Genomic DNA, 56,837 nt, shown 5'->3' on the forward strand with positions numbered 1-56,837 from the left:
CAGCCGCAATCGCCGCGCCTGCAATCAACAAGGATTACATCAAGTCGCTGGCATCGCCGGGTAAGACCGTGCTTGTCATTGAGTATTATGACGGAGACGGAAAAGTTACGGCTCGGAAGGGTTTGCATCCGCTATAAGGCAACTTCACCGACCGAATTTCGGGTTGATGATAAGACCCTTCTGAATCTGTACGGGCTAGAAGCCTGCAGGCGAAATGGTGAACCGCAAGGATGATTTTGCTGGTTCTTGCTCTGACTACGCCAAGCAGCAGTTGCAGATCATGTTGCAGTCGCCGAAGGTTCTCTTTTGTCGGGCATTTGTAAGTGAAGAGCGCCCAAACAAAATGTGACGTGCTACGGCTATTACAATTACCCGGAAGCCTGGACACCGTTGATATGCTCGAAGAGCAAATGCTCTCTCTCGGCGCGCTCCGCATTGCGAAATCGAAAGAGCTGTCCCGATCTGAAGATCGAGAAGACGGCTCTTATGGGATGGCCGATCCGCGGCCCAATGAAGTCAGCCTTAATGTCGCTATGTGTGGTCCTTTTCTCGCCAACGGCTTTGCCGCGCCGGAGGATATTTCGACCTCCAGCCGGGCGTTACTTTGGAATCTGGGATACGTGGGTCTCTGAAGGTCAGCGCTATCGTCTCTATGGTGTTCAGTCATGCCTTGAACTGCTTTCACTGATACGACCGGAAGAAGAAGGACTGCGGCGAGGCTTCGCTTGCCGTATTCGCGGCTTATATCAAAGAACCAAACCGGTATTCGTAGCGCAAACTGCCGATACTATGTCGACAATCGGCGGAAATCGCCTCGATTTATCGACGGTGTTGATTACGAGCGGCTATGCCTTTGCCGCGCTGAAGGCTGACGGGCTTCCTACTATCCAGCATACGCAGTGGCCGAACAGGAAGCTCGAAGCGCAGGCCTCTGGCAATTCGAAGACGTTCAGCATCCTGCCATCCTGTTGAGCAAATCGGCAAACGAACGGACGAGGAATGCCCAACAATGAAATATCTGATCGTAGCAATGTCATTTGCCGTCGCATCGACACCAGCATTCGCAGCTGATGCTATTAAACGCGCGCCAGCTGCCAGCGTATCGGTTCAACCTAGCCAGCCGGTACCGCTTCCAATCTTCGTGTCGCGGTTATTGATGGTCGGACCCTCTGGTTTCCACTTATGCCCAACGAGTTCGGCTCGCGGACATTGACGCGTGCGAATTGCCTCAATGGGCGCTTGATCCGAAAACACGTCACGAAAGCGCCGCCCCTGACCCCTGTGGCTTTGCAAAATGGCTCAGCGATCCGTCCGCCGTCTCCCGTCGATGCTATGATGCTGAAGGCATAGCAGATGCACATGGGACGCGACCTATCTCGAAATGTTCTGTGGATTCATCCCACCAGCCACCCTCATAGGCTATCAGCGTACCGCCATGTCGGCGCGATATGGCATGTGGGCGACCTATGTTCTGGATATGAATGAGTGGCGGCGCAAGGCCGTCGACAAAACGCTCGATCGTCAGCCTATCGCGGATTTCAACCTACTCGTAGAGCGCAAAAGCGAAATCTCTCCCCCGTTTGCCAACGCGCGCAGAAAACCAAGAAGGACAGACCGATAGTTGTCGGAAATCGCTCATATTGCGCTCAATTTCGCGCGCGATCCTATGGCCTGCTTGTTGCTGGCCATCCTGCTATCGTTTTTGCTTATCATCCCGTCATCGAAAATCTGGTGGGTTTACGGCATATTGACCGCTCTGTTCCTCACCGTATCGCTGTATTGCAAGGACAACGGCAAATGTCGTTCGATGTGTTCTTGATTAGCGTCCTTGTCTCTCCAGCGATGTTCAAATCATCACTTGGTCTATCGCGTTGGAATTTGCTGGTTTTCGGCATTCACACTTATCGCCCTTTGCAGCGAAGCGGCTCGATGTTGTCACATGTCTCTTACACGCCCGAGACGTCTTGCCTACCGGGTTGTTTTCACAAGCTACAATATGAGGATGACCTGAAATGAAGCAGTTTCTGTTTGCAATCGCCGGCCCACTATCGCCGTGATGCCATCCGCTGCAATAGCGCAGGACACGGGAGGGATGCCATCTGGGGCTGTCAGGTCCTTTGTGCGCAGCATCATCAAACCCTTCGTGGCATGGTGTCCCTTATTGCGTCCCGCCAATGACCGTTGATCAAGGCCATGGCAAAACGGGCTCATGGCCCATTTGCCATGAAGCTAAGTCTGGCAAACCCGGATATCAGCCTTACGAGGATTGCCCATCTGGATTCAAGGAAGCCAGCAATATGAGTGATCGCGGCGCAATGCTGTCCAACCGCTGCGAAAAGACAATCAACACCTGCACCAACAAGATCAGGGACCAGAACAAAGAGCTTCAGTACAAGGATGTTCAATATCGAGACATTGGCAACTCGGATCGCGGAAATAGTTGTCGAAAGGTCGTCTCCATTGCTCGTCCAATGCGAAAAGACCCTTACTTTTTCGACGTTCCCGATTATCAAGGTTTGAAGGGGCGCTATTGGTTCAACTTGAAATTTTAAGGAGCTCTAATGAATCAGAACGCACTTCTCGCACTGGCAGCAAGCGCCGGCATCGCTGTTGGCGCGGGCGGTACTTGGTTCGTAGTCTCCAACGCTTCGAGCAACGCAACAGCCATCGCAAAAGCCGATATCGTTGCAGCGATCAAGGCCGACCCTACACTTTGTCCCGTTCCCGATGAGCCAGCGGCGAGCGCCAAGCTCGATGTGCCAACTCAAGCTGAAGCATTGTTTGCCGTAAGGAAGCTGGAAGAAAAAAATCCGCTCTTATGGGACAGAAGAGAACTCGAAAACCTCTCTGTCTCGTTGGCGAATTGTTGGCCAGTCGACGGTGCGACCGGCATGGTCGAATGCGTAGCCAATGTCAAAAAAAACCCGTCGGCGCAAACTATCGCGAGAACGGTTGGATTTGCCAAGGATCAATCATCCGGCGAATGGATTGCGACAGACCGCAAATAGAAGAAGCCCGCTGGCGGGCTTCCAAAGCAATCATAATTTCTTATCGACGCTTTTCAAAACTGATGCCATTTCGCCCCGTGCGAGCGTAATCCGCCCGGAGATAAGAGAAGCGGCGAGATAGACCAGTTTTCCGATGGCGTCATCCACATCTTGCGGCTCATAATCTACGATCCGGCGCGGATCTTCCGCTAGCGATGACATATCCAGCAGTCGTTTTGTCGGGCCATTGTCGCCTAGGTCAACGACATTGGTTTCATCCCGCCAATCCAATGTATCTGCAATAGCATCCATAATGGCCTCCGAAATTCATTTTCAGAAGATGGGTGATGCTCGTAAGTGCAATCCTCGAAACTGATGCCTAGTTGATAGCAGCACGATACACGATCATTAGTAGATCAATGCTTCTTACTGCCCGATGCACAGTTTCTCGTCTCCATACACCAATTTTCTGACGAAACAGTCATCCCAAAATCCAAGTGATAAAAATGTTGATTAAGGCATCCCACACGATAGGATGAGAAACACTGCGAAACGAAACGAAATCTGAGCCGCTAAGATATTGACAAAGAACGGAAAGTTTTTTCTCCCGCCACCGAAGGATGGGAGCGACTTCAAAGAATTGTTCAAGCTCATTGTCGCCGCCGGTGCTGGTCGCCCGCTAGGATCCGACGGTCATACGGCAGGTCCATGGACGCCAGAGCTTCTGGCGGAGGCCATAACGCATGTAGATCCTAAGCGGATTGGTGTCGATCTTCGAACGGTTCAGCTCTGGTTTCAGGAGAATGAAAAAGGCATAAGCACGACCAACATCGGGTTGCTGGCAAGAGTTTTAAGTTGTGGTGATACGGTTGCTACAAGCGAATGGAGTATGGAACTCAGCGCTGCACACTCGGCTTGTCGCTAAAAGACGTGAGCAGAAGAAGACTGAAACAGCCGAACCGTCGGAGCCAGCCCGAGTTGAACCCCGAATTGCAACATCGGACTCTGCAAACGATAACGATGGTAAGCGATGGAATCTGACTAGATGGTCAGAAAAGCTTTTCGGTGAGGGGTCTCCACTGAATCTGTCTGCCTCGGTTTTTGCTGGAATGTCGCTCTCGGGTTCCTTTCGTACATCATTGGCATTCACAACGTAACATTCACCCGATCAGATGGCGTGATCAAGCAGGTCGGATCCTTTGGGCGGCGAACTGGACCCTCGTGTTCATGGTGTTTCTTCCGGTCTTCCTGGCCTTCGTTTCCGAACTGGTGCATTCGTGGAAGCAGGAGGAACGTCGTCGGCATTTCGATGGCACACCCGAGTACAGCGACCGGGCATGGCGTGATATTATCGACGCCTCATCGGGTTCGTTTTGGGCGGTCTTCCTAATCTGTTTGCTTTTTGCTGGTGTGTTCCAGTGGATCGGCGTTTGTCTGGTCCCTCTCATAAGTGGAGGAGGAAATTACGCAACCGATTGGGGCACAATCGCGATAGTCCGGCCCGAAATCGTGACGATACCTGCGATCGGTTTTACGGCATTTGCCTATCTTTATATGAGTTTTTCATTTTATCTCTTCTTCGCCGGCCTCATACTGCTTTACTCGGTCATCAATGACCTTCGAAAGTTACGCGAAGGACCAACAGCGCAGACGAACGCAGGTACGGGCTTTAGAAGCGAGACCGCTATCTGGGTTATGCAGGGTTTTCGCTGCACGGTTTTAGGCATTTTGATCGCTACCGTGATGAAGCTACAAAGCTCGTATTTAGCCTCTAACGGCGCGAGCATTGTAGCCTGGGTGATCAACGACCTTTCATCTATCTTGTACGATCAAGCGACGGCGCACAGCCGTATCAGCTATCGAATGCCCACACACTACAGCAGTCTGCTAATCGCAATATCGACCTGTTTTGTTTTCCTTTATGGAGTGACCCGCACTGGAGCAGGAAATCATTTTAAAGTCACCTTGTGGAAAATGACCGCCGTTGTGATGCTTCTATTTGCAAGCTATCTGTCAATCGACACGTTTTCTGGCTTTACAGTCTTGATGTTTGTCGGGCTCCTAATCGCTATTTATGGCTTATTTGATCCGGCCCTTGGGTCCCGGCGCGCGAGTGTGAGGTGAGTAATCAAAGTGTTTCATAGTTGGCTTGATCAATGGGATGAGAAACGGGCACGACGCGGAGAAGATGCTAAAAAAGTAACAGCCGTCATTCTCGATGCAGAACGTGCGTTTCCGGGGCGCCCCAAAGGTTTCCACTATCGATGAATTCTGCCAGCTCGGGGTGCAGGCAGCTGCCACGCCATCGTACTTCAGAGCGCCACTCGGTAGCGATAGAGATTTTGAGCGGGCAGGGGACTACCTCAAATTTCCATCTGAAATTTCGACAGACGTTGAGGAAAACAACCAGGTCTGGGCTAAGATCACGGATAGCGGGTCACGGGACAAGGCACTGGTGATATTTCATCATTGGAACGCACGTTCCCGTAATAGTCAGATCGCACGATATTTCTCGAAAAGAGGCATTACGGTTGTCGAGATCGCAATGCCTTATCATTTTGAACGAAGCCGTCCGGGGTCCGACTACGCTGATTATATGCTTAGCGCAAATCTCGGCCGAACGATCAATCGCTACGGCAGGCCGTGTGGGATGGACAAAAGCTCATTCGCTGGCTCAAAAGCCAAGGCTATCGAGAAATTTCCGTACTTGGAATGAGCCTCGGTTCATGGGTTGCAGGACTGGTCGCGGCTCATGATACCAATGTTAAGAAAGCTTCGCTGTTTCTCACAGCCGGAAGTCTGGCCGAGATGGTCTGGACCGGGCGCGCAACGCGCGCCATACGCGAGAGCTTTGAGCCCACGATAGACCTTTCTCATCTACACAGGGCTTGGGCACCGCTCGATCTGGGAAATTACGCCTACAGTCTCGCCCGTCCAGATTTGGATATACAGATTGTTTTGGCAAAAAGAGACAAGGTTGTATTGCCAGAATTGTCAATTGCTCTGTTGGAAAGTCTGAATAATGCTGGCGTAAATCCGAATGTTCAGCAATTAAACTGTGGTCACTATTCACTTGCCATTCCGCCGTACATTTTTAGGGCTGGAGCCAATTTGAAGCGATTTGTTGCTTCAACATCGTTGCGAGAGAATGTTCCATAATTATACTTATCTGATTCATTTGTATAACAGGGGTGGGTTCTAGTTTGAAGTGCGACTTGCAAATGATAACAATGAGTTATCCAATGCAAGGAACCTGTCATGGAACGCACCTACGCGCATATTGATCTGGATGAACGCCGCAGAATAGCGCGCTGGCGCACCGCAAAGCTCTCCGTTGACGTTATTGCTGAGAAGCTTGGAAGGCACCGCTCGACCATTTTTCGTGAACTCAAGCGCAATCAGTTTCACGATGATGAGATCAAGGATTTAAACGGCTATTACTGCACGATTGCCGAGCAGAAATCCCGCGAGCGGCGTTCAAAGCAACGTAAGCTGATCCGGTATGATGAGCTACGGCAGTCCGTGATCGATCACATCAGCGATGGATGGTCGCCGCAACAGATTGCAGGGAGAATGCGATTGGAACGCCATCCAATCTCTGTCAGTCATGAAACGATCTATCAGTTTGTGTATTCGACCGACGGTCGAAAAGAAGAGCTTTGAAATATCTGCCGGAACGTCGTGCCAAACGACGCCCACGTCATGCCCGGCGTCATCATGGACGCCGCTTTCCACCAGAACTGAGCATCCTTTATCGTCCAGACATGGTTGCCAGACGCAAGCAGTTCGGACACTGGGAATGCGACCTTATCCAGTTTCGCAAGAGGTTCGGCAAGGCCAATGTGACGTCTCTAGTCGAGCGGGTGAGCCGCTTTACGGTTTTGTTGCGCAACAATGATCGTCAGTCACGACCAGTGATGGATGGGGTGATTAGGGTACTCCAACCCCCTGCCCCAAATAGCCCGTCGCTCCATCACGTTTGATCGTGGCACTGAGTTCACAGAATGGGCTTATCTGCAGAATGGGATCGGGTCGCAAACATGGTTCTGTGATCCGCAGTCACCCTGGCAGAAAGGCACCGTTGAAAACACCAACAGACGCACAAGACGATGGCTTCCCCGAGATCTTGATCCGCTCACCCTCAGTGATCGAGACCTCGCCTTCATCTGTCATCGCCTCAACAATACGCCGCGCAAATGTTTGGGTTACAAAACACCTGCAGAAGTCTTTCGGCAAAAATTAATCGCAAACAGACATCGTTTTGCGTAAACTCAAACCGCAAAAAGTCGCGCTTCAGCCTGACCTCACAACCTTATTCGCCGCACCCGACATTGCAAATGGTCAGGTTATGACTCGATGCCGTGCCCGTCACCGCCACTAGGAATTCCTCGGGTTCCTTAAACATATTGAGGCGAATATTCTGCCTGTCCTCGACGCCCATCTGGTGGTCGATAATTATGTAGCTCACAAACATCCGAAAGTCCGTGCATAGCTCGCGGCTCGTCCGCGCTTCCATGTCCACTACACACCAACTTATGCGTCATGGCTCAACCAGGTCGAGCGGCAGTTTGACCCTATCACGCAACGGCAGATACGCCTTGGTTCTTTCGTCAGCGCCAGGGACCTGATTGGGAAAATAAGCGCCTTCGTTGAAGCCTATAATGCCAAGGCAAAACCCTTTGTCTGGACAGCCACAAGCCAGTCCATCCTCGCGAAGATCGAACGATTATGTAAAGCTATTTGCCGGACAGGACACTAGGCCGTGTGGACGAATTGACTCAGGTATAAGTTTTCCGGTTCCAGATTTTCTTTCAACATGATTCACACATTGCCGACGTAATTTGGAGGTCGGCAATGTGCACGAAGATTACAGAGAGTGACTATGAACTGGCACTGGAGGTCTTTCGTGCTTGTCTACCAGCCGTTGGCGCGAAAGCAAAAAATGACCGCCTATTTCTTGAGGCATTGCATTATTTCACCCTTCATAACATCTCATGGCGGGCTTTGCCTGAGCGATTTGGTAACTGGAACAGCATATGGAAGCGTTTTGACCGCTTGGGTAAAGCGGGTGTGTTCGAAGACTATTTTTCCATTTTGGCTGGGCTTGATGAAAGCGCTCATCTGATTGCTATGTTCGACAGCACCGTCATTCGCGCCCATATATCTGCAGCAGGTGCTAAAGGGGGCAGGAAGGTCAAGCGCTCGGTCGTTCTCGTGGAGGGTTCGGAACCAACATCCATCTGAAAACCGACCGAAATGGTCAGCCCCTTGGGTTTGAACTAACCGGAGGCGAAGCTTCCGATAGTAAACAGTTTGAAAGCCTCATGGAAACTGGCCCTCAAGTCAGGCACCGCGCTATTATTGCTGACAAAGGCTATGATAGCGACGTTAATAGAGAGACTGCGCGAAAGGCTGGCGCAATTCCTGTGATCCCTTACAGATCAAACAGAAGAAATATTCCGAAACATTTTGCCACGGCGCTTTATCGAGGTCGCGCACGTATTGAACAAATGATGGGGAAGCTCAAACGGTTCAAACGTGTAGCACTACGTTGCGAGAAAACAGCAAGAAATTTCCGATCCATCGTCGCAATCGCTGCTGCTTTTATCTTAATCAATTCCGTCCACACGGCCTAGCATGTGATCATCGGCTCAAGTTTACAGCATTCACTCGTGTAACCCGTGCCTCGTGAGAAGAGCGCAGACGGTAACGATCTCCAGGATAAGTGAACCGGCTGCGTGTCACTGGTATACCATCGCGCCATGTCTGCCTATCTACAAGCAAACAAGGCTGACTGATATCAATCTGCAGATTTTCGCGAATGTCTTCATCCGCGCGTATAGCACGGATTGTATTGTCGACTGTCGTGACAATCGTGTTACGCAACAGCCAGAAATTCGGGGTAATCAGGGTGAAGTCCTGCTCGAGATAATCGGGCGCTTCAGCGCTATTCACATATCGCTCTTCGATTTGGATCGGTGTTCCATCTTCGAGGTGCAAAAGCTTGGAATAGAAGACGTCGTTTTCGGGCGAGCTCTGCAACATATTCCGCCGCGGGTTGTCCGCACTCAAAACCTCGTGCTGCAAAACACGGCTGCTATGCGCGCCGCCCGACAGGATCACTTCCTCTGAAGCGTCTGGCAAATTGAAAATCGCGCATTGCATCCGCGGGCCAACGACGAATGTTCCGCGTCCCTGAATGCGCAACAGAACCCCGTCAGCCTGCAATTCCCGCAATGCCCGGCGCACTGTCAGGCGAGATGCACTGAAGGTTCCCGCAAGGTCATCTTCTGAAGGCACCTGAAAGTTTGCCGGCCATTCTGCTGTTTCGATCTTTTTGTCGATAGCGCTTTTTATTTGAGCATATAATGGTTGGTCTGAACTGTTCATATCTCACAACAAATGATGTTATTAATAGCGCATAATCACATTCATAGTCGGGCTGGGTCAAGTCCACTTGCGTGATTACACATGGCATGAATCACGGGTTTCACCCCTAATGATTGCTTGCTAATGTTCTGGCTACAAATTCAGCGTCTGCCGGAAGTTGGTCCAGCGCCGGAAAGCCGAAGACATTCAAGAACATCAGCGAAACCGCTAAAATATTTGGTTTGTCATCAATGGAATCCACCCTGAAATAGATTGGGATCAGTTTTTCCAAAACATCAACTTCAATTCTTTCGGCGTTTAACTCAGCACTTTTGATAGTCTCGCGGAAGGCACCCGTATTTTCAAAACGTGTCGCCCACGCATGCACCTTCAGCGTCTTTCGGACAATTCTCAGCGGGATTACGACCTCTTCCCGCCATTCTTGTATTTCGGCGTATAGAGCGCTGAGCGCTTTTTGCCGTGACATATCGGTCTGTTGTTACCGCGTGCAGAACCGCCAGATAAAACGGCACATCAATGGCATAATTGTCTTGCAAGCTCAGCAAGGCAGCCGGAATTCCGGGGCTTGGCATAGAGTTGAAGCATAAAGCTCCAAAGTGCTGAATGACGTTCTATATCGTCCACTCGCGTGATCCTCTGCCTTTAAGATCCAGGCTTCAGCCCATCCCAACGTTTAACCGTGCCTGTTTCAATACCGAACAGATCAAGAGCGCGGCCCACAGAATGGCAGACCATCTCGTTAATGCTTTCGGGATGCGAATAAAAGGCTGGAACAGGCGGCATGATGATTGCCCCCATTTCAGTGAGTGCTGTCATCGTTTTCAAATGCCCGAGATGCAGCGGCGTTTCCCGCACCATGAGAACCAGTCGGCGCCGTTCTTTCAAAACCACATCAGCGGCCCTGCTCATCAGTGTCGACGTCACACCCGACGCTATCTCCGACATGGTTTTAACCGAACACGGAGCAACCAGCATACCCATCGTCCTGAACGATCCCGATGCTATCGAAGCGCCGACATCCGCAGCCGAATGAACCACATCGGCGCGATGCGACAGCTCTGATTTTTGTATACCAAGCTCCTGATGGAGCGTGAGCAGCGCTGCGCGCGAAACAACGAGATGCGTTTCGACGCCCACTGATCGCGCCAGTTCCAGTGCCTTAAGCCCATAAGCTGCGCCCGAAGCGCCCGAAATTCCTATCACCAGGCGTTGAGCGCTCATCGGTTACGCTCCCTCGAACCAGTCGCTGGCCTTGACACTGTCGCCAAGTCGCAATCGCTTGCGTTCAAACTCCTGTTCCCGTCCCCATGGCTTGGTCGCATCCACAAGCAGCCTGCCCCAATGGTCCTTCTGTTCATCCCGATAAAATGATGGTGTATCCGGGATGATCAGCATGTCCTTGTCTGGGCGACAACGCGTTAGAATGGCCCATTGCACATCATCCATGTCGTAGATATTCACGTCGGTATCCACCACCGTGATCTGTTTTGACCATATGGGTTCGGCCCCGATAGCCCCCAGCATGACCTGACGCGCATGTCCCTCGAACTGCGGCTCGATCTGGATGATGGCGTGATTGACGAATGGCTGGCAGGTGACATTGATGATACCGGGAAGCGCAGCACTCAAGCGCTGATAAATATTCGCGGAAACCGATAGTTCGAGTGTGAGCACTTCTTCAGGTGAACCACATAATATCGAATGAAACATCGCGTCTTTGCGCACGGTGACGCCCAGTACTTCGAAAACCGCATTAGGTCCGACAGGAACGTAATACCCCATAAACTCGCCAAAAGGCCCTTCGGCGCGGCGTTCATTGGGAAGAAAGCGTCCTTCGATAACCACTTCGGTTTCTGCAGGAACTTCAAGATCGATATGGTTGCATTTGCGCATGGCAATCGGTCGTCCACGCAGGCGTGCCGCCACTTCCAATTCGTCGACATCATACGGCAGTGGCGCTGCTGCGGTTAGAAATGCATGCGAAGGTGTACCAATCAACATGGCCGCTTCGAGCGGTTTGCCCAGTTTTTCCGCCTTCTCATGATAGATCGTCAGATGATGGCGAGGTGCCAAGCGACAGCGCAGCTCGTTATCGCTGATAAACATCGAGCGATGATAGGACAAATTACCAACGCCGGTTTCCGGATCTTTGGCGATAAACATGGCGGAGGTGAAATAGGCGCGCCGTCCCGGTCAGAATAGGTAATCAGCGGCAGATCGGACAGCTTCACTTCTTCATATTCGGGAAGTTCGCTGTCATCGGCAAGTTTCAGCGGCTCTTTCATCTCTGACGCCAAGAGATGCGAGACGGCTCCACTGGGTGCAAAAATCCTTTGCGTCAATGCCGATCACTTCGGCAATTCTGTCGCGCGTGCTGTAAACATTGCTGACAACGGGAAACCGTGTGCCTTTTACGTTGGTAAACATCACCGGCTTCGCCCATTTTTTCTGCGCAAGCTGTGTGACGGCTGCAAGTTCATGCGCAGGGTCAATCTCTCGATCAACCACCAGCAGATCGCCGCGCTCTTCAAGCTTATTGATAAAATCTCTCATCTCAAACTCCATTCTAGGATTCAGCGGACAGTGCCCAAATTGGGTGTTAATGCGATACGGGTGGTACGCGCGTCGTGCGCGGAACGCAGCCGATAACGGTCTCCGGGATAGATAAAACGGCTACGCGTGACCGGAATCCCGTCGCGCCATGTCGAACGGTCCAGAAGCAGGCAAGGCTGGTTGGCATCGATCTGCAAAAGCTGGCGTATGTCGTCTTCAGCGCGAATGGCACGAATGGCATTATCAACTGTTGTGACCACCGTTTCGCGCCGAAACCATGCTTCGGGGCCTTGCGTTGAAAACGTCTGATCCAGATATCCCGGAGCTTCTGCGGCGTTGACATAGCGCTCTTCAAGCTGAATGGGCGTGCCATCTTCCAGATGAAGAAACCGGCTGTAATAAACCACGGCATCTGCGGACAATTGCAGAATGTTGCGCGCAGGATTGTCCTGCGCAAGGGTTGTGTGAACCAGAACCTGACAGGTGTGCGCGCCGCCAGAGTTGGCGATTTCATTGCTGATATTGGGAAGGTCGAACACGGCGCACTGAATGCGCGGCCCCAGCACAAATGTGCCCCGTCCCTGCACGCGGATTAACACGCCCGCTGTTTGCAGCTCGCGCAACGCACGGCGCACAGTCAATTGTGAAACATCAAACTCTGCGGCCAGATCACCTTCCGAAGGGATCTGGAAATTTGCCGGCCATTCTTCCGTTTCAACGCGGCGATCAATTTCGCTTTTGATTTTTTTATAGAGATGCTGGTCAGTGTTCACGATGCGCGCTCATAAAATTGGCCAATGTGATAGTAAACTTCAACCATTATGATATCATAATCAAGTGCGTAAATTTAGAAATGCTAGAAATGTGTCGGACAAAAATCGCCCTCATCAGCATAAGGACCGCTATTCTGCGGTTTTATCGCTGTTTTGACCCAATTTCGACGTCTTGTATTTTTTCTGTTGACTTTTAAAGTGATATCACTTTGCATAGATAAGAATATCTTTAGTGCATCGAAATGAATAATTCCGGGCCACGCGGCGGAAAAGGAAGCTATGCTTTCAGCACAAGGGCTCGCCAAGAGGAGGGGCAATGTCGACCCACGACCTGCAAAAACTTGCTATGTATATCAACGGTGAATGGGTAGAGCCGTCATCGGGCCAATATATCGAGACCATCGATCCATTTACGGCGAAGCCTTGGGCCTTGGTGCCTCGCGGCAATGCCGAAGACGCTGACAGAGCCATTCAAGCAGCGCATAATGCCTTTACCAAAGGCCCGTGGAGAAAGTTGCATCCCAGCGAGCGTGGCCGCATTATACAGCGCTTCGCCGATCTCATCGAACAGAATGCAGATGAGCTGGCTGAGATCGAAGTGTGCGATAATGGTCGCCTTCTCGCCGAAATGCGCCATCAAATTCGCTATATTCCGCGCTGGTATCACTATTATGCCGGGCTAGCGGACAAGATCGAAGGTGCGGTGCATCCCTGCGATAAAAAAGCCCTGAGCTTCTCGCGGCACGAGCCACTCGGCGTCTGCGTCGGCATCGTGCCGTGGAACGCACCCCTGTTTCTGTTTTCACTCAAGGCTGCCCCCGCCCTGGCAGCCGGTTGTACGCTGGTGATGAAACCGGCCGAGTATACCTCGGCTACGGCTATCAAATTGATGGAACTGGTTGAAAAGGCTGGCTTCCCCGCAGGTGTGATCAATGTCGTGACCGGCTATGGACCTGAAGTTGGTGAGCCGTTGGTGACGCACCCGCTCACACGCCACGTTGGCTTTACGGGATCGACCCGCACGGGTGCGCATCTATATGCGTTGGCGGCTAAAGACATCAAGCGGGTTAGCCTCGAACTGGGTGGCAAGTCGCCCAATATCATTTTTGAGGACGCCAATCTTGATAATGCCGTACGCGGCGTCGTCGGCGGTATCTTTGGCGCGGTAGGTCAAACCTGTATTGCCGGTTCGCGCTTGTTGTTGCAGCGAAAAATACACGATGAATTTCTGGAAAAACTGACGGCCTTCACCAAAACGGCGCGCATTGGCGACCCCAAACACCTGGATACCCGCATCGGCCCTATAGCCAACGCCATGCAGTATGAGAAAGTGCTGGGCTATATCGATATCGCGCGGCAGGAAGGTGCAGAACTCATCATCGGCGGCAAACGGCCCGATCTGGATGAATGTGCGGCAGGCTATTTCGTTGAGCCAACGATTTTTGCAGGTGTGAACAATGATATGCGCATTGCGCGTGAAGAGGTGTTTGGACCTGTTCTGGCAGCCATTCCATTTGATGATGCGGAAGAAGCCGTAGCCATCGCCAATGACAGCGAATTCGGGTTGGCTGCAGGTGTCTGGACCTCGGATATGCGTCGCGCCATACTCATGTCGGAAAGCCTGGAAGCGGGCAGTGTCTGGGTAAACACATATCGCGATGTGTCCTACACCACTCCGTTTGGCGGCTATAAAAAGAGCGGAATAGGCCGGGAAAACGGAATAGAAGGAATTAAAGAGTTCCTGCAAACCAAAGCCGTGTGGTTATCCACTGCAGAGGAGATAGCAAATCCGTTCGTGATCGGCTGACAAGGAACGCCAGAACAAAGCCTAAAAAAGCGAGCCATTTGAGGCCGGGTGGTTCGCAAAAAATTACGGCCAAAGGGGAACTAGAAAATGAGTATTAAAGAAACAGTGCGCTCTAAAAAGGCGATTACGCTTACTGTCGGAGCAACGATAAGCCTTCTCATGATCACAGGCTCTGTCAGTGCGCAAACCGCAGCGGACAGCCTGCCACAGAAATATCGCGAAGCCGGTGTAATCAAGCTGGTTACCGACGCGAAATATCCGCCCTTTCAGTCTATGAACGACGCTGGCGAAATGGTCGGTTTTGAAGTCGATCTCTGGAATGCCATCGCCGCCCGTCTCAACGTCAAAGTCGATGTTACATCGGTTTCGTTCGATTCTCTGATCCCCGGTGTTCAGTCGGGACGTTGGGATATTGCGATGGAAGGCATCACCGACAATGCCGAACGCCAGAAAGTCGTTAGTTTCGTTGATTACGGATACACCACATCATCGGCCTATGTCCTTGAGCAAAAAGGCGCTGATATCAGCGACCATTTAGGCCTTTGCGGGCTGAAAGGTTCCGCGCAAAGCGGCACCGAATGGGTGGACATGATCACGAAGGAAATCGGCGAAGCCTGCGTTGCGGCCGGCAAAGAAAAGCCAACCGTTTCAGAATTCGGCACATCCGAAGCAACATTGCTGTCGGTTTATTCCGGTCGGAGTGATTTCGTTTTGACCTCTGCGGCACTTGCCGGAGAAATTCAGAAGTCGGCACCACATCCGGTCAAAGTTATTCCTATGCAAATTTTGCCAAGAATGCCCAGTGGCATCGCATTCCGTAAAAATGAAACAGATCTCGGCGAGGCTCTGCTGGCAGCTCTGAAGGAAGTCAAGGCCAGCGGCGACTACGACAAAATCTACGCAAAATGGACTGTCTCGCCAATGGCGATGGAACACGAGCCAGGTATAAATCTGGCCACGATCCCAACTTCAAAATAGCAATCTCGGTCGGTGATATAACTCGGGATTGAGTTCATCGGCCGCATCAATGCGAATATGATTGAGAGACAGCTACTATGTCGGATGATTCAATTCTCGCCGCCTCGCCTTCTCCTGACCGGCCCATGCTGACATATATTTCGGCCAGCGCTTGGAAGACGCGGATAACTGCAACGCTGCTTATCATCTTCATACTTTATTGCGCCCAGATGATTGCGGCTAATCCTAATTTTGGATGGAGTGTAGTTGGAGAATATCTGTTCGATAGTCGCGTCCTGTGGGGGCTGTCTCTCACGCTATGGCTGACTGTGGTCACCATGGTTATTGGGGTTGTTCTGGGAACGATTTTAGCCATCATGGCGATGTCCAATAATTTCGTTATTTCGAAAGTAGCCAAAGCCTATATCTGGTTCTTTCGTGGAACCCCCGTCCTGGTTCAATTGATCTTCTGGTACAACCTCGGTGCCCTGTTTCCCGAAATATCGATCGGGCTGCCTTTCACATCATGGTGGATTTCGGTTCCCACCAATTCATTGATATCGCCGGTAACGGCTGCTGTCCTTGGTCTGGGATTGAACGAAGGCGCATATATGTCCGAAATCATTCGGAGCGGCCTGATGTCGGTGGAACCCGGTCAAAAACAAGCGGCGAAATCACTTGGCATGACCAACGGCAAGGCTTTGTGGCGCATTATATTGCCGCAGGCGATGCCAGTGATCATCCCTCCGACCGGCAATCAGACGATTGGGATGCTGAAAACATCCTCTCTGGTGAGTGTGATATCATTGGCTGACCTGCTTTATTCGGCGCAAACTATCTACTCCCGCAACTTTCAGACCATCCCTTTGTTGATCGTGGCGTGCATCTGGTATCTGGCGGCAACGACCATTCTGAGTACTGTACAGGTTCGCATCGAGCGGCATTTTAGTCGCTCCAATCAGCAGACAAATACATCCTCAACTCGCCTTCCCCGTCGTCTGTTTCGTCAGAAAGCTTGATAAAATGTCCGATTCGATGATTGTCTTTGACCGGGTGTCGAAAAATTACGGCAGCATGACTGTCCTCAATAACATCAACCTTGAAGTGGCCGCCGGTGAGGTGGTTAGTCTGATTGGCCCATCGGGATCGGGAAAATCAACGTTGCTGCGCTGCGTGAACCATTTGGAACGCATTGAGCAAGGCAGCATCAAGGTGGACGGTGAGTTGATCGGTTACCGACGCGAAGGCAATTTTGCGCACGAACTTCCAGAAAAGATGATCGCACGCCAACGCGCCCGGATCGGCATGGTGTTCCAGAACTTCAACCTCTTTGGACATAAAACAGCACTCGAAAACGTCATCGAAGCGCCTGTTCATGTGCTGGGAATTGCAAAAAGCGAAGCTGTGAAACAAGCGAGCGAGGTGTTGGCACGCGTGGGGCTTGCCGATAAATTACATCACTATCCCCGCATGTTATCTGGTGGGCAGCAGCAACGCGTTGCCATTGCGCGCGCCTTGGCAATGAAGCCCAAAGTCCTGCTTTTCGATGAACCGACCAGTGCGCTTGATCCTGAACTGGTGGGGGAAGTGCTCGACGTCATGCGGTCGCTAGCAGCAGATGGTCTGACAATGATGGTGGTGACGCACGAGATGTCGTTTGCACGCGATGTTTGCAATCGGATTGCATTCATGCAAGCTGGCCAAATTGTCGAATGCGGTGCTCCCTCGGAAATATTGGATAATCCCGCATTTGAGCGAACCCGCTCTTTCCTTTCCAAGGTTCACTAGATGACTATTCCGCACAAGGCGGTTTCTTCGGATAAATGGGACCTGATCATCGTTGGCGGCGGTATAGTCGGATGTTCAACGGCTCTTTATGCCGCACGATCAGGCTTGCGTGTGCTGATTGTCGAGCGTGATACACCGGGATCCAGACAATCCGGCCGAAATCTTGGCTTTGTGCGTCAGCAGGGCCGTGACTTTCGCGAGCTTCCGCTGGCCATGGCTTCTCTCAACCTGTGGGAAGGACTGGAGCGGGATCTGGGCCGTAAAGTGGGCTGGCTTCGTGGCGGCAACGCGGTCCTTGCCACCAGTGACAGTGACCTTTCCAACCAAGCCGATTGGCAATCCAAAGCCACAAAGTATGGGTTGGACACGGTTCTGCTTACACAAGCGCAAATTCGCGAAAAGCTTCCGCTTATCGCAGACAATGCTAAAGTGCGCGGGGCCATGTTTACCGCATCAGACGGGCGTGCCGAACCGAGTCGAGCAACGCGAGCCATGTTTGAAGCGGCGATTGAAGCCGGTGTTTCCGTTATCCTTGGCGCGCGTGTGACGCGAGTGGATATTCAGGCTGGTCATGTGCACGGGGTCTGGATTGGCCGCAGGCTTTATCGCGCAGATCAGGTACTGTGCGCAGCGGGCACCGAAAGCTCCAAGCTGTTGCGCGCGGTTGGGTACATTCTCCCGCAAGAAAGAATACGCGCAACCGTGGCACGAACGGTCCCGGCCGCAGATCTCACCGTCAATCCCTGCATTTCACTGCCACTGACCGGCATTCGTCAGGATGCACGTGGAGCATTCGTCTTTTCAGTGGCGGGCGGGGAATATGATGTTCGTCTCGATTCCTGGCGCACCATGCGTCACTACCAAGAAACACGTAAGAGCAATCCTGACGCGGCCCGGATAAATTATCTAGGTCCTCTGCAAAAGTTAGCGCCCTTGCGACCATCGGCACCGATTGCTGACATTGCACCAACAAGCGAGGCGGTAGAACCCGCGTATTATCGCGTGCAGCAGGCGCAGGATGAGATAAGGCGCTTCCTGCCGGCGATCGCTGATCTCGAAATCGAAGCGGTTTGGGCTGGCATCATCGACACACTTCCTGATGTGATCCCGGTTATGGGCCATGTGAACGGCGTCGATGGACTTCTAGTGGCGACGGGCTTCAGTGGACACGGTTTTGGCCTAGGTCCAATGGCTGGTAAAGTCATGGCTGAATTCGCACAAGGGCACTCGTCTTCAGTGGATATATCGGGCCTATCACCGGATCGGTTCTAACCATAATCGGTAGACCTCAAACAGTGTAACGCGCACCCAACACAATCAACTAACAAAGACAAGGAGACGGAAAATGGCACAGAGAATTTTTTCTGGAGTCCCTTCGGAGGCAATCGCCGGATATGCCAAAGCGGTTATTGATGGAAGCACAATTTATGTTTCGGGGACCACTGGCCGCGATAAAACAACAGGCATATTTCCCACTGATGCAGCGCAACAGGCACGCAATGCGCTCGCCGAGATCGACGACGTTCTGAAGAAGGCGGGGGCAAGCCTTGCCCACGCCGTCGCCAGCCGCGTTTACGTCACCGATCTTGAGGCCGCCGATGCTGTAACGCCAGTGCTTGGGGAAGTGTTCAAAGACATTCGGCCGACCAGTACGTTCCTAATCTGCCAGATCCCTGCACGCGGTGCGAAAGTGGAGATCGAGATTATAGCTTCAGTGTCCGTCGTCGAATGATTTGAGACTATTTGTGTTTTTGAAGATTGGAGTTTCCGGCTCGGTTTGGGGTTTGATTTAAGCGGCTTTGGCCTGGTGGTTCAAGCGGCGTTTTCTGATGGTGTCTCGTTTGATCCTTTCGCGTTCGAGCAGGATGGTCTGTGCGCGTCCGAAGTAGACGTCGGCGGGAGTGAGATTGTCGAGGCTCTCATGGTAACGGCGATGATTGTAATGCTCGACGAAGGCTGCAATCTGGGCTTCGAGGTCCTCCTTGAAGAAGTAGTTTTCAAGCAGGATGCGGTTCTTCAGCGTCTGGTGCCAGCGTTCGATTTTCCCTTGCGTCTGCGGGTGGGAGCGCCGTGAACCTGGTCGATCTTGTATTTCTCCAGCCATTCGCCGAGATCGGAGGCGACGTAACACGAACCGTTGTCCGACAGCAGACGCGGCCGGTGCTCAACCTTGACCTTGTCACAGCCTGAGGCGGCCAATGCAAGATCGAGTGTATCGGTGACGTCATCCACCTTCATGCTGGTGCACAGCTTCCAGGCGATGATGTAACGGGAATAATCGTCGAGGATGGTCGATAGGTAAAACCATCCCCAGCCGATGACCTTCAGGTAGGTGAAGTCGGTTTGCCACATCTCGTTCGGCCTCGTGGTCTTGTCCTTGAACTCGTCATTGGCCTTGATGACAATATAGGCTGGCGACGTGATCAGGTCGTGAGCCTTGAGTAAGCGATAGACCGAAGCCTCTGATACAAAATAACTTTCCGTATCAGTGAACTTCACCGCCAGTTCACGCGGTGACAGGTCGGCATGATCGAGCGCCAGTGCGATGATGCGATCCCGGATATCGTCAGGGATACGATTCCACACCCGCGAAGCTGCGGACGTCCGCTCTTCCAGTCCTTCGACACCGTGGGCAAGGAACCGACTATACCATCGATAGAAGGTCGGCCTTGGAATGCCCAGCTTGTCGAGAGTTTGCCTGGCTGACAAATGCGACTGCTCCACAAGCCGGATGATCTCAAGCTTTTCGGTGGCGGGATATCTCATTCGTCGTCGCCCCATCCCCGATCATGCTTTTTGAGCAGGCGGTTTTCCAGGGTGACGTCGGCTAATGCCTCCTTCAGGTCACGGCTTTCACGACGCAGCGCTTTTACTTCGTCGCTGGTGGCAGAACGGGCGGTGTCGCCTGCAAGGCGCTTCTTGCCAGCTTCAAGGAATTCCTTCGACCAGCTATAATACAGGCTCTCTGCAATCCCTTCGCGGCGGCAGATCGCAGCAATGCTGTCTTCCCCGCGCAGACCTTCCAGAACAATACGGATTTTATCCTCGGCCGAATAATGTTTACGCGTGGCACGACGGATATCTTTGATCGTCTTCTCCGCAGAAGACGTTTGGGGAACGGGTTTCTGTCTCATCTTTGCGTCCTTTGATAAAGCTATGATGAGCCGAAAACCCTCTCTTCTCAATTAATACAATTTGGTCTCATGGGCGTTGATGTCGGACAGCCTACCGATTGTGAAATTCAGTTTCCGTTTCAAGCCACTTAATGAGACCATGAAGCCCCACGCTCTATCTCAATCTTAAAAGATCTATCTTTTCCGGGTAGGAGACTTGGCTTGGACGTCAACTCTGGGAACTTCAGGTCGTGATCGAACCTTATTTATGTTTAGAGTTGGTTCAACTTTCGCGGCGAGCGGATAATCCTCACCTCTGCGTGACCTCTTTCTTTTGCCACGTCTCCAGAACATGATGACGATTAAGAAAGCACCAAATAACAGAACCTTAAAGCTTGAGGAATCCGCATTTCCGTCAGTCGTGCCAACACCGGCTTCGGTCCCTGCGGAATTTCTATCGTCTGTTTGAGGTAAGATAGCCGAAGCGCTGGAATTTTGTGAAACGACTGAACCTGGGTTAACAATCGGAAAGAGTTTTTCCAGCGTTGCTTTGTCAATCCCTGGGTTAACAATCGGAAAGAGTTTTTCCAGCGTTGCTTTGTCAATCGTACCCTTTTCTTCGAGCCCATTCTCGCGTTGATACTTCTTCAGCGCCAAGATTGATTTGCGCCCCCAAACACCATCCGCAGAACCCGGATCGAACCCTCTGGAGATGAGTTCACTTTGCACTTCTTTCGGCGTGCGGAACTGAGTAGCGACAGCGTGTGTGGGTGTCTGACATTAGCGCCTTTGAGACAAAACTGGTTTAATTAAGAAGAGAGGATTTTCGGCTCATCATAGCTTTATCAAAGGACGCAAAGATGAGACAGAAACCGGTTCCCCAAACGTCTTTTGCGGAAAAGACGATCAAAGATATCCGTCGTGCCACGCGTAAACATTATTCAGCCGAGAATAAAATCCGTATTGTTTTGGAAGGTCTGCGCCGGGAAGACAGCATTGCTGCGATCTGCCGCCGTGAGGCGCGACTTTCACCGGATGTGGTCGGCACCTCGTCGAGCCTCGAAGAAGTGCGCAGGATGATCATCACCGGGCTTGGCATCGGTCCACTTCCATTGCATGTCGCGCGACGCGAGATCGATGACGGCCTTCTCTGGCGTCTGCCGCCTTACGACAACCCTCCTGCCATCGATGTTTTCCTGATCCACAATCCTGAAGCCAACCTCAACAAGGCGGAAAAGGCCATGCTGACCGGACTGAAATCTATCATTGCATCAACGCCCCTTGAGGAGCGCATCTACCAGGATTGAGCCCCCCAAAGCCCCCTATCTTCATGGCTGCGCAAGCAGCGTTTCATGATAGGCCCAGAACTCGTGGATAAACCGTTGAGCCAGGCTGTTGTCAGGGCGGTTGCTCCGACGAATGATAAGAAACCCTGCATCAACAAAGCTGTTAAATGGCCGTGTCACCACACCGCGCCCGCGAAAATCGGTTGCCGACGACGGATCGATGATCGTTATACCGACACCTTCGGCCACAAGCGTCAGCGCTGTGTGCGACAGGCGTGTCTCAATGGTGGCCGACCGTGGAATGCGCGCAAGCGCAACTTCCACACGCATGGCAAACAGCGACCCCGGCTCCAGCGTGATCATACGTTCATCGGCGAGATCATCCGGTGAAACCTCCGGATAGTCTGCGAGACGATGCCCCAGCGGGACAGCGACAACTGCCGGTATGGCCCGGGTTTCAATATTGAAACCGGGTCTGTCAAGCGGACCATCGGCAAAGCCTAAATCGACCTGACCCGATGCGACGGCTTCGACCACCATTGCAGAGGGAATGCCATTGAGAGAGGCATGGATATTGGGCCTTTCCTTAAGAAAGCGGGCAAGAAAGCGCGGCATGATCCCGTTTGCAAGCGCGGGCATGGCCGCGATCCGCAACATGCCCGCATTCTGACGGCTAATCTCGTCGGCGAAACTCCTGATGCGATTGAGCCCGACATAGGCCCGCTCGACCTCCTGCAACAGCGTCATGGCCGCCTGCGTAGGGATCAACTGGTTTCCGCGACGGTTGAAGAGCTTGAGTTTCGTGTCGATCTCAAAGTCGCGGATCAGGCGGCTCACAGCGGGCTGAGTGATCGACATCAGTTCCGCTGCAGCCGTCATTTTTCCAGTCAGCATGACGGTTCGGAACGCTTCGACCTGACGCAGGTTCATGTTTCACCATAATATTTGGTTATGCTCTGGGCTTCATTTCGAATTTGACTGTATTGAGCCCCGCTGTCAAACCACTCCCATAAACGTATCGGCGCGACGAAAGCACCGGACATAAAAAGGGAACTAAGCAGTTGGGTGCGGTCAGCGCATATCTCGATTTGTTGGGTTTTGCCGAAGACGGCTGGGGCTATGATATGCTCCGGGCCACCGGCATGACACTCGCGGTAGCCTTTTGCGGTTTCGCGGCAGGCGCAATATTCGGCATGATTGCCGCTGCCGCTTCATTCTCATCGCAGCGCATTCTCAGAATTGCGGCTGACGGCTATTCGACGGTGCTTCGCGGCATCCCCGATCTTCTGGTCATTTATCTGTTCTATTTCGGCAGCAGCGCCGTGTTGAGCCAGATTGGCGCGTTGTTCGGCGGACAAGGTTTCGTCAGTGCGCCAATCTTCATCACCGGTGCACTGGCCATCGGTGTGGTATCGGGCGCTTATCAGGCGGAAGTTTATCGCGGCGCGGTGCTGGCACTCCCCAAAGGCGAAATCGAGGCTGCCAAAGCCTATGGCATGCCGCCGCGTCTGCTGTTTCGCCGCATCATGGTTCCGCAGGCGGCGCGCTTCGCCATTCCGGGCATCGGCAATGTGTGGCAGCTCGTATTGAAAGAATCCGCGCTGATCTCGGTCGTTGGACTGGTTGAACTGATGCGTCAGGCGCAAATCGGCGCTGGATCAACCCGCAAGCCATTCACCTTCTTCCTGACCGCCGGGCTGCTTTATCTCGTCATCACATTCGCATCGGGCTTGCTGTTCAAGAACGCCGAAAGACGCGCGATGCGCGGCATCCGGAGGGCGGTATGAGCTTTCTCGACCTTCCATTCATGTTCGACAGTTTCGTTCAGCTTTGTCGCGGTATCCCGCTGACGCTTCAACTGATGGCACTATCAGTTATCAGCGGTGCCGTGCTGGCCACCATACTGGCCACGATGCGTCTGTCGGGCAATCTGGTACTGGACCTCATTGCGCGAGGTTATATCTTCGTGCTGCGCGGCACCCGCTGCTGGTCCAGCTCTACATCATCTATTACGGTCTCAGCCAGTTTCCCGAACTGCGCCGGAGCTTTCTGGCCGTTTCTACGCGAACCCTATTGGTGCGCGGTGCTGGCTCTGGCACTCAATACAGCTGCCTATAGCGCCGAAATCATACGTGGCGGCGTTCTGTCGGTCGCGACCGGACAGATCGAAGCGGCGCGCGCTTATGGCATGAGCGGCTTTACACTCGGCCGTCGCATTCTGGCCCCGCAGGCTCTGCGGCAGATGCTGCCCGCCTATTCGAACGAAGTCATCTTGATGGTGAAGTCCACGGCGCTGGCATCAACCATCACAATGATGGAAGTGACAGGGCTGGCAGCCAAGCTGATTTCTGCCACCTATCGGCCGGTCGAAGTCTTCATCTGCGCAGGCGCGATCTATCTCCTCTTGAATTTCGTGGTCACCAGAATCTTCAAACTGCTGGAATACCGCCTTTCGGCGGCCCAGCGTCAGCCTGTCATCGTGCATGCCGCTGGAGGAAACTCATAATGCAACGTTTCGAAACGCCTGCAGTCGAGATCAAGAACCTCGAAAAATGCTACGGCGCGCACAAGGTTCTGCATTCAGTTTCCTTGCAGGCACATCAGGGTGAAGTCATCTCCATTCTGGGAGCATCAGGATCCGGCAAATCCACACTGCTGCGTTGCATTAATATGCTGGAAGTGCCGGATGCGGGCAGCGTGGCTATTCATGGAGAGGCGTATAAGCTCGACCAACAGCCGGGACGTGCGCCTCGTCCTGCTGATGCACAACAGGTTCAGCGGCTGCGCGGTCAGGCGACCATGGTGTTCCAGTCGTTTAATCTGTGGTCGCACCTGACCATCCTTGAAAATCTGATCGAGGCGCCTGTGTATGTGCAGAAGCGAAACCGGTCGGAGTGCATTACCGAAGCCGAAGCACTGCTGGAGCGGGTCGGCATAGCCGATAAGCGCAATTTCTATCCCGCGCATCTTTCCGGCGGCCAGCAGCAACGCGCCGCAATTGCCCGCGCGTTAGCGATGCGTCCGAAGATCATGCTGTTCGATGAACCAACCTCCGCGCTCGATCCCGAGCTGGTGGCCGAGGTGCTGAAGGTCATGCGCGATCTGGCGGCAGAGGGGCGCACCATGCTGGTCGTGACCCACGAGATGGGCTTCGCCCGGGATGTTTCCAGCCGTGTCGTGTTTCTGCGTCAGGGCGTGATTGAAGAAGAAGGCACGCCCGACGAGGTTTTTGGCAACCCCAAAAGCGAACGGTTCCGGCAATTCATTTCCAAACAAAACGCATGAACCGATCAATCGGCTTTCTAACAGAGGTGAACATATGAAACTGAAAATCGTCCTTTCTGTCCTCGGCGTTCTCGCCGTTGCCCCGACCGCGCATGCCGAAGATGTCGTGCGCATCGCTACCGAAGGTGCTTATGCGCCGTGGAATTTTTCCGGCCCGAACGGTGTGCTGGAAGGCTTCGAGATCGATCTCGCCAAAGACCTTTGCGAGCGCCTGAAAGCGAAATGCGAAATCACCGCGCAGAACTGGGACGGCATCATTCCGTCGCTGACCGCCGGCAAGTATGACGCCATCATGGCGGGCATGAGCATCACGCCGAAGCGTGAGGAGGTGATCGCGTTTTCGTCGCCTTATGCGGCAGCCATCAATTCCTTTGCAGTCATGGATGACAGCGACCTCGCCGATCTGCCGGAAGGCGGCAAGCCGCTGAATGTCGATTCCGATGCGGCCAAGCCGGTGCTCGAAGAAATTGCCAAGAAAATCAACGGCAAGACCGTCGGCGTTCAGGGTTCCACAACCGCTTCCGCCTTCATGGAACAGTATTTCAAGGATGGTGCGGATGTACGCGAGTATAAAACCGCGGAGGAACACAATTTCGACCTGACCAGCGGTCGTGTGGATGCGGTTGTCGCCAATGCTACAGTTCTGGCTGCGGCTCTCGAAAAGGACGACATGAAGGGCGCGAAGCTGGCCGGGCCGCTGTTTTCCGGCAAGGTCTTCGGCATGATCGGCGTCGGCCTGCGGAAGGAAGATACCGCCCTGAAGGGTCGCTTCGATACAGCCATTCAGGCAGCGATTGCCGACGGCACGGTGAAAAAGCTTTCCGAGAAGTGGTTCAAGGTGGACGTCAGCCCACAAAATTGAACCGACGCAAATGGGCCTGACTGCCGTCAGGCCCACCCCTGACGACACTGTGACAACAGAATGAATTTACGAATGCGCAGATTGCCGGATCAGAACATAGTCATTATCGGAGCGGGACTGGTGGGCTCTGCCATCGCCTGGGGTCTCGCCCGATCCGGTCTGCGTCCAATGCTTCTTGATGGAGAAGACCTGTCCCTGCGCGCATCCCGTGCCAATTTCGCACTCATCTGGGTACAGGGCAAAGGCGTAGGCGCACCACACTATGCCCGTTGGACAATGCAATCTGCGCGCCTGTGGCCCGCTTTCGCAGACGAGTTGCGGGATGTGACCGGTCTTGATGTCGCACTCAGACAGACCGGCGCTTTCACCTTTTGCCTCGACGAGCGTGAGCTTGCAATGTTTGCGGAAGACGTCGCGACAGTGGCGCGGGAACTTGGCAATGACGCTTCGGAACATGTCGTGCTCGACCATCAGGAAACGGCCAGAATGGTGCCCTCCATCGGGCGGGATGTGATCGGCTCGATCTATTCGCCGATGGACGGCGATGTAAATTCGTTGCGCCTGTTTCGCGCTTTGCATACGGGCATGATCAAACTCGGCGCTTCCTATGAACCGCATTGTGAAGTCTCGTCCATCACCCCGCAAAACGGCGGTTTTCTGTTAAGCGGTGCATGGGGCGAGGTCTTTGCCGAACGCGTCATTCTGGCTGCGGGCAACGGCAATGCAGAGCTTGCCAGGAGTGTCGGTCTTGAAGCGCCGGTCGTGCGCAGCAAAGGCCAAATTCTTGTAACGGAGAAATGCGCGCCCTTCTTCCCCTATACAGCGGCCACGCTGCGGCAGGCGGATGAAGGAGGCGTGATGATCGGCGATAGTCAGGAAACCCACACGGACCGTATCGCCACCAATCAGGATATCAGCGCGGTTCTGGCCAACAGGGCAGTGCGGACATTCCCGCATCTGGCCGATGTCAATGTCATTCGCAGTTGGGCCGGGTTTCGGGTCAAGACACCGGACGGCCTGCCGATTTACGAACAATCCGAAAGCCACCCGGGCGCTTATGCCGTCATGTGCCATTCCGGCGTCACGCTTGCGGCCAACCACGCCTTGATCGTGGCGAAGGAAATAGCAGCCGATGCCAAACAACTTGCTGGTGATGCGTTCTCCGGCCGGAGGTTTCATGTCTCCTAAAATGTTTCTTAAAACTGAGACACCAGAGGAAACCGTGACGATTACATTCGATGCGCGCACCTTGACGGTACCTGCCAATGTAACTGTCGCCGCAGCGCTGCTTGGAGAGGGTATCAACCGGCTTAGAAACAGCGTTGTTGGTGATCAGCCGCGAGCCCCCTATTGTCTGATGGGCATCTGTTTTGAATGTCTGGTCACCATTGATGGTGTGCAGAACCGCCAGGCGTGTATGACGCCTGTGGCCAATGGAATGGTCATTTCTTCCCAGTCCGGCGCGCGTCGGGTGGAACCATGACAACGATGCTCAAAAGAGTTTCCGATATTCATGCGCTCGACGCGTTTTACGACCTTGCCATTATCGGCGCGGGGCCAGCAGGCATGTCGGCCGCCGCAGAGGCATGCGCCGCTGGCGCTAACGTGGTTCTGTTCGACGAAAACCCAGCCGCAGGCGGCCAGATTTACCGTGGCATTGAACACAATACGACTGCTCGCAGGCCGTTTCTCGGCACCGACTACTGGCGGGGCAAAGAAGTCCTAAAAGCACTCATCGCCAGCAAGGCCACCTATGTGCCGCAGGCCCTCGTCTGGAGTGTGGAACCACAGGATGGCGACAACAACGGCGTTGATCTGCGCGTATCGGTAAGCGGCAAGAGCGGGATTGTTTCAGCGCGCCGCGTGATCTTCGCGACCGGCGCCATGGAGCGTCCGATGCCTGTCAGGGGCTGGACATTGCCGGGTGTTATGACCGTCGGCGCAGCACAGATTGCGTTGAAGGCTTCCGGCCTCTTGCCCAAAGGAAGTGTGGTTTTGGCAGGAACAGGCCCGCTGCTCTACATGTTCGCCGCGCAGCTGTTGCAGGCGGGTGGCAAAGTTGCAGCATTGCTCGATACGACGCCCGGTGCAAATTACGTGAAAGCTGCACCGAACCTGCCTTCATTCCTTTTCTCGCCCTATGCTTTTAAGGGGCTTTCCCTGCTTGTGAAGGTGCGTAAGTCGGTGCCGGTCTATTCCGGTGTGACAGACATCGCCATTGAAGGAAAAAACGAAGCAGAAGCGATCTGCTTTTCGGCCAAAGGCAAGACTCACAGGCTTGCTGTCGATAGCGTCTTCCTGCATCAGGGTGTGATCCCCAACAACAATCTCGCCAATGCATCCGGCTGCGCTCTGGTTTGGAACGACGGTCAGAAATGTTTTCAACCGCAACTTGACGGCAACGGGCGTTCGTCCATGCCGGCCATCTACATTGCTGGTGACGGCAGCGGCATTGGTGGTGCATTGGTTGCCGAGCAGAGCGGGCGTATCGCTGCGCTCGCGGCCTGTCAGGATATCTTTCCGGCACTGGCAACATCGTTGGCGTCAAAAATCGTAAAGCTGCAGGCGCAGGCGCGACGCTTCGAGCGCGGGCGATCCTTTATCGACGCGCTTTATCTGCCTGCACAGGCATTTCGCGCACCGGCGGACAGAGACACGATTGTCTGCCGTTGTGAGGAAGTGACCGCTGGCGCAATCCGCGACGCGGCGGCCTGTAATATTGCCGGCCCCAACCAGCTGAAAACCATGTTTCGCTGCGGCATGGGCCCCTGTCAGGGCCGCATGTGCAGTTCCACCGTCACGGAAATTCTGGCCGAGGTGCAAAAACGTGCGCCTCAAACAGTCGGTTTCTATCGTCTGCGCGCGCCGGTGAAACCGGTGCCGCTCAGCGAAATCGCAGCACTACCCCAAACCCCCGATGCTGTCTTCGCCGTTACCGGCGAGCAACCGGATAACTCCCCAACCATCTGAAAGGATTAAACTATGGCTGAGCGTTTCATTCAGACGCCGATCATGCATCGCGTCGTCGAACACAACGGCATTGTCTATGTCGGTGGAACCACCTGTGATGACGAAAGTCTGGATATGGCTGGTCAGACCCGCGAAATCCTCGCCAAGCTCGACAGCTATCTGGCACAGGCAGGCACGGACAAGACCAAGCTTCTGGCAGCCACCATCTTCGTAACAGACCTCAACAAGAAGCCTGAAATGGATAAGGTCTGGAAGGAATGGATTGACCCTTCGCTGCTGCCAACCCGTGCAACCGTTGGCGTTGCTGATCTGGGTGGCGATACGCTGATTGAAATCGTGGTTTCCGCTTACAAATAATCGACTTAAAAAAACCTCGTTGAGTTTTTGAAAAACGAAGCCGTCAACTGGATGACAGTCGGCGGTTTTTCTGCATCCAAGAGCTATAGCCTTTGGCGGCTATTGTTATAGACGGGCATTAGTACGTTAACTGTCATAGTTTATATTCTTATTATTCATTGTATATTTAAATAATTATTTATCTATTCGTTCCTTTGAAATCCTATAATCCGGATTAATATCTTTAAGTAAAATCTTATCTTAAGTATTACTAAAATATATCTACATATTTATTTAACAAACTACACCTAAGATTCTGTGTGACTTTTCCGATATTCGCAGATCTCGCATTCTCAGCGACGCGACGACTAAGTTTTCGAAGGGTATTTGAACATCCAAACCCTTTTTAGCCGAAAAGGACATGGCAATCACCTTGACAACCCGCGATGCTAAGAGCCTGTTCCAAAATGTGTTGAGCGATTTCAGCAGGTTATGATTCAATCGGATTTCTGACATACGATGGAGATCACGATGGCCTGGACTGAAACCGCTCGCCGACAGTATGAACGTCGCAATTCGCGTTATGCAAGTGATTTAACCGAAGAGGAATGGTTGATTATTGAGCCGCTGATGCCACCGTCCAGACACCTTGGACGCCCTCGTACGACGAACCTGCGTGAAGTAGTCAATGCGCTTCTTTATATAGCGTCTTCGGGTGGTGCGTGGCGGCTTTTGCCAAGGGATTTCCCACCGTGTTGATTGTCGCTGAGAAGTGACCCGGTGGGGGTGCGGACGAAAACTTGGACTATCAGGGAGGTAGTTCATGTATTCCTACGAAGACCGGATGCGAGCCGTTACGCTTTATATCAAGCTGGGCAAGCGTGCGAAGGCCACTATTCGCCAGTTGGGCTATCCAAGCAAGAATGCTTTGAAGGGCTGGTGCCGGGAATATGAGCACCATCTTGAACTGCGTTTAGGATTTGCACCTCGAGCCCCAAAGTTTACACAGGTGCAGAAGGAAGCGGCTGTTGAGCACTACCGCACGCATGGTCGTTGTGTTTCTGCAACGATGCGCGCCTTAGGCTATCCTGGCCGTGCAACGTTGACAGCATGGGTTCGGGAGGCGTTCCCTGAAGCTCAAAAATCTACAGTTGGTAGGGCTGCTCCTCCACGGTATCCAGAGACGTTGAAGAAGACTGGCGTCGTCGGACTTTATAATCGGCAAGAAAGTGCGCAGTCCCTGGCTGAAAAGCTCGGCGTATGCAGACCGACACTGTATAACTGGAAAAACCAGTTACTTGGTCCGGAGGCTCCTGCAATCATGAAACGTAAGAACAACTCGCCGCCAGTGCCAGAGCGAGAAGAATTAGAACGTCAGCTCGCAACACTGCAGCACGATATTCAGAAACTGCAGCTTGAGCACGACCTTTTGAAGAAAGCGAATGAAATTCTAAAAAAAGAACTGGGCGTCGATCTGCAACTCCTGAGTAATCGGGAGAAAACGCTGTTGGTTGACGCCCTAAAAGATCTTTATCAACTCTCCGATCTGCTTGCTCAGTTGCGACTGGCGCGCAGTTCATATTTTTATCATCGAGCCCGTATGAGGGTGACCGACAAGTACCTCACTATACGTCAGAACATCACCGAAATCTTCGAAGCCAACCGTCGATGCTATGGCTACCGCAGGCTACAGGCGTCATTGGCCAAACAATGCGTTACAATCTCAGAGAAGGTTGTGCAGCGCTTGATGAAGCAGGAGAACTTGATCGTTGCCACGCCAAAGCGGCGTCGATACCGCTCTTATCTTGGAGAAATCAGTCCGGCACCCGAGAACCTTATTAATCGCGACTTCCAGGCCTCAGCCCCAAACGAGAAATGGCTGACCGATATCACGGAGTTCCATATCCCGGCTGGCAAAGTGTATCTCTCACCCATCATCGACTGTTTCGATGGTTTGGTTATCAGCTGGTCTATCGGAACGAGACCAGATGCGGAATTGGTCAATATGATGCTTGATGCCGCCATAGAAACTGTGACGGACGCAGATAAGCGGCCAATAGTGCATTCTGATCGGGGTGCACACTATCGCTGGCCGGGTTGGCTATCGAGGATTAGTGATGCGAAGCTGGTGCGCTCAATGTCCCGCAAGGCGTGCTCCCCAGATAACGCCGCATGCGAAGGTTTCTTTGGCAGGCTAAAAACAGAGTTCTTTTATCCCAGCGATTGGAGGAACACCACACTCGAGCATTTTATCAATGAAGTTGATGGCTACATTCGGTGGTACAACGAGAAACGGATCAAGATATCGCTTGGCGCACGAAGCCCAATCGAATATCGAAACTGTCTTGGCATTGTGACGTAAAATCAGTCCAAGTTTTTATCCGCACCCCCACCGGGTCACTTCTCAGCGGCAATCAACATCGAGGGCACCTGAACCCGCCGCCAGACCATGGGGCTCACGTCTTTCAGAAAGATCCGGAATTGCAGGATCGTGGGAGACTCATCCGGCGTCGATGGACTTTTCGTCACCGCCGCCGACTGACGTCTCTTGGTTGTTGATTTCAAAAGCATGGGCCTCCGCGAAAATCATCGCCACCCCCATAGCCCATTCAAGCCAGATCAGGCACTGCCACACAATTCCTCATGCTCTCCTGGTTAGTTGAAAAATATCCAGATGTTTATCCGACTAATTATAGAAATGTTATCGAAGAAGCGTTTGGTACATTCAACGTACAATATTCGCCATTACGTCGTCTCGCGAAAACCCACGTATTGGGCAGATTGCGAAGAATGACTTCGATTTCTGGCCTTTCCATGAGGTTAAACGCTGTGGCCCAGGCATCGGCTCGGGCTGCATCGTCGCTTACCACTGTTAAATACTGATATAGTGAGGCTGAATAGCCTGTTTTTGGATTGAGCAGATGGTTGAACTTTCCACTATTTTCAAACTGGAAGCCAGAAAAGCTCGATGTCGCAAGCCCCTGGTCTGCAATACTAATCGAGGCTTCAGCCTTGGATCCTACCTCCAGTTGAGATATAGTAATCTGCCATGGCTTCCCGTCAGGTTGATGACCGATCACGCGATATTCACCCATATCGATCAACGCATGTTTAACACCACCGGCTTTGAGCAAAGCTGTAATCCTATCGGTGATATAACCCTGCGCAATTCCGTTTAATGTCAAAGCCATGGTTGGTTTTGTAAAGGCAATCCGGTTGTTGTCGAACCGGACATGGTCAAAACCAACTTTTGTCAACGCTTCATCCCAATCATCATGTGTTGGCCCGGCAGGATCGGGTTTTGGTTGCGAAAAATGTTTTCTCAAGCAATCCCAAAGCGGTTGGACTGTTGGATCAAAAAGACCTCCACTTTGTTGCCAACACTCACGGCAAATTTTGAGAAGTTCGATAAGTTCTGGCGAAGGCGATGCCAGCGCACCAGCGCGATTGAGACGTGAAAGCTCGCTGTCTGGCCGATAGAGACTGAAAATATCCTCAAGGCGCCCAGCCTCGTAAGCGCTGGCGCGAACCAACCGCTTTGCCGTATTGCGGTCTGGATGATAGGCCATGATTTTTGCGGGTGCACCCAATGCCTGCCCCTGCCATGTCACAGGATCTATCAACGTCGAAGCTACGGCCAAACGCGGAAGAGCACTAAGCGCTGTGAAGGCAACCCCGCCAATGAGCAAATGACGACGCGTAATAGTCATAGACACCTCCCTTCAGTGCGCATGAGTTGTATCAGCGTCTTTATTGAGAGCCGTCTGATCGCCCAGCACATAGGCTTGAGGCATTTCAGCGAAGCGGACGATCCGACCACCTTGTTGTGCGACGAATTTATCCGCAGCCTCCTGTGTCGAAAATGGAACCGCTTCGTGTGCGCCCATGCCGCCCACGGCTTTACTTTCAATGACATAGAAAGCTTCACGCGCATTTACCCAGTTTTCCGCGCCGGGTTCTTCCCAGTTTGGAGCTTTGGCCATGTCGGAAACATAAATCGCGCCGATGCTTTTGGGTTCTTCCGGCAGCATGGTGAAGGCAATTGTGTCACGCGCGGACGAAAACCACACTGGCTCGTTGGCTGGTGAAAGAATGATCTGACCTTTTGGCCCAGGATGCTCAAGAACATTCATGCCACAATAGCGGCCCATCGCGGAATCTGTCAGCGCGAAAGGGGGAATAGTTTCCGTTGTTTTCTGTTCTGAACAACCAGCAAGAAACATGAAACAAGCAGCGGGAATGAGAAACAAAGACTTTTTCATAGTTCTTTCCTGGAGAAAATCAGCATGGAAAACGCGAGCGGCAGCACAGTCCAGAGACCCAGTGTCACAGTCATAATGACCGGTCCAAGCGTTGCATTTCCTGCCATGCCGCCCATGCCTGTCAGCGCACCGGCTTGTCCTGTTCCAAAGTTTAGCAGACGATAAGAGTCAGCCGGATTGATCAGAAGCAGCGTGTTTAGAATACCGGTCCCGATCATTTGCCCCTGATCGAACACCAGAAGTGCAAGCAAAGCGGCGTCATAAATGAGTACAAAGAAAAGCCAGACACCAATGGCAATACCGGCTGCGGTGCTGCGCTCTCGTACGAGTGCGCTAGCAAGAAAGCCAATGGCGATGAAAACGGCACCCAGCAGTATCGATGATGCTATCAGTGTTGCGAAGGCAAGCCAGCTTTCAGCACTCGCTGCCTGTCCACTGGCCAGTAACGCCAGAGCGGCAATGCCATAACCAAAGAATGTCGCGAAAGCGAGAATAGCAAGCTGCCCAAAGAACTTGCCCAGAACTACCTGCGCACGGCTCAAGGGATAGCTTAGTAAAAGGAGCATCGTTCCACGCTCCATCTCACCCACGATCGCATCATGTGAAATCAGCAATGCAATAAGCGGGATGAGAAAAATCGTCAGGCTGGACAGGCTGACAATCACAATGTCCATTTGGCTCGCGCCAACAGAACTGCCGGTGGGGGCGCTGCCAAGAAACGTCATGCTCAGTGCAAGAGCTGCAAGCAAAAGCGTGGTCGCCAATACCCAGCGATTGCGTAAGCCTTCCTGAATTTCCTTGAATGCGATGATGGCGATATTACTCATTCTGCCGCCTCCTTTGTTAATGCATCACCCACATTCAGAAAATGCGCATAAAGCTCATCAAGTGTGGGCGGCACCACATCAAGTTCAGTCAGATTGTCATTGTTTGCGATGATATGCCGGATAAGCTCCATCTTGCCATCACCGGGTGCTTCAGTTTCAAAAGCGCCGGTATCAAGCTGCTGCCATTGCAGATCGATTTGTCGGGATGTTTCCGGTAGTTTCAGTGCGTCTTCAGACTGCACCCGAATACGAAGAGGAAGTTGAGAGATCCGACGCAATGCTTCGATTGATCCATCGGCGATGATCTTTCCTTTATTGGCAATGATCACACGCCCAACCTTGCTTTCGAGTTCCGTCAGCGCATGTGATGACATCAGGATTGTGGTGCCTTCCTGTCGCAAATGTTCGAGAATATCGTAAAAACTCTGGCGTAATGCGGGGTCAAGTCCCGTGGTTGGTTCATCAAGCAGCAGCACGGATGGCTGGCCTAAAAGCGCCTGAGCCAGTCCCAACCGTTGACGCATTCCTTTGGAATAAGTGCCAACCCGCCGATGGGATGCATCGGCTAAACCCACGCGATCAAGCAATCCGGCAATCTGGCTTTTGGATACGTTTTTAAGCCGGGCATAAAATTTGAGGGTCTCTGCGCCCGTCAGCGCCATATTGAAAGAAACATGTTCAGGGAGATAACCAAGCTTGAGCCTGGCAGCAAAAGCTCCTGCTGCCGGGTCTTCACCCAAAACGCGAATACTGCCTTTTGTTGGACGAATAAGACCAAGCATCAGTTTGATCATTGTCGTTTTGCCAGCGCCATTATGACCAACCAGCGCGATATTTTCTCCGGCATTAAGCTGAAAGCTGGCATCGCTTATGGCATTGAAAGCCCCATAAGATTTGGTAACCTGATCGAGAACAACGGTCTCAGTCATTGTGATTTCCTTCCGCAGAGCCATTGGCTTCGATAAAGGGAGATTTCATAAGAGGATGACTGTCCACGACACCGCCCGGCAGAAGTGCTGGAAACTGGGTCTGTGCCCAGCGAATAGTTTGCACAGCAGGGCTGTTGATCAGAATTTTGGCTTGCGGCGAGGTCCACAATACCCGGTCGATCAAATCATTCGGACGGTAAGGATTATCGGCTATGCCATCACTGTTAAGATCAAAACCGGGATTGTCACTCCAGTAATTGCCACGCCCTTCATGTGACCAGTCGAGGTTACGTGTGCCGACATATTTGAGCTGATTGCGGTTGTTGATGAAAGCATTGCCAGTCATGGTATTACCTTCAGAACCAGCGGTGAAGTGAATGCCTATGCTGCAATTTTTAAAACTGTTGTCGGTGAATTTGTTCTTGTTCGCATTATAAATAAAGACGCATTTTTCTGGCCCAAGGCGCATGGTTTCGCCTGCCGTCGCTGCTTGCTGCTCTTCGGTAGGAAGACCGTGTTCGCCTTTTTGCACACCCGCATCGAGCCAGCGATCAATGGGTTGCATGCGTCCAATCACCTGATTGCCGGAAACTACTGAACTATTGGCATAATTGAGCAGCAATCCGTGATCGCGATCACCGTCTGAGATGTTATTCATCACCTTGAGACGATTGGTGTACATGATCGCAAAGCCAACCGAATTATTTCGCGAAATATTGCCAATCACTTCACTGCGGTCGGTATACATGTAGTGAACAGCAAACCGCACGTTTTCCATGAGATTATTCTGAAAGACGTTATTTTTGCTGGCATTTGTATAAATACCATCACGGCCATAGCGAATAGTATTGCCGATGACCTTGGCTCCCGGCGCATTCCAGATCGAAATCCCGCTGCCGGTTTGTGTCATGCGCACATTGCGCCGACCGATAACCTCATTGTTTCGCGCGATGGAATCGACGGCGCCGTGCAAATATATTCCATATAGATTTTCAATTAGCCGGTTGTCTTCAACCAACGCACCCGTTGCGGTTCGGGCGACAAAAATGCCTGCATTGAGTTCAGGCATGTTTTCGCCTGAGCCGCGTATTTCAAGCCCGCGCACAATTGCATCAGGAGCTTCAACGAGAATGACATTGCCTGTTCCCAGCCCGTCTACAACAGCACCCGGTTCACCGGTAAGCTCTATTGCGCGGTCAATGACCAGCGAACCCTTGTGTGTGCCAGTGGCAAGCCGGACGACATCGCCCGGCTCGGCCTTCTCAATGGCCGCCTGTACATTTTCGCCTTCAGCAACATCGATTTGCTTCGCCAGTGCAGCGTTGCAAAAGAGCGTTGTCAGAACGATGGTAAAACTGAATGAGAGATACAGACGGGGGATTATCATTGCATTCAGCTCTTTTTCGGTTCCACGAGCATACGACCCTTCATTTCCATATGCATGGCATGGCAGAACCAGGAACAGTAATACCACCACACACCCGCCTTATTGGCAGTGAAGGTAACGGATGCGGTCGCTTGCGGACCAACCTCCATATTGACGCCGTAATTGATGATCGCAAAGCCATGCGTCAGGTCTTCGATTTCATCAATATTTGTCACATAGACGGTCACTTCATCGCCTTGCTTGACCGTGAAATCAGTCAGACCAAAGGCTGGGGCGGCCGACGTCATGTAAACGCGAACCTTGTTTCCATCGCGAATGACTTCGGAATCCACCATCAGGTCGATGCCATCCGCTTCAGCCTGTTTCACCGCATCGGCAAACATCGGATCTTCGCGGCTCCAGAAGTTGACCGGGTTGATCTTGGAACGGTGAACGATTGTCGCGTCATGCGGTTCAGCAAAGCTTGGACCATCATGAACAATCTCCATCTTATCACCTGAAATATCGATCAGCTGATCGTTTTCAGGCTTGAGCGGGCCGACGTTGAGATAGCGATCCTTTGAGAACTTATTGAGCGAAATCAGCCATTGGCCATCAGCATCCTTCGTTTGTCCCATCGATGTATGATTATGTCCGGGCTGGTATTGCACATCCAGTTTCTGACGGATTGGATCGACCTTTTCACCAGCAAAGGCACGCTTTGCATCTTCGATGTTCCACTTGCAAATCTGACTGTCGATGAAGAGCGTTGTGTAAGCATTACCCTTGCCATCATAAGCCGTATGCAACGGTCCAAGTCCGAGTTCCGGTTCTGCAACAACGGCATCGCGTGGCTGGATCTTGTCAGCAAAAAGGTCATCGAACTTTCTGACGTCAAAAACGGTCACAGTTGGCGACAGCTTGCCATTGGCAACAATATGAATGCCATCAGGAGCGGTATTGATGCCATGAGGGCTATTCGGAACAGGAATATAACGTGTGAAAGTCGAACCGTGACGACCATCGACGACTGGCACGCCATTCATTTCCTTGAATTCGCCTTTTGCGACAGCTTCTTCAATGCGCTTCAAGTCAAAGACAACAAGCCAATCCTGCTCGCTGCTCATCATCTCGGCAAGCGTTACGCCCTCTTCTGAGTTATAGCAGGTCGCGAAAGCATATTTGCCCTGATAATCGCAATCGACATTGTCAAGATTGCCGTCAACCATCACCTGCCACGCAACCTTCATCGTATCACCATCAACGGCGGTGAAAATCGCATGATATTGTTTGGTATCTGTGAGATTGGTCCCGTTGTTTGGAATGGGCACACGGTCTTCACCGTTACAGAACACATAACCTGTGCGCGGGTATTTTTGCACACGCAAGCCATGAACCGTATGCTGGTTTGGCAACTGGATAATCTTATCGCATTTCATCACATCCAGACGAATGCGACAGACGCGCGTGTTGGCTTTGTCATTGGCATAGAGATAGCGGCCATCATATGTGCCATCGGTGAATGACAGATGGGGGTGATGCAAATCACCATTCTGGAACACGCCGCCGCGGTCTTTCATGAATTCGCGGTCTTCCGGCAACATACCGTCACGGATGATCTTCAAGCTTTCATTGGTCTGTCCCCAGCCCGTCGCACTGTCGCGATTAAAGACCGGGATACGCATCAGTTCGCGCATCGAAGGCAATCCGACAATGCGTACTTCGCCCGTCTGGCCGCTGGAGAAGAAGACGTAATATTCGTCAAGCTCACCGGGCTTGACCTCAACGCGGGCTGCGTGTCCGCTGCCAGCTGCAAGTGCTGGTGTGCTTGTTCCGGCAAGAAGAGCACCACCGATGCCACTCGCGCCTGCGGCTGCTACGAATGCTGATGTACCCAGCAATTGCCGCCTGTTGAAACGGGATTTTGAGATTTCTTCAGTCATATTTCTCTCCTTAAGAAATTACGTTGGCGAACCGGAGCCCATTTGGGCATCCAACGGTTGACCTTTGATGGAAATCACGGGCTTGGCAGGACCGCCGCCGCGTTCAGAAGCTGCAGACAGCGGTGCATTGCGTGCTGCAAATTTTTCCCGTTTCACGCGCACCTGAATCATATGTGGGCAGCGTTGATCGTCGTGATAAAGCTCCTGACAATGCATGCAGTAGATGCACTCATTCACATTGATTTTGCCTTCGGGATGAATGGCTTCGACCGGGCATTCCTTGGCACAGCGCTGGCAGGGTGAGCCGCATTCGGGCCAGCGTTTGAGCCATTCAAACATGCGGATGCGTCCGGGGATCGCAAGGGCAGCTCCAAGTGGACACATGTAGCGGCAGTAGAAACGCTCAATGAAAAGACCAGCTGAAAGCAGCGTTAGTGCATAGATCACAAATGGCCATTCGCGCGAGAATTTGAGAATAATAGAGGTTTTGAACGGCTCTACTTCAGCAAAGACTTCTGCAAGTGCCACCGAGTAAAGTGACAGTCCGAACAGCCCCAGAAATATGATGTACTTCACGGGCCACAGGCGCTCATGCAATCCCCATGGCAGTTTAACCTGAGGCACTTTCAGCCATTGCGCAAGGTTATTGCTCAGCTCCTGCAAGGCACCGAACGGGCAGAGCCAGCCACAAAACGGCCCGCGACCCCAGAATAGAAGTCCAGCAGCAACCGAAGCCCACAGAATAAAGATCAGTGGTGAGGTGAGGAAAAATTCCCAGTTAAAGCCGGTAATCAGCGAATTGGTAAAGGTCAGAACATTGACCACCGACAATTGCGCATTATTGTACAATCCGAGCCAGAGCAGAATAAAAAGCAGATAGCTGCGTCTGACCCAGACAAAAATGTGAGGAAGCGCGACAAGACTATTTTGGAAAAAGAAGATTGCGACGAGTATGAAGATTGCGAGCCCCGCAATCACCACATTGACCCGGTTCATCTCCCACATTTTTACCCAAAGCGGGCTATTGTTGCCAAAAATATCAGATGCCGTTGCCTCTCCCACCGGCTGCGGTTGGCGCGGTGCCTCAGAAGCGGATGCGGGAGCCGGCTTTGCGAGCAGATAGCGTTCTGGCAGGCTATAGCCCAAATCATAGCTGAGATTAGCCTTGTCACGCGCACCAAATCCGCGCTGAACGAGAAGCTGCAAATCCCATGGCTTTGTCACATCGAAGGCGAAACCCGCTGGCACACGAAAGAGCGCAATTTCGCGCAATTGCGGCGCGCCATCGGCTTCAATGTCACCAAGGCGCGTATGATTTTTGTCGCGGAAGCGAACGCCTTGTCCGTCCTGCAAAAGTTCTATGCGATCGAAAATTCCGCCGCGTACGTAGCCTGACCCCTTGAATGAATAGGCGCCGTCACCGGCAACCAGAATGGCCTGTTCACCGGGTTTAAGCTGTTTTTCCAGCCGTTCATAACCGTCTTTTCCGAGCAGGCTAATCCCGATGCCGGGCACGGAAACAGGAGCGGCATAAAGTTCGATAAAGTTATCGTCAGGGTTGGAAGACTCTGCGTTGTTTGCAGCCTGTTCTTGATTAGCGTCGCGAAAGGCTTGGCTGACCTCGCCGACATTAAGTTTAAGGCTGCGAACCGATCCATCACCGATGAGCGTTTGCCAATCCTGCGGTGCGCGCAGTTCCATGTTAACTTCTCGCGGCGCATCAACGCTCTCGGCAAACACGGGCGTATTTCCCAATCGCCCGCTGCGAATAAGACCTACTGCCGAGCGCACAATACTGTCACCCATCACAAGAACCGTGACGGTTGCACCACTGACGATCTCGACCTGTGGCGGTTTCGCCTTGCCTGCTGAAACCGCAGCCAGATCGCTGTTCACAAGGGAATTAAGTGCCGCGACAACTTTGGCTTCAGGAATACCAATCAGGACGATAGGCTCTTTGTGGTCCACCAGTTTGATACCGCGAATGACACCTTTGGTATCTATTCCAACGAGGATGCGGATCGGCTTACCGGAATAACCGATCGAACTGGTGAAATCGGAATTGAGATAAACGTAGCCGAGCAGCTCGCCACCCTTCGTCACAGGGGCAATCGGTGGTTCACCAGCAGGTTTGCCAACACTGTTTGCTCCGGGAAACACCTGCGTGACTTCCAACGCCGGAAGATACTTTTGCAAGTCGGCGGAATATGAAGGAGATGCAAGAATACTTAGCGTAATCAGCGCAATTAAGACTGAACAAAGGTGATTAGAAAACACCTTGTGGGCCAAATGGCAAAAGCAACGGGGTTGCCGGATCACATAATCGAAAGCTGTAGCGTCCGTAGTCAACATATTCGTTTCAACCTAGCTGGCTGCCCTTATGGGTAAGGCACCCGTTTACGTCGATGAATAGCGATCCGTGCGTCTTCTTCTTTGTTTCAGAACAACTAGAAAAAATCTTGGTTAGATTGCAACGTTATATTGAACGAAAAACGGCTTAAATTTGGACGCGTTTACGCTGAAAATGCTTCGAAATTCTTGTTGATGGATCATGTTTTCTAGTCTGCAAAAAAGCCTCTTATTTATGATCCTATGGATGAGTTTGATGCTAGCGGAGGTAAAAGCTCCACCTAATCAGAAATGGCGAATCCGCTCGCGAAATTATCTGGGTTCCAGCTTTGCGCTAAAGAAGTGACTGCGCCGACCAGATCAATTGCGCGCGCTGCAATCTGATCGGCAATTTCCTCCACACTCTGATGATGCAGATAAAAAGCCGGAACGGGGGGCATCACGATTGCGCCCATTTCTGTAACCGTACACATGTTGCGCAAGTGGACGAGATGTAGTGGTGCTTCGCGTGTCAACAAAACCAATCTGCGCCTTTCTTTCAAATGCACATCCGCAGCACGCGTCAGCAGACTGTCGCTGAAACCATGTGCAATGGATGCAAGTGTACGCATTGAGCACGGCGCTACAATCATGCCGGTAGTCGGCACTGAGCCACTGGCAATTGTCGCACCTACATCTTCAACGGAATAGGTTTTGTCTGCCAGCCGATGCAACATCGAATAGCCATTGGGGCCCAGTTCATAGCGCAAAGTGCGCTCAGCAGCTTCCGAGACAACAAGATGCGCTTCTACATCTTCTAGCTTTGCCAGCTTTTCTAGGATTTTGAGAGGAATGATAGAACCTGATGCGCCGGAAACACCGATAACAATCCGCTTCATTGGCGTGGCAGTCCGCTAAGACCAAGTTCATCCCAGATCGCGTCGACGCGCGCAATTGTGCTGTCGTTCATAGTCAGCACATCGCCCCATTCCCGATCCGTTTCCGGCCCGATCTTATTAGAGGCATCAAGTCCCAGCTTGCCGCCAAGGCCAGAGCGCGGCGATGCAAAATCGAGATAATCGACAGGTGTACTCTCAAGCATGACGAGATCACGGCTTGCGTCAAAGCGTGTCGATAAAGCCCACAGCACTGTCCGACATCAACGCCCATGAGACCAAATTGTATTAATTGAGAAGAGAGGGTTTTCGGCTCATCATAGCTTTATCAAAGGACGCAAAGATGAGACAGAAACCCGTTCCCCAAACGTCTTCTGCGGAGAAGACGATCAAAGATATCCGTCGTGCCACGCGTAAACATTATTCGGCCGAGGATAAAATCCGTATTGTTCTGGAAGGTCTGCGCGGGGAAGACAGCATTGCTGCGATCTGCCGCCGCGAAGGGATTGCAGAGAGCCTGTATTATAGCTGGTCGAAGGAATTCCTTGAAGCTGGCAAGAAGCGCCTTGCAGGCGACACCGCCCGTTCTGCCACCAGCGACGAAGTAAAAGCGCTGCGTCGTGAAAGCCGTGACCTGAAGGAGGCATTAGCCGACGTCACCCTGGAAAACCGCCTGCTCAAAAAAAGCATGATCGGGGATGGGGCGACGACGAATGAGATATCCCGCCACCGAAAAGCTTGAGATCATCCGGCTTGTGGAGCAGTCGCATTTGTCAGCCAGGCAAACTCTCGACAAGCTGGGCATTCCAAGGCCGACCTTCTATCGATGGTATAGTCGGTTCCTTGCCCACGGTGTCGAAGGACTGGAAGAGCGGACGTCCGCAGCTTCGCGGGTGTGGAATCGTATCCCTGACGATATCCGGGATCGCATCATCGCACTGGCGCTCGATCATGCCGACCTGTCACCGCGTGAACTGGCGGTGAAGTTCACTGATACGGAAAGTTATTTTGTATCAGAGGCTTCGGTCTATCGCTTACTCAAGGCTCACGACCTGATCACGTCGCCAGCCTATATTGTCATCAAGGCCAATGACGAGTTCAAGGACAAGACCACGAGGCCGAACGAGATGTGGCAAACCGACTTCACCTACCTGAAGGTCATCGGCTGGGGATGGTTTTACCTATCGACCATCCTCGACGATTATTCCCGTTACATCATCGCCTGGAAGCTGTGCACCAGCATGAAGGTGGATGACGTCACCGATACACTCGATCTTGCATTGGCCGCCTCAGGCTGTGACAAGGTCAAGGTTGAGCACCGGCCGCGTCTGCTGTCGGACAACGGTTCGTGTTACGTCGCCTCCGATCTCGGCGAATGGCTGGAGAAATACAAGATCGACCAGGTTCACGGCGCTCCCGGCCACCCGCAGACGCAAGGGAAAATCGAACGCTGGCACCAGACGCTGAAGAACCGCATCCTGCTTGAAAACTACTTCTTCAAGGAGGACCTCGAAGCCCAGATTGCAGCCTTCGTCGAGCATTACAATCATCGCCGTTACCATGAGAGCCTCGACAATCTCACTCCCGCCGACGTCTACTTCGGACGCGCACAGACCATCCTGCTCGAACGCGAAAGGATCAAACGAGACACCATCAGAAAACGCCGCTTGAACCACCAGGCCAAAGCCGCTTAAATCAAACCCCAAACCGAGCCGGAAACTCCAATCTTCAAAAACACAAATAGTCTCAAATCATTCGACGACGGACAAGAACCGAGGTTCTTTCCTTCGCAATACAAATTGCCTATTGAACTAAATTTAGATGTTGGCATGATTGCACCCCGATACGGGTTGTGTCTCCTCACCAAGCAAAGTGGGAGACACAGCTATAACTAATGCCGTTTGGTTTTGGTCAAGTCATTGGCAGGAGTAGGAAAGCGACCTGCAACAACATCTGTTGACGCAGTTTTCTCCTTGACCTTATCTTTCTTTGGCTTTCTTATTTCTCGGTTACTTCTTTTCTGACCACGGGGCATTTTGAAAACTTCCTGTTTTTGAGGAATTAACTAATTCTTTTACCGGACCAATCCAGTGATGGTTCAAATCACCGCTGGAGATACTTCCACATTCTTACGGGCATGTTGCCGAGAAACCTGCGGCATCCCTCACGATGGTGAGCGTCCAGATTGAAATTCCTGAATGAGTAGCCTTGCTGCGAATATGTGAGCGGCACGGTTTTCTGCCGTATCGTAAAGCCGATAGCCGGCGCGTCGCAGTATTTCACGCATCATTCGAAAGTCGGTAGGTCCAAAGTAGGGCTTGATAATTTTGGAAGACATTTCGTCCTCCTTGTATTGGGGCTGGAGTATGCACTCGCAACCGACAGCGCCCGTTTCAAAAGCTGTCGAGACATGCACCATGCGCTTTAAATTTGAGCAAAGCAACTGAGGCTGAATTGCGACGGCAGACCGGCACAATCATTGCATAAAAAGCTACTTCATGTCCTCCACGGTGATGCGATAGGAAGTTTGCCGAGCCTTTGAATAGACCTCGCGAGCAGCATCGTAGATCAGTTTCCGTGAGGCGTCGAAGGCAGCAAGAAGCGATGATTCCGTCGCTGCAATGGCGCCATTCTTCTCCAGGGCGGGCTTATCGAATAGAAATGGGACGGAGGTCATTCCATCGTAGCCGACAAATCGCACGCCCACCTCAAGATCATCGAAACTTCTGCTGGGGTTTGGAAATGAAAGGGCCATTACTTTTCGCTTTTTACTGCGCCGCCTTCGTCATCTCAACGATCGGCGGCCTTTGCCATTCTTCGATGTTTCTTGATAAACTGTGTCAGGGCGATCTGTAGCCGACCTTCGTCACGTGTTCCCTCCTGAAATCGACGTGTCAGATAACGTGCAGCATCAGTGCGCAAATCTTGTGTGTCGCCGGGTTTGCGAGCCTCCCTTAGAAGTCGCGAAATCATAGTGATGTTTCTGGAATTCAACGCGATGGAAGACATTTCGTCCTCCTTAGTTGCGGGTCAGGCATTTGAAGCCCAAATGACAGCACCCGTTTCAATTACTGTCATTATAATCATCATGCGCTTTATGTAAGGAGAAAGCAAATAAGGCTCCAATTCCATTGCTGTAAACTCAGACTGGCTGCTTCGCTAAAAATGCTTCCTTGGTCATATAATCTGCGGTTCTCAACAGCGGTCCGCGGCTATCCATATCAACAATGCTGCCAATGTATGAATGCTGCTGTACCAACTATCAATTGTGAATTCCCCAGGTCTTGCGCAATACGCCTCCGGGCGACTTGGGAGCTAGACAGCCGGACAATTTTACGAACTGGCGACAATGTGTCGAAACAGCTTTGCCTATTGACAGGCTCTTCATATCGATTATTCTAGATGTATGGAAAATGAAGAAGCAATTACGGCACTGGCTGCCCTCGCCCAATCGACAAGGCTCGACACCTTTCGGCTGTTGGTGAAACACGAACCGGACGGTATTCCTGCCGGTGAACTGGCGCGTATGCTGGATGTGCCACAGAATACGATGTCTGCGCATCTGGCGACATTGTCTCGTGCCGGACTTGTGAAGGGCGAACGTCAGAGCCGCTCGATCATCTATCGCGCTGATCTCGACCGATTTCGAGAACTGACCCTATTCATGATCAAGGACTGCTGTGGCGGCAGTGCTGAGCTCTGCGCACCTCTAATAAAAAGCCTGACACCCTGTTGCGAACCGAAAACGGTCGCCCAGTAACAAAAGGCCGCTGAATTCGGCCTTCCACAAACGGACTGATAAAATGACGGATCGGATCTACAACGTGCTCTTCTTGTGCACGGGCAATTCCGCGCGCTCAATTTTGGGCGAGGCAATTCTGAACAAGGATGGCGAAGGACGATTTCACGCCTATTCGGCTGGAAGTCAGCCAAAAGGCGACATTCATCCTCTCGCAATCAAGGAACTGGACGCTCTCGGCTATTCTACCGAGAACCTGAGCTCAAAAAGCTGGGACGTGTTTTCAGGTACCGACGCCCCTCAGATGGATTTCATTTTTACGGTCTGTGATAACGCTGCCGGAGAAGCCTGCCCTGTCTGGATTGGCCATCCCATGACAGCCCATTGGGGCGTTGAGGACCCTGCCGCTGCCGAAGGAAATGACGCAGAAAAACAGCGCGCCTTTGCGCAGGCGGCCCGTTTTCTGAAGAACCGGATATCAGCATTTCTGAGCCTTCCCCACGCCACGATAGACCGCATGGCGCTTCAAAATCATCTGAAAGAAATAGGCACCATGGAAGGTAGCACACAGACAAATGTGGAGAATGACTGATGTCCACATTCGAACGTTATCTGACTGTCTGGGTGGCTCTTTGCATTGTCTCTGGCGTAGCTCTTGGTCATTTCTTTCCGACAGTATTCCATGCAATCGGATCTGCTGAAGTCGCCAGGGTCAACATTCCAGTCGCTATTCTCATCTGGCTCATGATCATCCCCATGTTGCTGAAGATCGATTTCAGCGCATTGAGACAGGTCGCTGAGCACTGGCGTGGCATCGGCGTCACGCTCTTCATAAACTGGGCCGTCAAACCATTCTCTATGGCGCTTCTCGGTTGGCTATTTATCGGCTGGCTGTTTCGCCCTTATCTGCCTGCAGACCAGATCGACTCCTACATTGCCGGACTCATTATTCTGGCGGCTGCCCCTTGCACGGCAATGGTGTTCGTCTGGTCCAACCTGACCAAGGGCGAGCCGCATTTCACGCTGTCCCAGGTCGCACTGAACGATGCGATCATGGTTGTGGCATTTGCCCCTATCGTCGGGCTACTGCTCGGACTGTCGGCAATTACTGTCCCGTGGGATACGCTCGTTTTGTCGGTTGTCCTCTATATCGTCATTCCGGTGATTATCGCTCAAATCCTACGCAGAAGCATTCTCGCCAGCGGAGGACAACGAGCCTTCGATGCAATGCTGAAGACACTACAGCCGCTGTCTCTGATTGCGCTTTTGGCGACACTTGTTCTGCTATTCGGGTTTCAAGGAGAGCAGATCATCGCACAACCCATGATCATTGCGATGCTGGCCGTGCCGATCCTCATCCAGGTCTATTTCAACTCTGGCCTCGCTTATCTGTTGAATCGCATTTCAGGTGAGCAACATTGCGTTGCCGGACCCTCGGCTTTGATTGGTGCATCCAACTTCTTCGAACTGGCAGTAGCAGCCGCAATCAGCCTTTTCGGCTTCTCATCTGGCGCAGCACTTGCAACAGTTGTTGGCGTTCTTGTTGAAGTGCCTGTCATGCTCTCCGTTGTCTGGATCGTGAACCGTTCCAAGGGCTGGTACGAACGCGGTTCCAATCAAAAGCCCGTCACCGAAACAGGAAAACTCTGATGTCAGTTACGATCTATCACAATCCGAAATGCGGCACGTCTCGTAACACATTGGCGATAATCCGCGCCAGCGGCGAAGAACCTGTCGTTATCGAATATGTGCAAAATCCGCCATCGCGAGAACGACTGGTCGAATTGCTTCGAGCAATGCAGATGACTCCTCGCCAAATCCTTCGCGAGAAAGGCACGCCATATGCCGAACTGGGATTGTCCGATCCCAAATGGACCGATGACGAACTGGTCGACTTCATGATGGCGCATCCTATCCTGATTAATCGTCCAATCGTGGAAACGTCGCTTGGCACCAAACTGTGCCGTCCGTCAGAACTGGTTCTCGACATTCTGGAAAACCCGGTGTCGTCATTCACCAAAGAGGACGGAGAAGTCATCACCTATGAAAGAAAGTCGCGCTGACATGGACCTGCCGAACCTCGATCAGAATTCCTTCGCATTGCCTGATCTGGATGCATTACGCGCCGACTTTCCAAAGCATAAGCCTCGTATCCTTTTGCTCTATGGCTCACTTCGTGACCGTTCCTATAGTCGGTTTCTGACGCTGGAAGCGCAGCGCCTTCTCGATGCGATGGGTGCTGAAACGCGTGTCTTTCATGCCAATGGTCTTCCCTTGCCAGACGACGGTTCGGCGGAGCATCCGAAGGTTCAGGAATTGCGCGAGGCAATGCTTTGGTCAGAAGGGCAAGTCTGGACCAGTCCCGAACGTCATGGAGCCATGAGCGCTGTCATGAAATCGCAGATCGACTGGATTCCATTGCCGGGTGGAGCAATTCGTCCGACGCAGGGCCGAACTCTTGCATTGATGCAGGTTTCAGGCGGATCGCAGAGCTTCAACGCCGTCAATCAGATGCGCATTCTTGGGCGCTGGATGCGAATGATCACCATTCCAAACCAGTCATCCGTCGCACAGGCATGGCAGGAATTTGACGACGCTGGACGGATGAAACCTTCATCATTCTATGATCGCGTGGTCGATGTGATGGAAGAGCTGATGAAGTTTACACTTCTGACGCGTGGCGTCTCAGATCATCTCACAGACCGCTACAGCGAGCGCAAGGAAGAAGCGGCCAAACTCGAAAAGCGTGTTTCGTTGAAATCAATATGAGCGCTGAACGGCTTCCCATTGCGGCCATTGCCGGTCTCGGACTGACCCAGAATATCGGTTACGGCACTTTATATTATTCCTTCAGCATTCTCGCGCCGTCCATGGCGCGGGACTTCTCCGTTTCCAACGAATGGATTTTCGGAGCGCTGTCAGTTGCCCTGTTAGCAGGGGGCTTTCTGGCTCCCTGGTTAGGCAAATGGATTGATCGTTACGGCGCAGGTCGCATGATGACGATAGGCTCGATACTGGCCGCCATCTCTCTCATACTGTGTTCGTTTTCTCCAAATGCTTTAACGTTTGCAGGCGCGCTGACGATCATCGAAATCGCCGCAAATCTCGTCCAATATGGAGCAGCCTTTGCATTATTGGTGCAATTAGCGCCAAATGTTGCCCAGCGTAGCATCACCTATCTGACACTGATTGCAGGCTTTGCCTCGACAATTTTCTGGCCCATTACAACAACCCTTCAACATTGGCTCACCTGGCAACAGACCTATTTGCTGTTCGCTTGCCTCCATTTGTTTCTCTGCGTGCCGGTACACCTTTTGCTCGCGCGTTCTATTGCAAAGAATGGTCGGAAACGATCAACGAATGGAACAGTCACAACCGCCTTTTCAGGTGATTTGCCTGCCCATCAACGGCGCAAAGGTTTCGTGCTTATTCTCGTGGCATTCTCGACGCAGGCTCTCGTTGCAGCGGCCATTCTGGTCCATATGGTGCCAATGTTGGGCGCGCTCGGTCTTGCAGGTTCTGCAGCTTTTATTGGCGCGATATTCGGACCTTCTCAGGTAGCCAGCCGCCTGATCAACATGCTCGGTGGCAAAAACCTCGCTCCGATCAGTCTGGCAGTAATCTCTGCCTCCTTGATGGGGTTAGCCCTCATTGTTCTGCTATTCGGTGCTCCATCCATTATTGCGACGATGATGTTTGCCTGTCTTTTTGGCTTCGGAAACGGTCTCTTCAGTATTGTCTCCGGGACGTTGCCGCTGTCACTATTCGGCAGTGACGGCTACGGTGCCATGCAAGGCAAGATCATGTCAGCCAGACTAATCATTTCGGCCACTGCTCCATTCGCGATGGCTTTCGGCATAGAGAATATCGGTGTGAACTGGAGCCTATTCATCTTGACGCTAACGGTTGGTTGGGCGACCCTCACATTGATCGGACTGAAGTTGCTTCGATAGTGCCAGGCGGCACCTCATAAGAAAATGTGGGCCCATTGAAAAATGCAAATCATTTCAACCAGTCACTTGGATTATTGAGTGCATTTTTTCCGTTAACGACTGCAATTGCAATTTTAAACGGAAAACGACAGTCTCACTGGCGCGCGCCAGTGGCGAAAGTAAGGTCTTCAGCGGCAATTGGTCGGGATCGTAACGCTTTGAATTTATGGTAAATGAAGTGTTAATTATAAGCTAATTGGCATTTATATTTCGGCACTTATGATGCTTCGAGTGTGGACTTCTAACCTTCGATAAGTACAGGTTATCAAAGCTTATTGATTTGAAGCCGCAAATCAGTGAAAGTCAGGCAAAGCCGCGCCGCTGAAGGCCCGTTTTCAGGCCCATCAGGGAGTCTTGACCTTGCCATCAACGTCCGTCACCGCCGTCGAACGGCGTGCCGAAACACTCGATACGATTGCCGCCGTTTTGGCGTCACGACACGAAAGTGATGAATCTGTCCGACTTTTGAGAACGCATACAGAACTCACGTCGGCTTGAGCGTTGATGCCGTTGATTTCTGGGCTTTGAGCGCTTGGTAGAGAGCGGTCTTGCCGATCTTCACGCGGGCGGCAGCTTCACGGACATTCAGCCCAGCCGCGATATGCTGGCGGGCCTTTGCGAGCTTTTCTGGTGTCACGACCGCCTGGCGACCACCGCGCCGGCCCCGTTCCTCTGCGGCTTGCAGACCGGCGCGGGTTCTTTCCCGGATGAGATCACGCTCGAATTGAGCCAGCGCGCCAAACAGATGAAAGACCAAACGACCGCCGGGCGTAGTTGTGTCGATGTTTTCGGTGATGGATCGGAAGCCAACGCCCTTGGCTTCCAGCTCGGTGATGATGTCGATCAGGTGCTTCATTGATCGACCGAGACGATCGAGTTTCCAGACCGTCAGCGTGTCGCCCTCCCGAGCATAGCGAATAGCTTCCGTCAGTCCTGGTCGGTCGGTTTTCACACCCGATGCTTTGTCCTCGAATAGCTTTTCGCAGCCAGCCTTGCGCAATGCGTCGAGTTGCAGTGCGGTATCCTGGTCTTCGGTAGAGACTCTTGCATAGCCTATGGCAGTCATGAGACACGATTTGTCCGTTTTCTTGTTAAATGCGGACAATGTCCGATTTCCCGTCGAGTAACAAGCTTTGCGGACAAAATCTGTGGACACCGCAAAACGTCCGTTTGTCGGACACGCATTTTCCAGTTCGCTGCACTCTCTCCAACGAATCTGGAAGATCAGAGAATGGCGCGAAGAGTATTACTGAGCGAAGCATGGTGGCGACAGGCGACAACCATCCCGGTTGACGAAAGGGAAATCGCCAAACATTACACGCTGGATCGATCGGAACTCGACCTGATCATGCGGCAGAACAAAGCCTCGAATCGGCTGGGCCTCGCCTGTGTTCTGGCCACACTGCGTTATCCTGGCCGACCGCTAGCGGATGGCGAAATCCTGCCGTCTGGCGTCTTGCGGTTTCTGGCGCGGCAGATCGGCGTCGATCATCGTGAGATCGATCGTTATTTCGAACGGTCGCAGACCCGACGCGAGCATCTCGCGCTGCTTGTCGATCGAATGCAGATGCGCCCTTTTGTCCCTGCAGATGTGCGGATACTGACCGGTTGGCTGACGCCTGCCGCACAAACCATGCGCCAGGCCGATGTATTGGCAGATATGGTAGTGGAGGAACTGCGACGTCGGAGAACTCTCCTGCCGACGCGCGCGGCGCTCGAAGCTATCATTCATGTGGCGATCAGGCGCGGCATTCGGATTGCTCATCGGGCCTTGGCGGGCGGGATGTCAGAAGGCCAGAAGCTCGATCTGGACAAGCTTCTCGACCCGCGTGAGGGGACGAGCGTGACCGTCCTTGCCTGGGCAAGAACACCGGCATTATCGCCAGCCGCGGTCAATCTCGACAGGATTGCCGAGCGCATTCGCTTTCTGCGGTCTCTGAACCTGCCGATGACGTTGATGGAGCGCATTCCGGCCAAGGTCTTTGACGAATTCGCGGCAGAGGGGACACGAATGAGCGCGCAGCATCTGCGCGACCTCAATCCCGAACGCCGGCATGCCGTCCTGGCTGCGACGGTGCTCCACCTTTCCCACCATCTCACCGACTGCACCATTGACATGTTCAAGAAACTCATGGGAATCCTGACGCGGCGAGCCGATAACCAGGCCGCCGCTCGCGTCATCCGATCCGTCCGCGACGTGCAGAAGCCATTGAAGGACGTTTCGAAGGTTTGCCATGCGATCATCGAGGCGAGGGACAAAGGCGAGGATATCGCCAAAGCGCTCGAACGGGTCATCCAATGGCCGGCCTTTACGACCAGTGTCCAGGCGGTCGATATGCTGATCGCTCCGGATGTCATCGACGGCAAAATCGAAATGCTCCTGCGCTATCCGACGATCCGGAAACTGGCACCGCAATTCCTGTCGACACTCGTGTTCCGCGGTCACGCCGTGGCGGCGAACCTCCTGCGGGCGCTATCCGTGATCGCGGATCTCTACCACAAGGGCAAACGGGCGATACCGGACAAGGCACCGATCTCCTTCGCGCCGAAAAGCTGGATGCCTCTCATACTACAGGATGGTAAGATCGATCGCAGGGCCTATGAACTCTGCCTGTTCAGCGAACTGAAACGCCGGCTCGATGCCGGCGATGTCTGGGTAGAAGGGGCCAAGCGCTTCCAATCCTTCGAAAGCTTCCTTATCCCCACGCCGACATTCGAACTGATGCGCGAGGAAGGGCCGCTCCCGGTCGCAGTCGATACCGACGTGGAAACTTACCTCAGCCAGCAGCGCCAGATCCTGAACGGCGGGCTGGCCGACCTTTCCCGTCTGGCCGTAGCCGGCGAACTCGACGATGTCGAACTGACCGGAGCGGGGTTCAGCGTCACGCCGCACAAGGCAATGTTTCCAGACATCGCCAAGTCGCTGAAGCGACAAGTGGAAAGCCGTCTGCCTGCGATCCGCATCACTGACCTTTTGCTAGAGGTTGATGCCCGCACGGGATTTTCGAACGCCTTCACCCATCTGCGCAGTGGTCGAACGGCCGACAACAAGCTTGCGCTCCTCACCGCCATCTTGGCGGACGGCATCAATCTCGGTCTCACCAGAATGGCGGACGTTTCTCCCGGGAACACGATGCGCCAACTCGCCTGGGCGCACGACTGGCATATTCGCGAAGAAGGCTACACCGCCGCACATGCCGTTCTTGTCAACGCCCAGAGGCAATTGCCTCTCGCAAGCTTGTGGGGTGACGGAACAACTTCTTCCTCAGATGGCCAGTATTTTCCGGCGGGCGGACACGCCGAGGCGATCGGCGATCTCAACGCCCGCTATGGTCCCAACCCCGGCGCCAAATTCTACCGGTTCACCTCTGACCAGTACGGCGCTTTCTACATCATCGCCATGAATGCCAATGCGAGCGAAGCCATCTATGTCCTCGATGGACTGCTCTATCATGGCAGCGATCTCGCCATCGAAACCCACTATGTCGATACCGGCGGGGTAAGCGATATGAGCTTCGCCCTTTGCCATCTCGTTGGTTTCCAGATTGTGCCTCGGCTGCGCGGTCTCAAGGATCGCAAGCTCTATCTCTTCCCGGGCGACGCGCCTCCCGAAAACCTGGCGCCGCTCGTTGGCGAGCACATCAACGTCGAGCGGATCAAGGCAAACTGGAACGACATCCTGCGGCTGGTCACGACGATCCGTTCCGGGCAGGTTCGGCCTTCGACGGTGTTGGCAAAGCTGTCCGCATTCCCACGCCAGAACGGACTGGCGTTGGCGCTACGCGATCTCGGTCGCATCAATCGGTCCATCTTTCTGCCCCAGTGGTGGCAGAACCCCGAAATGCGCAGGAACGCGACGGTCGGCCTCAACAAGAGCGAATCCCAGAACACCTTGGCCCGCGCACTGTTCTTCAATCGCCTCGGAGAATTGCGCGACCGGACTTTCGAGAGCCAGTTCTACCGAGCATCTGGACTGAACCTGCTAATCAACGCCATCGTCTACTGGAACACACTCTATCTCGAACCGGCGTTCGCCGAGCTCAACCGAGATGGCATTCCCACGCCGCTTGACATCATCAAACACATTACCCCACTCGGCTGGCAGCACATCAGTCTCACCGGCGATTACATCTGGACCCCAACAGACGGCGTTGATCTCAGGCCATTGCGGCGCGAAACATCTATCCTCGCAGCGTGATCACCATACGTTCTCAAAAGTCGGACAGATCCATCACTTCGTGGCGTGACACCTTCTCGGAAGCGTGTTGCCCACTATAATGATATAGTGTACTCCCCTATATCATTATGAAGGAGTTTTGGCGATGAGTTCATCCCACGGGCATGCGCATGACCACACCCACCCGCACGATCATGGCCGTTCGCTCGACGCCGCCCATGAGCATTTCTTCCTTGGCGACAACCACGACCGGAACGAGCGGCGCACGTGGCTGGTGATCGCGATCACCGCGACCATGATGGTGGTGGAGATCGTCGCGGGTAATATGTTCGGGTCGATGGCTCTGACGGCGGACGGCTGGCATATGTCCACCCATGCCGCTGCCCTCCTCATCGCTGCGCTGGCCTATCTCTACGCCCGCAAGCACGCCAGTAACCGCCGCTTTTCCTTTGGCACCGGCAAGCTCGGAGACCTCGCAGGCTTTGCGAGTGCCGTGGTGCTGGCGCTGATCGCGCTGCTGATCGGCTGGGAGAGTTTCCTGCGCTTCCAATCACCCGTCGCGATCAATTTCAAGGAAGCCATTATGGTGGCTGTCGTCGGCCTGATTGTGAACCTTGTGTGCGCGTGGCTTCTTAAGGACGACCACCAACACGGGCATGACCATGGCCACGGGCACGCGGCAGGGAAGGATCAAAACCTTCGCGCCGCCTATGTCCACGTGCTGGCTGATGCCCTGACCTCCGTTCTGGCGATTGCCGCGCTAGTCTTCGGCAGCCTCTACGGCTGGCTATGGCTTGATCCGGCAATCGGCATTGTCGGAGCCATCGTGATCGCCCGTTGGTCGTGGGGGCTGATCCGCGACGCAGGCGGTGTGCTTCTCGACTACATTCCGCAGGGCGAAGACCTGCCGGAGGAAATTCAGGAGATCATCGTCAAAGAAGGCGCTGAGATCGTTGATCTTCACATCTGGCAGCTCGGACCTGGCCACCATGGCGCGATCGTCTCGATTGTAGCCGATCACCCTCAAACGCCGTCATACTACCGCGCAAAACTTGCCGCCATCCATGATTTGTCACATGTGACGGTGGAGGTCGAAGCTCGCGCGGCCTAGCCATCAACCGTTGCATCCGAGGAGTATCCGCATGACCCACACCATCCGCGAGAAGCAAAAGCTAATCAACCGCGTACGCCGTATTCGCGGGCAGATGGAAGGCATCGAGCGGATGCTTGATGAGGAAAAGGGCTGCGTCGAGGTCATGCAGTCGATCGCCGGAGCACGGGGTGCGATGAACGGCCTCATGGGCGAGGTGATTGAAGACCACATCCGCATGCACCTTGTCGCAGAGGGGCTTACCCAGAAGGAACGAGATGAAGGCGCGGCCGAACTGATCGACGTCGTCCGCGCCTATCTCAAATAAGGTTCGTAATGAAGAATGACTCGCCCTGCACCGATGTCTGTCGCTTCGACCCACGCAACAAATGGTGCTTGGGCTGCGGCCGGACGGCCGATGAAATCAAGGCTTGGTGCAAACTGTCGCCCTACCACCGCACGACCCTATCGACCGAGTTGAAACGGCGCATGAAGCGCCGGGCTGAATGTCCGTGAAGCTGCCGCCCGCGTGAAGATCGGCAAGACCGCTCTCTACCAAGCGCTCAAAGCCCAGAAATCAACGGCATCAACGCTCAAGCCGACGTGAGGTTCTGTATGCGTTCTCAAAAGTCGGACAGATTCATCACTTTCGTGTCGTGACGCCGTTTTGCCGATGAACCGGCGCGACATGCTCGCGGAGATTTTGACGAATGAGGATGTCGAGACGCTGCGCCATCTGGTCAATGAAGGCATGGGCGAAAACACGCTGCGTGCGCTGACCTCGGATCTGGCCTATCTCGAAGCATGGTCAATGGCCGCAACCGGCAGCCCCCTCCCCTTTCCGGCGCCGGAAGCCCTGCTCCTGAAATTCGTTGCCCATCATCTCTGGCGGCCGCAGCAACGCGAGATTGAACCCGATCACGGCATGCCAGCCGACGTGGAAGAGGAATTGCGCCGACAAGGCTTTCTGCGCGTGTCGGGACCGCATGCACCGGCAACCGTGCGCCGCCGTCTTGCCAACTGGTCGACGCTGACCCGCTGGCGCGGCCTGGAGGGTGCGTTTTCATCGCCTTCCGTCAAATCGGCAATCCGGCTTGCGGTGCGCGCCCTGAACCGGCCGCGCAGCCGCAAGAGTGCCAATGCGATTACCGGCGATATTCTGGGCAAGCTGCTGGCAACCTGTTCCGGCGAGGATCTCACCGCCTTGCGTGATCGGGCCATCCTGATGGTGGCCTTTGCCTCCGGTGGCCGCCGACGCAGCGAAATAGCAGGCCTGCGCACAGAGCAACTCGTCAAACAGGCACCTGTCACCGATGAAGAAGGCTCTCCCCTTCCCTCGCTTGGCATCCATCTTGGCCGTACCAAAACCAGTGGCGTCGAACAGGATGAAATTGTTTATCTGACCGGACGTCCCGTCAATGCCCTCACCCGATGGCTGAAGGCAGCCAGGATCGACAAAGGCAACGTGTTTCGAAAAGTCGATCGATGGGGCAATGTTTCCACGCGGGCACTGGAACCCAGTGCCGTCAACGCCATCGTCAAGCGGCGCGCGCAAATGGCGGGTCTCGACCCTGCGGAATTTTCTGCCCATGGTCTGCGCTCCGGCTATCTCACCGAAGCCGCCAATCGTGGCATTCCCCTCCCCGAAGCCATGGAGCAATCCCGTCATCGCTCCGTGCAACAGGCATCAGACTATTACAACAATGCCAAACGGCGCAGTGGACGAGCGTCACGGCTGCTGTGAGGCATGTGCCGACCAAGGGCATTGGAACCCACACATCAATTAAGTTTGCCCATATCATTCAGGATCAGACATATTCTGCTTCAATTCAGAGAATTTTGCAGCCATTGTCGGATTCCCGCGTGTCAAGCGACGTGAAGAATTGACCGACAGGTCCTCGGCTTTATTATTTGCAAGCCGCAAATTGTTGGCTGATTTGTGAAGCGCTTCTTTCGTTTTTTCCAGATCCTTGATCGCTTCATCGATGCGTCTGACTGCTTCCTCAAAACCGTCCGAAGCCAGACGCCAGTTTCTCCCAAATGCTGTTTTAAAATCTTCAAGTTGGGCTTCAAAGTTGGTGATGTCTACGTTTGCGCTCTCACCAGCGCCAGCTCTGTCTTGTATTTAAGCGAATTTATCGCCGCATCACGCAGCAGCGTAATTATTGGGATAAAGAATTG

At 53.1% G+C, this 56,837-nt stretch carries 50 protein-coding genes and 14 pseudogenes (1 of these 64 running past the window's edge); 39 read left to right on the top strand and 25 right to left on the bottom strand.

What is annotated here, in order from left to right; all coding sequences use genetic code 11:
* Positions 1-8 precede the first annotated feature (8 nt).
* The 4 genes and pseudogenes from C9380_RS24930 to C9380_RS24950 all read left to right on the top strand — a co-directional run.
* A pseudogene (locus C9380_RS24930) lies at positions 9-506 on the top strand (hypothetical protein); the annotation flags it as partial.
* Between the two features lie 29 nt (positions 507-535).
* Positions 536-1,013: pseudogene (locus C9380_RS24935) on the top strand (thermonuclease family protein).
* Positions 1,014-2,297: 1,284 nt separating this feature from the next.
* Entirely contained in the window at positions 2,298-2,552 is a 255-nt protein-coding gene (locus C9380_RS24945; RefSeq protein ID WP_164844749.1) for a hypothetical protein, read from the top strand.
* A 9-nt stretch (positions 2,553-2,561) separates the two neighbouring features.
* Positions 2,562-3,008 carry a hypothetical protein gene (locus C9380_RS24950; RefSeq protein ID WP_128095018.1) on the top strand — a complete coding sequence of 149 codons (447 nt, stop codon included), beginning with the start codon at positions 2,562-2,564 and terminating at the stop codon, positions 3,006-3,008.
* A 30-nt stretch (positions 3,009-3,038) separates the two neighbouring features.
* Here C9380_RS24950 and C9380_RS24955 read toward each other — a convergent pair whose 3' ends face one another.
* Positions 3,039-3,299: a hypothetical protein gene (locus C9380_RS24955; RefSeq protein ID WP_094574634.1), complete on the bottom strand. Its 261-nt coding sequence runs from the start codon at positions 3,297-3,299 to the stop codon at positions 3,039-3,041.
* A gap of 268 nt (positions 3,300-3,567) precedes the next feature.
* Between C9380_RS24955 and C9380_RS24960 the strand changes: the two are divergent.
* From C9380_RS24960 to C9380_RS24980, 5 genes and pseudogenes are all read left to right on the top strand, one after another.
* Positions 3,568-5,131: pseudogene (locus C9380_RS24960) on the top strand (RcgA family putative transporter).
* Positions 5,121-6,146: pseudogene (locus C9380_RS24965) on the top strand (RcgR family putative quorum lactone hydrolase). Before C9380_RS24960 ends, C9380_RS24965 begins: the two co-directional pseudogenes overlap by 11 nt.
* 99 nt (positions 6,147-6,245) lie before the next feature.
* Positions 6,246-7,256 (top strand): annotated as a pseudogene (locus tag C9380_RS24970) (IS30 family transposase).
* Positions 7,257-7,841: 585 nt separating this feature from the next.
* The gene (locus C9380_RS24975) at positions 7,842-8,231 is read left to right on the top strand and encodes a transposase (protein ID WP_128095019.1); all 390 of its coding nucleotides are present in this window, start codon (positions 7,842-7,844) and stop codon (positions 8,229-8,231) included.
* The gene (locus tag C9380_RS24980; RefSeq protein ID WP_244430475.1) at positions 8,228-8,623 is read left to right on the top strand and encodes an IS5 family transposase; all 396 of its coding nucleotides are present in this window, start codon (positions 8,228-8,230) and stop codon (positions 8,621-8,623) included. Before C9380_RS24975 ends, C9380_RS24980 begins: the two co-directional genes overlap by 4 nt.
* Positions 8,624-8,630: 7 nt before the next feature.
* Here C9380_RS24980 and hutC (C9380_RS24985) read toward each other — a convergent pair whose 3' ends face one another.
* From hutC (C9380_RS24985) to hutC (C9380_RS25010), 7 genes and pseudogenes are all read right to left on the bottom strand, one after another.
* On the bottom strand, positions 8,631-9,377 hold the full coding sequence (gene hutC / locus C9380_RS24985) for a histidine utilization transcriptional repressor HutC (protein WP_024899070.1): 747 nt from the start codon (positions 9,375-9,377) through the stop codon (positions 8,631-8,633).
* A gap of 106 nt (positions 9,378-9,483) precedes the next feature.
* Positions 9,484-9,843 carry a DUF2390 domain-containing protein gene (locus C9380_RS24990; protein WP_128095020.1) on the bottom strand — a complete coding sequence of 120 codons (360 nt, stop codon included), beginning with the start codon at positions 9,841-9,843 and terminating at the stop codon, positions 9,484-9,486.
* A 22-nt stretch (positions 9,844-9,865) separates the two neighbouring features.
* Positions 9,866-9,949, bottom strand: a pseudogene (locus tag C9380_RS28750) (hypothetical protein); the annotation flags it as partial.
* Positions 9,950-10,019: 70 nt separating this feature from the next.
* Positions 10,020-10,598 (bottom strand): UbiX family flavin prenyltransferase, encoded by a 579-nt coding sequence (locus C9380_RS25000; protein WP_094543066.1) that lies wholly within the window; start codon positions 10,596-10,598, stop codon positions 10,020-10,022.
* Between the two features lie 3 nt (positions 10,599-10,601).
* Positions 10,602-11,546 (bottom strand): annotated as a pseudogene (locus C9380_RS25005) (UbiD family decarboxylase); the annotation flags it as partial.
* A gap of 87 nt (positions 11,547-11,633) precedes the next feature.
* Positions 11,634-11,930, bottom strand: a complete 297-nt coding sequence (locus C9380_RS28755) for a hypothetical protein (protein ID WP_353954669.1) — start codon at positions 11,928-11,930, stop codon at positions 11,634-11,636.
* A 20-nt stretch (positions 11,931-11,950) separates the two neighbouring features.
* Positions 11,951-12,703, bottom strand: coding sequence for a histidine utilization transcriptional repressor HutC (hutC, locus tag C9380_RS25010; RefSeq protein ID WP_024899066.1), 753 nt, complete (start codon positions 12,701-12,703; stop codon positions 11,951-11,953).
* Positions 12,704-13,019: 316 nt separating this feature from the next.
* Here hutC (C9380_RS25010) and C9380_RS25015 point away from each other — a divergent pair, with 316 nt between their 5' ends.
* The 6 genes from C9380_RS25015 to C9380_RS25040 all read left to right on the top strand — a co-directional run bounded on the left by C9380_RS25015 (position 13,020) and on the right by C9380_RS25040 (position 18,987).
* The gene (locus tag C9380_RS25015; protein WP_128095023.1) at positions 13,020-14,510 is read left to right on the top strand and encodes an aldehyde dehydrogenase; all 1,491 of its coding nucleotides are present in this window, start codon (positions 13,020-13,022) and stop codon (positions 14,508-14,510) included.
* Between the two features lie 87 nt (positions 14,511-14,597).
* Positions 14,598-15,488: an ABC transporter substrate-binding protein gene (locus tag C9380_RS25020; RefSeq protein ID WP_024899064.1), complete on the top strand. Its 891-nt coding sequence runs from the start codon at positions 14,598-14,600 to the stop codon at positions 15,486-15,488.
* A 77-nt stretch (positions 15,489-15,565) separates the two neighbouring features.
* Complete coding sequence (locus tag C9380_RS25025) at positions 15,566-16,486, top strand: amino acid ABC transporter permease (RefSeq protein ID WP_024899063.1); 921 nt, start codon at positions 15,566-15,568, stop codon at positions 16,484-16,486.
* Positions 16,487-16,490: 4 nt separating this feature from the next.
* Positions 16,491-17,255: an amino acid ABC transporter ATP-binding protein gene (locus C9380_RS25030; RefSeq protein WP_024899062.1), complete on the top strand. Its 765-nt coding sequence runs from the start codon at positions 16,491-16,493 to the stop codon at positions 17,253-17,255.
* A complete protein-coding gene (locus tag C9380_RS25035; protein WP_024899061.1) occupies positions 17,256-18,527 on the top strand; it encodes an NAD(P)/FAD-dependent oxidoreductase in 1,272 nt (423 codons plus the stop codon).
* Between the two features lie 73 nt (positions 18,528-18,600).
* Complete coding sequence (locus tag C9380_RS25040; RefSeq protein WP_128095024.1) at positions 18,601-18,987, top strand: Rid family hydrolase; 387 nt, start codon at positions 18,601-18,603, stop codon at positions 18,985-18,987.
* 57 nt (positions 18,988-19,044) lie between these two features.
* Here C9380_RS25040 and C9380_RS25045 read toward each other — a convergent pair.
* Both C9380_RS25045 and C9380_RS25050 read right to left on the bottom strand, forming a co-directional pair.
* Positions 19,045-20,389: pseudogene (locus tag C9380_RS25045) on the bottom strand (IS3 family transposase).
* A gap of 174 nt (positions 20,390-20,563) precedes the next feature.
* Positions 20,564-21,097, bottom strand: coding sequence for a peptidoglycan-binding domain-containing protein (locus tag C9380_RS25050; protein WP_128095025.1), 534 nt, complete (start codon positions 21,095-21,097; stop codon positions 20,564-20,566).
* Positions 21,098-21,228: 131 nt separating this feature from the next.
* Between C9380_RS25050 and C9380_RS28940 the strand changes: the two are divergent.
* Both C9380_RS28940 and C9380_RS25055 read left to right on the top strand, forming a co-directional pair.
* A pseudogene (locus C9380_RS28940) lies at positions 21,229-21,391 on the top strand (IS3 family transposase); the annotation flags it as partial.
* A pseudogene (locus C9380_RS25055) lies at positions 21,370-21,675 on the top strand (LysR substrate-binding domain-containing protein); the annotation flags it as partial. The pseudogenes C9380_RS28940 and C9380_RS25055, both read left to right, overlap by 22 nt.
* Before the next feature lie 21 nt (positions 21,676-21,696).
* Here C9380_RS25055 and C9380_RS25060 read toward each other — a convergent pair.
* Entirely contained in the window at positions 21,697-22,584 is an 888-nt protein-coding gene (locus C9380_RS25060; protein ID WP_128095027.1) for a LysR substrate-binding domain-containing protein, read from the bottom strand.
* Between the two features lie 131 nt (positions 22,585-22,715).
* Here C9380_RS25060 and C9380_RS25065 point away from each other — a divergent pair, with 131 nt between their 5' ends.
* The 10 genes and pseudogenes from C9380_RS25065 to C9380_RS25110 all read left to right on the top strand — a co-directional run bounded on the left by C9380_RS25065 (position 22,716) and on the right by C9380_RS25110 (position 31,469).
* Complete coding sequence (locus C9380_RS25065) at positions 22,716-23,441, top strand: ABC transporter permease (protein WP_281259484.1); 726 nt, start codon at positions 22,716-22,718, stop codon at positions 23,439-23,441.
* The gene (locus C9380_RS25070; RefSeq protein WP_128095028.1) at positions 23,438-24,160 is read left to right on the top strand and encodes an ABC transporter permease; all 723 of its coding nucleotides are present in this window, start codon (positions 23,438-23,440) and stop codon (positions 24,158-24,160) included. The genes C9380_RS25065 and C9380_RS25070 overlap by 4 nt, the downstream gene beginning before the upstream one ends.
* Entirely contained in the window at positions 24,160-24,939 is a 780-nt protein-coding gene (locus C9380_RS25075) for an ABC transporter ATP-binding protein (protein ID WP_100557333.1), read from the top strand. The genes C9380_RS25070 and C9380_RS25075 overlap by 1 nt, the downstream gene beginning before the upstream one ends.
* 34 nt (positions 24,940-24,973) lie before the next feature.
* The gene (locus tag C9380_RS25080) at positions 24,974-25,801 is read left to right on the top strand and encodes a lysine/arginine/ornithine ABC transporter substrate-binding protein (protein WP_094542733.1); all 828 of its coding nucleotides are present in this window, start codon (positions 24,974-24,976) and stop codon (positions 25,799-25,801) included.
* 72 nt (positions 25,802-25,873) lie between these two features.
* Complete coding sequence (locus C9380_RS25085; RefSeq protein WP_100557334.1) at positions 25,874-26,989, top strand: NAD(P)/FAD-dependent oxidoreductase; 1,116 nt, start codon at positions 25,874-25,876, stop codon at positions 26,987-26,989.
* 1 nt (position 26,990) lies between these two features.
* Complete coding sequence (locus C9380_RS25090; RefSeq protein ID WP_100557335.1) at positions 26,991-27,284, top strand: (2Fe-2S)-binding protein; 294 nt, start codon at positions 26,991-26,993, stop codon at positions 27,282-27,284.
* Positions 27,281-28,771, top strand: a complete 1,491-nt coding sequence (locus tag C9380_RS25095; protein WP_100557336.1) for an FAD/NAD(P)-dependent oxidoreductase — start codon at positions 27,281-27,283, stop codon at positions 28,769-28,771. Before C9380_RS25090 ends, C9380_RS25095 begins: the two co-directional genes overlap by 4 nt.
* 12 nt (positions 28,772-28,783) lie before the next feature.
* A complete protein-coding gene (locus C9380_RS25100; protein WP_061345658.1) occupies positions 28,784-29,128 on the top strand; it encodes a RidA family protein in 345 nt (114 codons plus the stop codon).
* Between the two features lie 510 nt (positions 29,129-29,638).
* Positions 29,639-29,860, top strand: a pseudogene (locus C9380_RS25105) (transposase); the annotation flags it as partial.
* 70 nt (positions 29,861-29,930) lie between these two features.
* Positions 29,931-31,469, top strand: coding sequence for an IS3 family transposase (locus C9380_RS25110; protein WP_128095029.1), 1,539 nt, complete (start codon positions 29,931-29,933; stop codon positions 31,467-31,469).
* A 328-nt stretch (positions 31,470-31,797) separates the two neighbouring features.
* Here the strand turns inward: C9380_RS25110 and C9380_RS25120 are convergent, their stop codons facing one another.
* From C9380_RS25120 to C9380_RS25160, 9 genes and pseudogenes are all read right to left on the bottom strand, one after another.
* Positions 31,798-32,817: an FAD:protein FMN transferase gene (locus C9380_RS25120; RefSeq protein ID WP_128095030.1), complete on the bottom strand. Its 1,020-nt coding sequence runs from the start codon at positions 32,815-32,817 to the stop codon at positions 31,798-31,800.
* A gap of 12 nt (positions 32,818-32,829) precedes the next feature.
* The gene (locus C9380_RS25125) at positions 32,830-33,369 is read right to left on the bottom strand and encodes a nitrous oxide reductase accessory protein NosL (RefSeq protein ID WP_128095031.1); all 540 of its coding nucleotides are present in this window, start codon (positions 33,367-33,369) and stop codon (positions 32,830-32,832) included.
* Positions 33,366-34,196: an ABC transporter permease subunit gene (locus tag C9380_RS25130; RefSeq protein WP_024899845.1), complete on the bottom strand. Its 831-nt coding sequence runs from the start codon at positions 34,194-34,196 to the stop codon at positions 33,366-33,368. Before C9380_RS25130 ends, C9380_RS25125 begins: the two co-directional genes overlap by 4 nt.
* A complete protein-coding gene (locus tag C9380_RS25135; protein WP_051514929.1) occupies positions 34,193-35,149 on the bottom strand; it encodes an ABC transporter ATP-binding protein in 957 nt (318 codons plus the stop codon). The genes C9380_RS25130 and C9380_RS25135 overlap by 4 nt, the downstream gene beginning before the upstream one ends.
* Positions 35,118-36,512: a nitrous oxide reductase family maturation protein NosD gene (locus C9380_RS25140; protein WP_024899843.1), complete on the bottom strand. Its 1,395-nt coding sequence runs from the start codon at positions 36,510-36,512 to the stop codon at positions 35,118-35,120. Before C9380_RS25140 ends, C9380_RS25135 begins: the two co-directional genes overlap by 32 nt.
* A gap of 5 nt (positions 36,513-36,517) precedes the next feature.
* Positions 36,518-38,434 (bottom strand): TAT-dependent nitrous-oxide reductase, encoded by a 1,917-nt coding sequence (nosZ, locus tag C9380_RS25145; RefSeq protein ID WP_128095032.1) that lies wholly within the window; start codon positions 38,432-38,434, stop codon positions 36,518-36,520.
* An 18-nt stretch (positions 38,435-38,452) separates the two neighbouring features.
* Positions 38,453-40,681, bottom strand: coding sequence for a regulatory protein NosR (locus tag C9380_RS25150; RefSeq protein ID WP_247877712.1), 2,229 nt, complete (start codon positions 40,679-40,681; stop codon positions 38,453-38,455).
* A gap of 383 nt (positions 40,682-41,064) precedes the next feature.
* Positions 41,065-41,661, bottom strand: coding sequence for a UbiX family flavin prenyltransferase (locus C9380_RS25155; RefSeq protein ID WP_128095034.1), 597 nt, complete (start codon positions 41,659-41,661; stop codon positions 41,065-41,067).
* A pseudogene (locus C9380_RS25160) lies at positions 41,658-41,912 on the bottom strand (UbiD family decarboxylase); the annotation flags it as partial. The pseudogene C9380_RS25160 and the gene C9380_RS25155, both read right to left, overlap by 4 nt.
* 89 nt (positions 41,913-42,001) lie before the next feature.
* Between C9380_RS25160 and C9380_RS25165 the strand changes: the two are divergent.
* A pseudogene (locus tag C9380_RS25165) lies at positions 42,002-43,352 on the top strand (IS3 family transposase).
* Positions 43,353-43,822: 470 nt separating this feature from the next.
* On the opposite strand, the gene C9380_RS27005 reads toward C9380_RS25165, so the two are convergent.
* The 3 genes from C9380_RS27005 to C9380_RS25175 all read right to left on the bottom strand — a co-directional run bounded on the left by C9380_RS27005 (position 43,823) and on the right by C9380_RS25175 (position 44,667).
* Positions 43,823-43,996 (bottom strand): hypothetical protein, encoded by a 174-nt coding sequence (locus tag C9380_RS27005; RefSeq protein ID WP_161624171.1) that lies wholly within the window; start codon positions 43,994-43,996, stop codon positions 43,823-43,825.
* A 153-nt stretch (positions 43,997-44,149) separates the two neighbouring features.
* Positions 44,150-44,413: a DUF1488 family protein gene (locus C9380_RS25170; RefSeq protein ID WP_128095036.1), complete on the bottom strand. Its 264-nt coding sequence runs from the start codon at positions 44,411-44,413 to the stop codon at positions 44,150-44,152.
* A 35-nt stretch (positions 44,414-44,448) separates the two neighbouring features.
* A complete protein-coding gene (locus C9380_RS25175; RefSeq protein WP_007881801.1) occupies positions 44,449-44,667 on the bottom strand; it encodes a hypothetical protein in 219 nt (72 codons plus the stop codon).
* Between the two features lie 397 nt (positions 44,668-45,064).
* On the opposite strand from C9380_RS25175, the gene C9380_RS25180 reads away from it, so the two are divergent.
* The 6 genes from C9380_RS25180 to arsK are packed head-to-tail and all read left to right on the top strand — an operon-like array spanning position 45,065 to position 49,350.
* Entirely contained in the window at positions 45,065-45,418 is a 354-nt protein-coding gene (locus C9380_RS25180; RefSeq protein ID WP_128095037.1) for an ArsR/SmtB family transcription factor, read from the top strand.
* A 43-nt stretch (positions 45,419-45,461) separates the two neighbouring features.
* Positions 45,462-45,989: an arsenate reductase ArsC gene (locus tag C9380_RS25185; RefSeq protein ID WP_128095038.1), complete on the top strand. Its 528-nt coding sequence runs from the start codon at positions 45,462-45,464 to the stop codon at positions 45,987-45,989.
* The gene (gene arsB, locus C9380_RS25190; protein WP_128095039.1) at positions 45,989-47,047 is read left to right on the top strand and encodes an ACR3 family arsenite efflux transporter; all 1,059 of its coding nucleotides are present in this window, start codon (positions 45,989-45,991) and stop codon (positions 47,045-47,047) included. Before C9380_RS25185 ends, arsB begins: the two co-directional genes overlap by 1 nt.
* Positions 47,047-47,460 (top strand): arsenate reductase (glutaredoxin), encoded by a 414-nt coding sequence (gene arsC, locus C9380_RS25195; protein WP_128095040.1) that lies wholly within the window; start codon positions 47,047-47,049, stop codon positions 47,458-47,460. Before arsB ends, arsC begins: the two co-directional genes overlap by 1 nt.
* Positions 47,441-48,166 carry an arsenical resistance protein ArsH gene (gene arsH, locus C9380_RS25200; protein ID WP_128095041.1) on the top strand — a complete coding sequence of 242 codons (726 nt, stop codon included), beginning with the start codon at positions 47,441-47,443 and terminating at the stop codon, positions 48,164-48,166. The genes arsC and arsH overlap by 20 nt, the downstream gene beginning before the upstream one ends.
* Positions 48,163-49,350: an arsenite efflux MFS transporter ArsK gene (arsK, locus tag C9380_RS25205; protein WP_128095042.1), complete on the top strand. Its 1,188-nt coding sequence runs from the start codon at positions 48,163-48,165 to the stop codon at positions 49,348-49,350. Before arsH ends, arsK begins: the two co-directional genes overlap by 4 nt.
* Before the next feature lie 523 nt (positions 49,351-49,873).
* Here the strand turns inward: arsK and C9380_RS25210 are convergent.
* A complete protein-coding gene (locus tag C9380_RS25210; RefSeq protein ID WP_094574575.1) occupies positions 49,874-50,455 on the bottom strand; it encodes a recombinase family protein in 582 nt (193 codons plus the stop codon).
* Positions 50,456-50,620: 165 nt separating this feature from the next.
* Here C9380_RS25210 and C9380_RS25215 point away from each other — a divergent pair, with 165 nt between their 5' ends.
* From C9380_RS25215 to C9380_RS25240, 5 genes are all read left to right on the top strand, one after another.
* Complete coding sequence (locus C9380_RS25215) at positions 50,621-53,587, top strand: Tn3 family transposase (protein ID WP_128095043.1); 2,967 nt, start codon at positions 50,621-50,623, stop codon at positions 53,585-53,587.
* A gap of 124 nt (positions 53,588-53,711) precedes the next feature.
* Positions 53,712-54,677, top strand: coding sequence for a CDF family Co(II)/Ni(II) efflux transporter DmeF (gene dmeF / locus C9380_RS25220; RefSeq protein ID WP_094574555.1), 966 nt, complete (start codon positions 53,712-53,714; stop codon positions 54,675-54,677).
* Between the two features lie 31 nt (positions 54,678-54,708).
* Positions 54,709-54,984 (top strand): metal/formaldehyde-sensitive transcriptional repressor, encoded by a 276-nt coding sequence (locus C9380_RS25225; protein WP_094574557.1) that lies wholly within the window; start codon positions 54,709-54,711, stop codon positions 54,982-54,984.
* 8 nt (positions 54,985-54,992) lie between these two features.
* Positions 54,993-55,172 carry a DUF1289 domain-containing protein gene (locus C9380_RS25230; RefSeq protein ID WP_094574559.1) on the top strand — a complete coding sequence of 60 codons (180 nt, stop codon included), beginning with the start codon at positions 54,993-54,995 and terminating at the stop codon, positions 55,170-55,172.
* 157 nt (positions 55,173-55,329) lie between these two features.
* Positions 55,330-56,400 carry a site-specific integrase gene (locus C9380_RS25240; protein ID WP_128095044.1) on the top strand — a complete coding sequence of 357 codons (1,071 nt, stop codon included), beginning with the start codon at positions 55,330-55,332 and terminating at the stop codon, positions 56,398-56,400.
* 54 nt (positions 56,401-56,454) lie between these two features.
* On the opposite strand, the pseudogene C9380_RS28760 reads toward C9380_RS25240, so the two are convergent.
* Positions 56,455-56,837, bottom strand: a pseudogene (locus C9380_RS28760) (DUF2130 domain-containing protein); it runs 204 nt beyond the window's last position.

Source organism: Brucella pituitosa, assembly GCF_003049685.1.
Taxonomy (GTDB): Bacteria; Pseudomonadota; Alphaproteobacteria; order Rhizobiales; family Rhizobiaceae; genus Brucella; species Brucella pituitosa.

Excerpts from the sequence above, each read along its gene's own strand:
- C9380_RS25110 (WP_128095029.1), top strand. The coding sequence starts at position 29,931 with ATGTATTCCTACGAAGACCGGATGCGAGCCGTTACGCTTTATATCAAG.
- C9380_RS25230 (WP_094574559.1), top strand. The coding sequence starts at position 54,993 with ATGAAGAATGACTCGCCCTGCACCGATGTCTGTCGCTTCGACCCACGC.
- C9380_RS25140 (WP_024899843.1), bottom strand. The coding sequence starts at position 36,512 with ATGATAATCCCCCGTCTGTATCTCTCATTCAGTTTTACCATCGTTCTG.
- C9380_RS24955 (WP_094574634.1), bottom strand. The coding sequence starts at position 3,299 with ATGGATGCTATTGCAGATACATTGGATTGGCGGGATGAAACCAATGTC.
- C9380_RS25155 (WP_128095034.1), bottom strand. The coding sequence starts at position 41,661 with ATGAAGCGGATTGTTATCGGTGTTTCCGGCGCATCAGGTTCTATCATT.
- C9380_RS25030 (WP_024899062.1), top strand. The coding sequence starts at position 16,491 with ATGTCCGATTCGATGATTGTCTTTGACCGGGTGTCGAAAAATTACGGC.
- C9380_RS27005 (WP_161624171.1), bottom strand. The coding sequence starts at position 43,996 with ATGTCTTCCAAAATTATCAAGCCCTACTTTGGACCTACCGACTTTCGA.
- C9380_RS25180 (WP_128095037.1), top strand. The coding sequence starts at position 45,065 with ATGGAAAATGAAGAAGCAATTACGGCACTGGCTGCCCTCGCCCAATCG.
- C9380_RS25225 (WP_094574557.1), top strand. The coding sequence starts at position 54,709 with ATGACCCACACCATCCGCGAGAAGCAAAAGCTAATCAACCGCGTACGC.
- arsH (WP_128095041.1), top strand. The coding sequence starts at position 47,441 with ATGAAAGAAAGTCGCGCTGACATGGACCTGCCGAACCTCGATCAGAAT.
- C9380_RS25080 (WP_094542733.1), top strand. The coding sequence starts at position 24,974 with ATGAAACTGAAAATCGTCCTTTCTGTCCTCGGCGTTCTCGCCGTTGCC.
- C9380_RS25210 (WP_094574575.1), bottom strand. The coding sequence starts at position 50,455 with ATGACTGCCATAGGCTATGCAAGAGTCTCTACCGAAGACCAGGATACC.
- C9380_RS24990 (WP_128095020.1), bottom strand. The coding sequence starts at position 9,843 with ATGTCACGGCAAAAAGCGCTCAGCGCTCTATACGCCGAAATACAAGAA.
- C9380_RS25015 (WP_128095023.1), top strand. The coding sequence starts at position 13,020 with ATGTCGACCCACGACCTGCAAAAACTTGCTATGTATATCAACGGTGAA.
- C9380_RS25125 (WP_128095031.1), bottom strand. The coding sequence starts at position 33,369 with ATGAAAAAGTCTTTGTTTCTCATTCCCGCTGCTTGTTTCATGTTTCTT.
- C9380_RS25000 (WP_094543066.1), bottom strand. The coding sequence starts at position 10,598 with ATGAGCGCTCAACGCCTGGTGATAGGAATTTCGGGCGCTTCGGGCGCA.
- C9380_RS25240 (WP_128095044.1), top strand. The coding sequence starts at position 55,330 with ATGAACCGGCGCGACATGCTCGCGGAGATTTTGACGAATGAGGATGTC.
- C9380_RS25040 (WP_128095024.1), top strand. The coding sequence starts at position 18,601 with ATGGCACAGAGAATTTTTTCTGGAGTCCCTTCGGAGGCAATCGCCGGA.
- C9380_RS25090 (WP_100557335.1), top strand. The coding sequence starts at position 26,991 with ATGTTTCTTAAAACTGAGACACCAGAGGAAACCGTGACGATTACATTC.
- dmeF (WP_094574555.1), top strand. The coding sequence starts at position 53,712 with ATGAGTTCATCCCACGGGCATGCGCATGACCACACCCACCCGCACGAT.
- C9380_RS25100 (WP_061345658.1), top strand. The coding sequence starts at position 28,784 with ATGGCTGAGCGTTTCATTCAGACGCCGATCATGCATCGCGTCGTCGAA.
- C9380_RS25170 (WP_128095036.1), bottom strand. The coding sequence starts at position 44,413 with ATGGCCCTTTCATTTCCAAACCCCAGCAGAAGTTTCGATGATCTTGAG.
- C9380_RS24945 (WP_164844749.1), top strand. The coding sequence starts at position 2,298 with ATGAGTGATCGCGGCGCAATGCTGTCCAACCGCTGCGAAAAGACAATC.
- C9380_RS25035 (WP_024899061.1), top strand. The coding sequence starts at position 17,256 with ATGACTATTCCGCACAAGGCGGTTTCTTCGGATAAATGGGACCTGATC.
- C9380_RS25070 (WP_128095028.1), top strand. The coding sequence starts at position 23,438 with ATGAGCTTTCTCGACCTTCCATTCATGTTCGACAGTTTCGTTCAGCTT.
- C9380_RS25085 (WP_100557334.1), top strand. The coding sequence starts at position 25,874 with ATGCGCAGATTGCCGGATCAGAACATAGTCATTATCGGAGCGGGACTG.
- arsC (WP_128095040.1), top strand. The coding sequence starts at position 47,047 with ATGTCAGTTACGATCTATCACAATCCGAAATGCGGCACGTCTCGTAAC.
- C9380_RS25135 (WP_051514929.1), bottom strand. The coding sequence starts at position 35,149 with ATGGCTCTGCGGAAGGAAATCACAATGACTGAGACCGTTGTTCTCGAT.
- C9380_RS24950 (WP_128095018.1), top strand. The coding sequence starts at position 2,562 with ATGAATCAGAACGCACTTCTCGCACTGGCAGCAAGCGCCGGCATCGCT.
- C9380_RS25095 (WP_100557336.1), top strand. The coding sequence starts at position 27,281 with ATGACAACGATGCTCAAAAGAGTTTCCGATATTCATGCGCTCGACGCG.
- C9380_RS25120 (WP_128095030.1), bottom strand. The coding sequence starts at position 32,817 with ATGACTATTACGCGTCGTCATTTGCTCATTGGCGGGGTTGCCTTCACA.
- hutC (WP_024899070.1), bottom strand. The coding sequence starts at position 9,377 with ATGAACAGTTCAGACCAACCATTATATGCTCAAATAAAAAGCGCTATC.
- C9380_RS28755 (WP_353954669.1), bottom strand. The coding sequence starts at position 11,930 with ATGAGAGATTTTATCAATAAGCTTGAAGAGCGCGGCGATCTGCTGGTG.
- C9380_RS24975 (WP_128095019.1), top strand. The coding sequence starts at position 7,842 with ATGTGCACGAAGATTACAGAGAGTGACTATGAACTGGCACTGGAGGTC.
- C9380_RS25215 (WP_128095043.1), top strand. The coding sequence starts at position 50,621 with ATGGCGCGAAGAGTATTACTGAGCGAAGCATGGTGGCGACAGGCGACA.
- C9380_RS25025 (WP_024899063.1), top strand. The coding sequence starts at position 15,566 with ATGTCGGATGATTCAATTCTCGCCGCCTCGCCTTCTCCTGACCGGCCC.
- arsB (WP_128095039.1), top strand. The coding sequence starts at position 45,989 with ATGTCCACATTCGAACGTTATCTGACTGTCTGGGTGGCTCTTTGCATT.
- C9380_RS25020 (WP_024899064.1), top strand. The coding sequence starts at position 14,598 with ATGAGTATTAAAGAAACAGTGCGCTCTAAAAAGGCGATTACGCTTACT.
- C9380_RS25130 (WP_024899845.1), bottom strand. The coding sequence starts at position 34,196 with ATGAGTAATATCGCCATCATCGCATTCAAGGAAATTCAGGAAGGCTTA.
- C9380_RS25175 (WP_007881801.1), bottom strand. The coding sequence starts at position 44,667 with ATGTCTTCCATCGCGTTGAATTCCAGAAACATCACTATGATTTCGCGA.
- C9380_RS25060 (WP_128095027.1), bottom strand. The coding sequence starts at position 22,584 with ATGAACCTGCGTCAGGTCGAAGCGTTCCGAACCGTCATGCTGACTGGA.
- arsK (WP_128095042.1), top strand. The coding sequence starts at position 48,163 with ATGAGCGCTGAACGGCTTCCCATTGCGGCCATTGCCGGTCTCGGACTG.
- C9380_RS25185 (WP_128095038.1), top strand. The coding sequence starts at position 45,462 with ATGACGGATCGGATCTACAACGTGCTCTTCTTGTGCACGGGCAATTCC.
- nosZ (WP_128095032.1), bottom strand. The coding sequence starts at position 38,434 with ATGACTGAAGAAATCTCAAAATCCCGTTTCAACAGGCGGCAATTGCTG.
- C9380_RS25075 (WP_100557333.1), top strand. The coding sequence starts at position 24,160 with ATGCAACGTTTCGAAACGCCTGCAGTCGAGATCAAGAACCTCGAAAAA.